Origin of the sequence: Micromonospora sp. NPDC049903 (genome assembly GCF_044460945.1) — a bacterium.
Taxonomy (GTDB): Bacteria; Actinomycetota; Actinomycetes; order Mycobacteriales; family Micromonosporaceae; genus Micromonospora.
The window spans coordinates 1-57,671 of the sequence record NZ_JBITKL010000027.1 but is presented as its reverse complement, the minus strand read 5'-3'; the positions used below and the strand labels follow the sequence as shown (position 1 = coordinate 57,671).

General features: G+C 69.3%; 50 protein-coding genes, 2 tRNA genes, 1 other RNA gene and 1 pseudogene. 32 read left to right on the top strand and 22 right to left on the bottom strand.

The genetic code is table 11. From position 1 onward, the window contains the following. The first annotated feature begins 267 nt into the window (after positions 1-267). Positions 268-2,718 carry a penicillin-binding protein gene (locus ACIBO1_RS27720; protein WP_396751492.1) on the top strand — a complete coding sequence of 817 codons (2,451 nt, stop codon included), beginning with the start codon at positions 268-270 and terminating at the stop codon, positions 2,716-2,718. A gap of 111 nt (positions 2,719-2,829) precedes the next feature. Here the strand turns inward: ACIBO1_RS27720 and ACIBO1_RS27715 are convergent, their stop codons facing one another. Then, positions 2,830-3,285 (bottom strand): GatB/YqeY domain-containing protein, encoded by a 456-nt coding sequence (locus ACIBO1_RS27715; protein ID WP_350698676.1) that lies wholly within the window; start codon positions 3,283-3,285, stop codon positions 2,830-2,832. Between the two features lie 25 nt (positions 3,286-3,310). Between ACIBO1_RS27715 and ACIBO1_RS27710 the strand changes: the two genes are divergently transcribed. The 18 genes from ACIBO1_RS27710 (at position 3,311) to ACIBO1_RS27625 (ending at position 23,193) form a co-directional block, all read left to right on the top strand. Then, complete coding sequence (locus tag ACIBO1_RS27710) at positions 3,311-4,204, top strand: metallophosphoesterase (protein ID WP_350698677.1); 894 nt, start codon at positions 3,311-3,313, stop codon at positions 4,202-4,204. Positions 4,205-4,270: 66 nt separating this feature from the next. Continuing rightward, positions 4,271-4,344, top strand: a tRNA-Pro gene (locus ACIBO1_RS27705). 505 nt (positions 4,345-4,849) lie between these two features. After that, positions 4,850-5,836, top strand: a complete 987-nt coding sequence (locus ACIBO1_RS27700; protein WP_396751489.1) for an Inducer of phenazine A — start codon at positions 4,850-4,852, stop codon at positions 5,834-5,836. 266 nt (positions 5,837-6,102) lie between these two features. Further along, positions 6,103-8,292 (top strand): iron-containing redox enzyme family protein, encoded by a 2,190-nt coding sequence (locus ACIBO1_RS27695; protein ID WP_396751487.1) that lies wholly within the window; start codon positions 6,103-6,105, stop codon positions 8,290-8,292. A gap of 39 nt (positions 8,293-8,331) precedes the next feature. Then, positions 8,332-10,167, top strand: coding sequence for a carbamoyltransferase (locus ACIBO1_RS27690; protein WP_396751485.1), 1,836 nt, complete (start codon positions 8,332-8,334; stop codon positions 10,165-10,167). A 31-nt stretch (positions 10,168-10,198) separates the two neighbouring features. Then, positions 10,199-10,339 carry a hypothetical protein gene (locus tag ACIBO1_RS27685; protein WP_350698685.1) on the top strand — a complete coding sequence of 47 codons (141 nt, stop codon included), beginning with the start codon at positions 10,199-10,201 and terminating at the stop codon, positions 10,337-10,339. A gap of 36 nt (positions 10,340-10,375) precedes the next feature. Beyond that, positions 10,376-11,023, top strand: a complete 648-nt coding sequence (locus ACIBO1_RS27680; protein ID WP_396751483.1) for a LysE family translocator — start codon at positions 10,376-10,378, stop codon at positions 11,021-11,023. 124 nt (positions 11,024-11,147) lie between these two features. Beyond that, entirely contained in the window at positions 11,148-12,383 is a 1,236-nt protein-coding gene (locus tag ACIBO1_RS27675; protein ID WP_396751481.1) for an acetyl-CoA carboxylase biotin carboxylase subunit family protein, read from the top strand. 7 nt (positions 12,384-12,390) lie between these two features. Beyond that, on the top strand, positions 12,391-13,446 hold the full coding sequence (locus ACIBO1_RS27670) for a LuxR C-terminal-related transcriptional regulator (protein WP_396751479.1): 1,056 nt from the start codon (positions 12,391-12,393) through the stop codon (positions 13,444-13,446). A 46-nt stretch (positions 13,447-13,492) separates the two neighbouring features. Beyond that, complete coding sequence (locus tag ACIBO1_RS27665) at positions 13,493-14,527, top strand: SGNH/GDSL hydrolase family protein (RefSeq protein ID WP_396751477.1); 1,035 nt, start codon at positions 13,493-13,495, stop codon at positions 14,525-14,527. Between the two features lie 55 nt (positions 14,528-14,582). Then, the gene (locus ACIBO1_RS27660; protein ID WP_396751475.1) at positions 14,583-15,827 is read left to right on the top strand and encodes an ATP-grasp domain-containing protein; all 1,245 of its coding nucleotides are present in this window, start codon (positions 14,583-14,585) and stop codon (positions 15,825-15,827) included. Next, a complete protein-coding gene (locus ACIBO1_RS27655) occupies positions 15,824-17,125 on the top strand; it encodes an MFS transporter (RefSeq protein ID WP_396751473.1) in 1,302 nt (433 codons plus the stop codon). Before ACIBO1_RS27660 ends, ACIBO1_RS27655 begins: the two co-directional genes overlap by 4 nt. 70 nt (positions 17,126-17,195) lie before the next feature. After that, positions 17,196-18,389 (top strand): tryptophan synthase subunit beta, encoded by a 1,194-nt coding sequence (gene trpB / locus ACIBO1_RS27650; protein WP_396751471.1) that lies wholly within the window; start codon positions 17,196-17,198, stop codon positions 18,387-18,389. Further along, the gene (gene trpA, locus ACIBO1_RS27645; RefSeq protein ID WP_396751469.1) at positions 18,386-19,135 is read left to right on the top strand and encodes a tryptophan synthase subunit alpha; all 750 of its coding nucleotides are present in this window, start codon (positions 18,386-18,388) and stop codon (positions 19,133-19,135) included. The genes trpB and trpA overlap by 4 nt, the downstream gene beginning before the upstream one ends. A gap of 87 nt (positions 19,136-19,222) precedes the next feature. Next, positions 19,223-20,017, top strand: a complete 795-nt coding sequence (locus ACIBO1_RS27640) for a GntR family transcriptional regulator (RefSeq protein ID WP_396751467.1) — start codon at positions 19,223-19,225, stop codon at positions 20,015-20,017. 188 nt (positions 20,018-20,205) lie between these two features. After that, a complete protein-coding gene (locus ACIBO1_RS27635) occupies positions 20,206-21,153 on the top strand; it encodes a TauD/TfdA family dioxygenase (RefSeq protein ID WP_396751465.1) in 948 nt (315 codons plus the stop codon). Between the two features lie 22 nt (positions 21,154-21,175). Beyond that, complete coding sequence (locus ACIBO1_RS27630; protein ID WP_396751463.1) at positions 21,176-22,429, top strand: ATP-grasp domain-containing protein; 1,254 nt, start codon at positions 21,176-21,178, stop codon at positions 22,427-22,429. Positions 22,430-22,443: 14 nt separating this feature from the next. Continuing rightward, positions 22,444-23,193 (top strand): SDR family oxidoreductase, encoded by a 750-nt coding sequence (locus ACIBO1_RS27625; protein ID WP_396751461.1) that lies wholly within the window; start codon positions 22,444-22,446, stop codon positions 23,191-23,193. A 42-nt stretch (positions 23,194-23,235) separates the two neighbouring features. Here the strand turns inward: ACIBO1_RS27625 and ACIBO1_RS27620 are convergent, their stop codons facing one another. From ACIBO1_RS27620 to ACIBO1_RS27610, 3 genes are all read right to left on the bottom strand, one after another. After that, positions 23,236-23,472, bottom strand: a complete 237-nt coding sequence (locus ACIBO1_RS27620; protein ID WP_396751459.1) for a hypothetical protein — start codon at positions 23,470-23,472, stop codon at positions 23,236-23,238. A gap of 36 nt (positions 23,473-23,508) precedes the next feature. Beyond that, positions 23,509-23,739, bottom strand: a complete 231-nt coding sequence (locus ACIBO1_RS27615) for a hypothetical protein (RefSeq protein WP_396751457.1) — start codon at positions 23,737-23,739, stop codon at positions 23,509-23,511. A gap of 166 nt (positions 23,740-23,905) precedes the next feature. Further along, positions 23,906-24,364, bottom strand: coding sequence for a lamin tail domain-containing protein (locus ACIBO1_RS27610; protein ID WP_396751455.1), 459 nt, complete (start codon positions 24,362-24,364; stop codon positions 23,906-23,908). 345 nt (positions 24,365-24,709) lie between these two features. On the opposite strand from ACIBO1_RS27610, the gene ACIBO1_RS27605 reads away from it, so the two are divergent. Both ACIBO1_RS27605 and ACIBO1_RS27600 read left to right on the top strand, forming a co-directional pair. Beyond that, positions 24,710-25,597 (top strand): hypothetical protein, encoded by an 888-nt coding sequence (locus ACIBO1_RS27605; protein WP_396751453.1) that lies wholly within the window; start codon positions 24,710-24,712, stop codon positions 25,595-25,597. Positions 25,598-25,828: 231 nt separating this feature from the next. After that, positions 25,829-27,202: a diguanylate cyclase gene (locus ACIBO1_RS27600; RefSeq protein ID WP_396751514.1), complete on the top strand. Its 1,374-nt coding sequence runs from the start codon at positions 25,829-25,831 to the stop codon at positions 27,200-27,202. 9 nt (positions 27,203-27,211) lie between these two features. Here the strand turns inward: ACIBO1_RS27600 and ACIBO1_RS27595 are convergent, their stop codons facing one another. Beyond that, entirely contained in the window at positions 27,212-28,273 is a 1,062-nt protein-coding gene (locus tag ACIBO1_RS27595) for an aspartate-semialdehyde dehydrogenase (RefSeq protein ID WP_396751451.1), read from the bottom strand. Positions 28,274-28,278: 5 nt separating this feature from the next. Continuing rightward, the gene (locus ACIBO1_RS27590; protein WP_396751449.1) at positions 28,279-29,544 is read right to left on the bottom strand and encodes an aspartate kinase; all 1,266 of its coding nucleotides are present in this window, start codon (positions 29,542-29,544) and stop codon (positions 28,279-28,281) included. Between the two features lie 186 nt (positions 29,545-29,730). Here ACIBO1_RS27590 and ACIBO1_RS27585 point away from each other — a divergent pair, with 186 nt between their 5' ends. The 3 genes from ACIBO1_RS27585 to leuA all read left to right on the top strand — a co-directional run bounded on the left by ACIBO1_RS27585 (position 29,731) and on the right by leuA (position 33,361). Continuing rightward, on the top strand, positions 29,731-30,639 hold the full coding sequence (locus tag ACIBO1_RS27585) for a hypothetical protein (protein WP_396751447.1): 909 nt from the start codon (positions 29,731-29,733) through the stop codon (positions 30,637-30,639). A gap of 175 nt (positions 30,640-30,814) precedes the next feature. Then, complete coding sequence (locus tag ACIBO1_RS27580; protein WP_396751445.1) at positions 30,815-31,363, top strand: nitroreductase family protein; 549 nt, start codon at positions 30,815-30,817, stop codon at positions 31,361-31,363. 240 nt (positions 31,364-31,603) lie between these two features. Beyond that, complete coding sequence (gene leuA / locus ACIBO1_RS27575) at positions 31,604-33,361, top strand: 2-isopropylmalate synthase (RefSeq protein WP_396751443.1); 1,758 nt, start codon at positions 31,604-31,606, stop codon at positions 33,359-33,361. A 66-nt stretch (positions 33,362-33,427) separates the two neighbouring features. On the opposite strand, the gene ACIBO1_RS27570 is transcribed toward leuA, so the two are convergent. Beyond that, positions 33,428-34,924: an MFS transporter gene (locus ACIBO1_RS27570; RefSeq protein WP_396751441.1), complete on the bottom strand. Its 1,497-nt coding sequence runs from the start codon at positions 34,922-34,924 to the stop codon at positions 33,428-33,430. A gap of 108 nt (positions 34,925-35,032) precedes the next feature. Here ACIBO1_RS27570 and ACIBO1_RS27565 point away from each other — a divergent pair, with 108 nt between their 5' ends. After that, complete coding sequence (locus tag ACIBO1_RS27565) at positions 35,033-35,695, top strand: HNH endonuclease family protein (RefSeq protein WP_131053464.1); 663 nt, start codon at positions 35,033-35,035, stop codon at positions 35,693-35,695. After that, the gene (locus ACIBO1_RS27560; RefSeq protein ID WP_396751438.1) at positions 35,677-36,123 is read left to right on the top strand and encodes a hypothetical protein; all 447 of its coding nucleotides are present in this window, start codon (positions 35,677-35,679) and stop codon (positions 36,121-36,123) included. Before ACIBO1_RS27565 ends, ACIBO1_RS27560 begins: the two co-directional genes overlap by 19 nt. Positions 36,124-36,202: 79 nt before the next feature. Here ACIBO1_RS27560 and ACIBO1_RS27555 read toward each other — a convergent pair whose 3' ends face one another. The 9 genes from ACIBO1_RS27555 to ffs all read right to left on the bottom strand — a co-directional run bounded on the left by ACIBO1_RS27555 (position 36,203) and on the right by ffs (position 46,714). Further along, on the bottom strand, positions 36,203-37,306 hold the full coding sequence (locus ACIBO1_RS27555) for an ABC transporter ATP-binding protein (protein WP_396751436.1): 1,104 nt from the start codon (positions 37,304-37,306) through the stop codon (positions 36,203-36,205). Further along, positions 37,303-38,487, bottom strand: a complete 1,185-nt coding sequence (locus ACIBO1_RS27550; RefSeq protein ID WP_396751434.1) for an ABC transporter ATP-binding protein — start codon at positions 38,485-38,487, stop codon at positions 37,303-37,305. Before ACIBO1_RS27550 ends, ACIBO1_RS27555 begins: the two co-directional genes overlap by 4 nt. A gap of 11 nt (positions 38,488-38,498) precedes the next feature. Beyond that, positions 38,499-39,461, bottom strand: coding sequence for an ABC transporter permease (locus tag ACIBO1_RS27545; RefSeq protein WP_350698735.1), 963 nt, complete (start codon positions 39,459-39,461; stop codon positions 38,499-38,501). Continuing rightward, a complete protein-coding gene (locus ACIBO1_RS27540) occupies positions 39,458-40,462 on the bottom strand; it encodes an ABC transporter permease (RefSeq protein ID WP_396751431.1) in 1,005 nt (334 codons plus the stop codon). The genes ACIBO1_RS27545 and ACIBO1_RS27540 overlap by 4 nt, the downstream gene beginning before the upstream one ends. 78 nt (positions 40,463-40,540) lie before the next feature. Next, positions 40,541-42,202, bottom strand: coding sequence for an ABC transporter substrate-binding protein (locus ACIBO1_RS27535; RefSeq protein ID WP_396751429.1), 1,662 nt, complete (start codon positions 42,200-42,202; stop codon positions 40,541-40,543). Positions 42,203-42,462: 260 nt separating this feature from the next. Continuing rightward, positions 42,463-43,056: a recombination mediator RecR gene (gene recR, locus ACIBO1_RS27530; RefSeq protein WP_350698738.1), complete on the bottom strand. Its 594-nt coding sequence runs from the start codon at positions 43,054-43,056 to the stop codon at positions 42,463-42,465. A gap of 8 nt (positions 43,057-43,064) precedes the next feature. After that, complete coding sequence (locus ACIBO1_RS27525) at positions 43,065-43,373, bottom strand: YbaB/EbfC family nucleoid-associated protein (protein ID WP_396751427.1); 309 nt, start codon at positions 43,371-43,373, stop codon at positions 43,065-43,067. Positions 43,374-43,512: 139 nt separating this feature from the next. Continuing rightward, complete coding sequence (locus ACIBO1_RS27520; RefSeq protein ID WP_396751425.1) at positions 43,513-46,401, bottom strand: DNA polymerase III subunit gamma and tau; 2,889 nt, start codon at positions 46,399-46,401, stop codon at positions 43,513-43,515. 223 nt (positions 46,402-46,624) lie between these two features. Further along, positions 46,625-46,714: signal recognition particle sRNA small type (gene ffs, locus ACIBO1_RS27515), an RNA gene on the bottom strand. Between the two features lie 81 nt (positions 46,715-46,795). Here ffs and ACIBO1_RS27510 point away from each other — a divergent pair. Beyond that, positions 46,796-46,880, top strand: a tRNA-Ser gene (locus ACIBO1_RS27510). A gap of 135 nt (positions 46,881-47,015) precedes the next feature. Here the strand turns inward: ACIBO1_RS27510 and ACIBO1_RS27505 are convergent. Beyond that, positions 47,016-47,771 (bottom strand): helix-turn-helix domain-containing protein, encoded by a 756-nt coding sequence (locus tag ACIBO1_RS27505; RefSeq protein WP_396751423.1) that lies wholly within the window; start codon positions 47,769-47,771, stop codon positions 47,016-47,018. A gap of 135 nt (positions 47,772-47,906) precedes the next feature. Between ACIBO1_RS27505 and ACIBO1_RS27500 the strand changes: the two genes are divergently transcribed. From ACIBO1_RS27500 to ACIBO1_RS27480, 5 genes are all read left to right on the top strand, one after another. Continuing rightward, positions 47,907-48,065 carry a hypothetical protein gene (locus ACIBO1_RS27500; protein ID WP_396751421.1) on the top strand — a complete coding sequence of 53 codons (159 nt, stop codon included), beginning with the start codon at positions 47,907-47,909 and terminating at the stop codon, positions 48,063-48,065. A 404-nt stretch (positions 48,066-48,469) separates the two neighbouring features. Beyond that, the gene (locus ACIBO1_RS27495; RefSeq protein WP_396751419.1) at positions 48,470-48,811 is read left to right on the top strand and encodes a PadR family transcriptional regulator; all 342 of its coding nucleotides are present in this window, start codon (positions 48,470-48,472) and stop codon (positions 48,809-48,811) included. After that, positions 48,808-49,872: a hypothetical protein gene (locus tag ACIBO1_RS27490; protein ID WP_396751417.1), complete on the top strand. Its 1,065-nt coding sequence runs from the start codon at positions 48,808-48,810 to the stop codon at positions 49,870-49,872. The genes ACIBO1_RS27495 and ACIBO1_RS27490 overlap by 4 nt, the downstream gene beginning before the upstream one ends. A gap of 190 nt (positions 49,873-50,062) precedes the next feature. Further along, positions 50,063-50,620, top strand: coding sequence for a hypothetical protein (locus ACIBO1_RS27485; RefSeq protein ID WP_396751415.1), 558 nt, complete (start codon positions 50,063-50,065; stop codon positions 50,618-50,620). A gap of 74 nt (positions 50,621-50,694) precedes the next feature. After that, entirely contained in the window at positions 50,695-51,189 is a 495-nt protein-coding gene (locus ACIBO1_RS27480; protein ID WP_350698790.1) for a hypothetical protein, read from the top strand. 440 nt (positions 51,190-51,629) lie between these two features. Here the strand turns inward: ACIBO1_RS27480 and ACIBO1_RS27475 are convergent, their stop codons facing one another. From ACIBO1_RS27475 to ACIBO1_RS27455, 5 genes and pseudogenes are all read right to left on the bottom strand, one after another. Then, positions 51,630-52,484 (bottom strand): hypothetical protein, encoded by an 855-nt coding sequence (locus ACIBO1_RS27475; protein WP_396751413.1) that lies wholly within the window; start codon positions 52,482-52,484, stop codon positions 51,630-51,632. Positions 52,485-52,679: 195 nt separating this feature from the next. Continuing rightward, a complete protein-coding gene (locus tag ACIBO1_RS27470; RefSeq protein WP_396751411.1) occupies positions 52,680-54,110 on the bottom strand; it encodes a hypothetical protein in 1,431 nt (476 codons plus the stop codon). 273 nt (positions 54,111-54,383) lie between these two features. Then, positions 54,384-55,667, bottom strand: a complete 1,284-nt coding sequence (locus ACIBO1_RS27465; RefSeq protein WP_396751409.1) for a hypothetical protein — start codon at positions 55,665-55,667, stop codon at positions 54,384-54,386. A gap of 52 nt (positions 55,668-55,719) precedes the next feature. After that, positions 55,720-56,277: pseudogene (locus ACIBO1_RS27460) on the bottom strand (cysteine hydrolase). A 4-nt stretch (positions 56,278-56,281) separates the two neighbouring features. Continuing rightward, positions 56,282-57,448: a hypothetical protein gene (locus tag ACIBO1_RS27455; RefSeq protein ID WP_396751408.1), complete on the bottom strand. Its 1,167-nt coding sequence runs from the start codon at positions 57,446-57,448 to the stop codon at positions 56,282-56,284. Positions 57,449-57,671 lie beyond the last annotated feature (223 nt).

Below are 57,671 nucleotides of genomic sequence, written 5' to 3'. Positions count from 1 at the left end.
AGTCACCCGATTACGCAACGTTGTCGGCCAAATCCATCATTCCGGACACTCCCGACCTCTCGGGCTCGGGACCCCCGCTTACCCCGCCGGAGTCCGCGAAAACGCTGCGCGGCACCCGGTAGGCGGAGGAAACTCGGCACGGATCACAGGCAACCAGATCGCCGGTGCCACGCGTCTAGCACAACGAGGACGGCGCGCGCAGGAAATGGGGAAAGATGCCCAAGCGCCCCTCGTTACCTGTTCGCGTACCCTGTCGAGGTGACCTGGATGCGGAAGCGTGACCACAACATCCTGACCAACGCCGCATCGCTGCTCATCTGTGGGTTGTTGGCCGGCGTCGTGGTCGCCGCAGCGGCATTTCCCGCAGTGGCGATGTCTGGCCTGGCCGCCAAGGCCGGCGCGGAGACCTTCGGCGCGCTGCCGAAGGAACTGACGGTGTCCCGCGCCCCCCAGATCAGTTACCTGCTGGCGTCCGACAAGAAGACACCACTGGCCACGATGTACGACGAGAACCGGCGCGACATCACGTTCGCCGACATCGGCGAGAACATGCGCAACGCGATCATCGCGGCCGAGGACCACGACTTCTACAACCACAACGGAGTCGACCTCAACGGCGTCGCCCGCGCCTTCGTCAACAACAGCGCCGCCGGCAACGACCGGCAGGGCGCCTCGACGCTGACCATGCAGTACGTCCGGATGGGCATCGCGTACTCGGCGACGCACCCGGCCGACGTGGTCGCCGCGACGGAGGACACCAGCGCCCGCAAGCTGCGCGAGATGAACTACGCGTTGCAGATCGAGAAGACGCTCAGCAAGGACGAGATCCTGACGAGCTACCTCAACCTCGCCGCGTTCGGCAACGGCGCGTACGGCGTCTACGCCGCCAGCCAGGTCTACTTCAACAAGCCGCCGAAGGACCTGACGGTCGACGAGGCCGCCATGCTGGCCGGCCTGGTGAAGGCGCCGACCTCGTTCGACCCGACCACCAAGAGCGGTTACCCGCAGGCGGTCGCCCGGCGCGACTACGTGATCGACAACATGGTCAAGACCGGCGCCGTCAGCCAGGAGGACGCCGACAAGGCCAAGGCCGTCAAGCTGGTGGTCAAGGGCAAGCGGGCGCCGAACGGCTGCGTCGCCACCAAGAAGAACGCCTGGGGCTTCTTCTGCGACTACTTCTACCGCTGGTGGATGTCGCAGGAGACGTTCGGCTCGACCACGTACGACCGGGAGCGGCTCCTCAAGAGCGGCGGCTACACGATCGTCACCACGCTCGACACGCAGGCCCAGGACGGGGCCGACAAGGCGGTCCGCAAGGCCAAGTCGGTGAAGTCCAAGGAAGCCGCGATGATCGCGGTGGTCGAGCCCGGCACCGGCCGGGTCCGGGCACTCTCGGTGAACCGCAACTTCAAGCTGGACAACCCGAACAAGCCGAAGAACCTGCCGCACAGCGATCCCAAGCAGCGCGAGAACGGCAAGCGCGGTAACTACCCGAACACGGTCAACCCGCTGTTGACCGGCGGTGACGGGATCACCGGCTACCAGGCCGGCTCGGTCTTCAAGATCTACACGATCGTGGCCGCGTTGGAGAAGGGCATCCCGCTCAGCTACACCATCAACGCGCCGCAGCAGTTCAAGTCGGAGTACATCATCAGCCCCAGCAGTCCGGCCGCCTGCCCGGGCACGCACTTCTACTGCCCGACCAACTCCAACCTGCAGCCCGGCGGCGTGAAGGACATGTGGAGCGCCTTCTCCGCCTCGACCAACACGTACTTCGTCCCGCTGCAACAGCAGGTGGGCGCGGCGAACGTGGTGGACGTGGCCAAGCGCCTGGGCATCGAGTTCCGGGAGCGTGAGGACGCGGACCTCGCGCGCACCAAGGAGTCGGCGAACCAGTGGGGCGCCTTCACCCTGGGCGTCTCGCAGGTCACCCCGCTGGAGTTGGCGAACTCCTACGCCACGCTGGCCGCCGACGGCAAGTACTGCGAGCCGACCCCGGTGCAGGAGATCCGCGATCTGGACGGCAACAAGCTGGACGTGGCGAACCCGCGCTGCGAGAAGCGGATCAGCACGGACGTGGCCAGGGCGGCCGTGGACGCGGCCCGCTGCCCGGTCGGCGACAGTTCCCCCACTACCAAGTGCGGTGGAAGTCGGACGGCGGCCGAGGGTCGGGGCATCGTCGGTAAGCCGATCGCTGGGAAGTCCGGCACCACCGACTCCGAGAAGACCGCCTCCCTGGTCGCGATGACCAAGCAGTACGCGGTCGCCGGCATCCTGGCCGACCCGGACTGGCCGCAGACGAACGTCAAGATGAGGCACAAGACGGCGGACGGCATCAACCCGCCGGTCTATGAGGCGTTGAAAGCCGCGATGGACGGCAAGAAGGGGATCAACTTCGATCCGCCCGGCAAGAAGATCTCCGAGGGTGATCAGCGCAGCATCCCAGGTGTGAAGTGCACCTCCGTCGACCAGGCCAGATCACGCATCTCCGGTGCCGGGTTCCAGCCGGTGGTCTCGAGTAACCGGGTCACCTCGGAATGCCCGGCCGGCACCGCCGCCGGCACCAGCCCCGAGGGCCGCACCATCAAGAACGGCATCGTGACGATCCTGGTCAGCTCCGGTGGTGGTGGCGGCAACAACGACGCCGGCAACGGCAACGGCGGACCGGGCGGACCGCCGAGCAACCCGGGTCGGCCCCCGGACCGACCGGGCGGCTGACCGCCGGTCGAACCGAACCGCACGTGAACGGGCGGGCACCCCCGGAGAGGGATGCCCGCCCGTTCTGTGTCGGCGTGGTCGGCGGCCCGGCGCGTACCCGTCGGTGCAGGGTCAGAGGCCGAGCTGTCGGCGTACCTCGGCGGCGACCCGACCACCCTCGGCCTGGCCGGCCACCGCAGCCTGGGCCGCCTTCATGGCCGGGCCCATCTGCGCCTTGCCGGTGAACCCGCCCGCGGCGAGCGCCCCCGTGACCAGCTCGGTCAGCTCGGCGTCGGAGAGCTGCTTCGGCAGGTAACGCTCCAGCACCTCGCCCTCGGCGGTCTCCTTGGCGGCCTGCTCGGCGCGACCCGCGTCCGCGAAGGCGGTGGCGGCCTCGCGGCGCTTCTTCGCCTCCTTGGTCAGCACACCCAGCACCTCGTCGTCGCTGAGCTCACGCTTGGCCTTGCCGGAGACCTCGGCCGTGCCGACGGCGGCCAGGGCCATCCGCAGGGTGGAGGTGGTCAGCTCGTCGCGGGCCTTGAGGGCGGCGCGCATGTCGGCGGTGAGGCGGTCCTTCAGCGTGCTCATGGTCGCCCAAACTACCCTGATCGGCATGCGAAAGCGCACACTATTCCGGCTCGCGACCGCCACCGTCGCGACGGGTGCCGCCGCCCTGGCGTACGCGTCCCTCGTCGAGCGCAACATGTTCACCCTCCGGCGCTTCGACGTCCCGGTGCTGCCGACCGGCACCGAGCCGCTGCGCGTCCTGCACCTCTCCGACCTGCACATGACCCCCAACCAGGTACGCAAGCAGAACTGGGTGGCCTCGCTGGCCGCCCTCGACCCCGACCTGGTCGTGGTCACCGGGGACAACATGGCCCACCCGGGGGCGGTGCCGGGCGTCCTGCGGGCGCTGCAGCCGCTGCTCGACTACCCGGGCGCCTTCGTCTTCGGCTCCAACGACTACACCGGCCCGGTGCTGAAGAACCCGTTCAGCTACTTCCTGCCCGACCGGGAGTACACCGAGGGTGTCGAGCTGCCCTACGAGGAGCTGCGTGACGTCTTCACCGGGGCCGGTTGGACCGACCTGAACAACCGACGGGTCACGCTCAAGGCCGGCGGCCGGGCGATCGACATGGCCGGTGTGGACGACCCGCACATCGAACGCGACGACTACCCCTCCGTGGCCGGCCCGGTCTCCGCCTCGGCGGACCTCTCCATCGCCCTGACCCACTCCCCCGAACCGGCGCTGCTCGACGAGATGGCCGCCGACGGCTTCGGGTTGCTGCTCGCCGGTCACACCCACGGCGGCCAGGTGTGCGTACCGGGAGTGGGCGCGCTGGTGACCAACTGCGGGCTGCCCCGGTCGATGGCCAAGGGCCTGCACCGCTGGCCCGGCTCCGACTCCTGGCTGCACGTCTCCGCCGGCCTCGGCACCCACCCGACCGCCCCGGTCCGGTTCGCCTGCCCGCCCGAGGCCAGCTTGCTCACCCTGATCCCCCGCTGAACTCCCGCCCCGGGGGTACCGAGTTTGACCCCCGGGGCGGGTGGGCTAGTATTTGTCCGCACGCCTCGGGGTGTGGCGCAGCTTGGTAGCGCGCTTCGTTCGGGACGAAGAGGTCGTCGGTTCGAATCCGGCCACCCCGACAGATGTGAGGCCCTGACCGGCATTATCGCCGGTCAGGGCCTCACTCTTGTGCGCAGCGGGTCCGGTGCGTGCCGTCGCCCGCCGGCCCGCCGGCCGGATAGTGGCGCACGTCATTCGGCCGAACGGTCCGGGCGTCGCCGGCGCCACGTCGACCGCGCGCCCCATCCCCCGAGAACGGTGATGGTGCACTACAGTCCGAGGACACCCGAAAGGCCGCCTGACCTCACTCGACACGGCCGTCAGCACAATCGGGGCACCTCGTTTCGAACACAAATACCTACGCGCAAAGTCGCTGAGATCAGTTCAATGTTTGCTGGTTCGGGAATCCTCCACTCAACCCAGGATAAACCAGACAGGCAATAATTCCCGCGGTCGACCCTTTTTCCTCCACCACTGAGCGTGTTACCGTACTCACGCAACAACGGCCGTAGATGGGTTGGGGACCCCGGCTGATAATTCTCAATGGGGGGAACAGTGCGTTGTCCAAGCTCGGCGCGCTCCGAGTTGACCCCGCAGATGCTTGTTTACGATGATTTCGACCAACGCGGCCAGGCGCGCTGGATGTCCTATGTGATGCATTTTCACCGCGTGGACTACCGCTCCCCGGTCATCAATACGGATCGTCTCGGTTTTCGCCTTTCGCACGGCGCGGACGACCATGCGTCGGCGGGCGGGAAGCCGGCCGACGGTCCGATCCGGCTGTTGGCCGGCAGTTCCATGGCGATGGGCATCGGAGCCACCTGCGATCAGGCGACGCTCGCCTCGCGACTGTGGACCACGCATGCATCGGCGCTGCCCTGGTTGAACTTCGCGGGCCGCAGCCATTCCTCCGCCCAGGAGCTGCTGCTCTTCCTCTTCTATCGGCACCTGCTGCCGCCGGTGGAGGAGATCGTCATCGTGTCCGGGCTCAACAACCTGGCCCTGGCGCGCCTGCCCGCCGCCCAGCGCGGCGACGACGGCGCCTTCTTCAACTGTGGCGACTTCTTCGGCCAGATGGACAAGCTCAAGTCCCAGTACCGCACGCATCCCTTCGGCTCCGGCGCCTCGCCGACCGGCGGCGACGAACCGGTCCGCCCGCTGGAGGTCCGTATCGCGGACGCGGCTGCGCTGACCGTGCGGCATCTGGAGTCGTGGCAGCAGCTCGCGGCCGCCACCGACACCAGGATCACGTTCGTGCTCCAGCCGCTGGCCACCTGGGTACGCGAGACGGCCGCACCGCAGGAGAAGCGGCTCTTCGACGAGCTGGACAAGATCTCGAACTTCTGGGAACTGTTTGGTGACATCGCCACCAGGGATTCGGTCCGCAGATATGCGGAGCTGCTGCAACTGGGCTGCGAAAAGATCGGCGTCAGGTTCCTGGACATCAATCCGCTCCTCGCGACCAGCGTCAAGGACGACAGCTGGCTGTTTGTCAACCGAGCCCACATGACCGACCACGGGTTAGACCTGGTGGCCCGACTGTTGGCCGAACAGTTGAATTTCTCGTCCTAGGGCCGACACCGGCCCGTCTCAGGTGAGGGCAGAAGAATGAACGTGGTGCGCAGAATTCTTAACAAGATCTTCGGTCGCAAGAAGAAGCCGAAGAACGACGCCTCGATCTACCCGATGTTCTAGCTTCCCGAGACGACGACACCTACCCCGTCGCGACAAGTGGCATGTTCGTCGCGCGGATCCTCCGTGCCGTCAAGATTCCGTCCGAACATTTGATCACCACATTGTTTCGGGATAGCAGACACGGATAGAGCCAGGAGCTGGCAGTGTCAACGAAAGAAGTCGTTCCGTCGGGTCGGCAGGTGGCCCGACCGCTTGATCAGCAGACCCGGTCCCGCGAGTTGTTCGTCATCGCGGTCGACCCCGAGACCTCCTTTCCGGGCGACCCGTTCGTCGCACGGCTGCGGTCGGAGATCGGCGACACCGCCGACCGTGAGTCGCTGCCGGCAGCACTGGACGGGCTGCGGGACGAGGCGGTGCGCTGGTCGACCGCCGAGTCCCGCCGGTTCGAGGAGTTGGTCTCCACGGCCACGGCTCCGCCGGCCACGGAGTCCCTGGTCCGCCGCACCGCGCTCGCGGCCGCACCACTCGCGCTGCGGTCCGGGGCCTGGTTGCAGTGGCAGAGTGCGCCGGGAAACGCGGACGACGCGACGACGTTGCGCATCCTGACCCTGTACGCCTCCGACGTCGGTGTCGGACGGCCGCAGGACTCGCGCGGCAGCGTGTACCTGGCCCTGCTCCGTCACCTGCACCTGTCCGAGCACGCGGTGCCGGTGGCCCGGCTGGTGCACGACCCCCGGGTGGCCGACCACCACTTCTGTCTGCCCGCGACCCTGCTGGCCATGAGCCGGAGACCGGCCGAGTTCCGCCCCGAGATCATCGGCGCCGACCTGTGTCTGCGTACGGTCGGACTGCTGCCGGCTCTGCGGTTGGTGCGTCAGGCGCATCCGCAGCTCGTGGAGTGGAGTGCGATCGATCCGTCCGCTGCCCGGGACGGCGAGACGCGGACCGGGCTGGAGCTGTGCCTGGACGTCGTCGAGCACGGTTTCGACGACGCGGAGCTGGCCCGGGTGACCGACGGTTTCCGGTGGGCGTTCACCGTGCTGAGGCGGTGGAGCACGAGTCTTCTCGCCGAGTTGGAGGAGGCCCTCGACCCGGCGTACGAGATGGCCGAGTTGCTCCGCCACCGGGCGCGGGAGGGCGCCGTCTACCACCGGGACTTCACCGTGGCGGACCGGCCGCTGTCGAGCTGGTTGGAGGAGGCCCGGACGGATCCGCGCGGGTTGCTGGCCGAGCTGGCCGCCAGCCGCCTGGTCAAACCGGGCCGCTCCGCGCAGAGTCCGCTGGTCAACGGCCTCGTCGGGGAACGGGGCCCGATGTTCCGGGTGTTCTCCCCGGCCGACCTGGTCGTCATCCGCCGCTGGATCGACTCGCTCCCCACCGGGCAGCCGGAGCGGGCTCGCCCCGGGCCGGTCCACGAGGGGCGGACGGTCTCCCCGGAGCTGCTGGCCTCGGTCACGGTCGTCGCGGGCGGTCCGGTCACGGGCGACCGGGAGCCGGCTGACATCCGGGAGGCGTACCACCTGCTCCAGCAGCGGACGGATACCCCGGCCGTGCGTCGGTTCGCGGTCGACTACGTGCGGGGCTGGCTGGCGCGGTCCCGACACAACATGGCGACGGACCCGCAGCGGCTGCCCGACGTGTGGGGCCGGGAGGGCCTGCGCCCCTGGCTCGTCGAGCAGCACGACCGGCAGGGGCGTGACTTCGAGGAGTCGGCCGGCGCGCCGATGCCGACGCGGGAGGATCTCGTCGACTCCACCGTGCAGTTGGCACCGTTGACGTTGATCGACGGCGCCTGGCTCCAGGGGTTCACCGACTACGAACACGCGGCGTCGGAGCAGGGCTACTTCCTGTTCGAGACCTACTGGGACGAGCTCGGCAACGGCGTACCACGGATGAACCACCCGTTGATCTATCGGGAGGTGCTCGCCGAGATGGACGTCCAGGTGCCACCGACGGCATCGCGGGAGTTCGCCGAGTGGGACGGGTTCCGGGACGGGTCCTTCGAGCTTCCGGTGTACTGGCTCAGCATCGGGCGCTTCCCGCGTACGTTCATGCCGGAGATCCTCGGGCTGAACCTGGCCATGGAGCTGTCCGGCGTCGGCGGGACGTACCGCCGGGCCCGCCAGGCGCTGAAGAGCTACGGCTTCTCCACGAAGTTCGTGGACATCCACAACACGATCGACAACGTCGCCACCGGGCATTCCGCCTGGGCCGCCGACGCCGTCGACACCTATCTCGCCTCGCTGCCGGTGTCGCACGGCGCGCAGGCGATCACCGAGGTCTGGGACCGGGTACGCACCGGGTTCCGCTCGCTCAACCCACCGACCGGCCTGCTGGCACGACGGGCGTTTCGCCGCGCCCGCAAGGCCAGCAGGTCACTCGCCGCCATCTGACCGTCCACCCACCCACACCCACGATCGAGGGGAACGCCAGTGGGAAAGCTGGTTCTGGGGTTGTCCGCCTACTACCACGACAGCGCGGCGGTGCTGGTGCGGGACGGCACGCCCATCGCGGCCGCCCAGGAGGAGCGGTTCACCCGCAAGCGCCACGACCCGGCCTTCCCGGCCGAGGCCGTCAGGTACTGCCTGGCCGAGGGCGGCGTCACGCTGAGCGACGTGGACGCCGTCGCCTACTACGAGGACCCGGAGCTGAAGTTCGGCCGGGTGCTGACGAGCTTCGCCGGCTCGGCACCGTTCTCGCTGGAGGCGTTCACCAGGGTCCTGCCCGAGTGGATGTCCTGGAAGCGCGACACCATCGGCGAGGTACGCCGGTCGTTGGCGGCGCTGGGGTCGGCCGAGGTCCCGGAGATCAGCGTACGACGGCACCACGAGTCACACGCGGCCTCCGCGTTCCTGCCCAGCCCGTACGAGTCGGCGGCGGTGCTCTGCATCGACGGCGTCGGCGAGTGGGCGACCACCACGCTGTGGCACGGGCGGGGCAGCGAGCTGCGCCAGGTGGCGGAGATCCGGTACCCGCACTCGTTGGGCATGCTCTACTCGGCCTTCACCTACTTCTGCGGGTTCAAGGTCGACTCCGGCGAGTACAAGCTGATGGGGCTGGCCCCGTACGGTGTGCCGCGCTACGCGGACGTGATCCGGCAGCACCTGATCGACGTCAAGGACGACGGTTCCTTCCGCCTGAACATGCGCAACTTCGAGTTCCTGCGCGGTCGCGTGATGACCGGCCGTGGGTTCGAGCGGTTGTTCGGTGGCCCCCGGCGCGAGCCAGAGAGCCCGCTGACCGAGCGCGAGTTCGACCTGGCCGCCTCGGTGCAACTGGTGACCGAGGAGGTGGTGACCCGGCTGGCGCGGACCGCCCGCGAGCTGACCGGGGAGACCAACCTGTGTCTGGCCGGCGGCGTGGCGTTGAACTGCGTGGCGAACGGCAAGGTCGTCCGGGAGCGGCTCTTCGACTCGGTGTGGGTGCAGCCGGCCGCCGGTGACGCCGGGGGCGCGTTGGGTGCCGCCCTGATGGTCGCGACGGAGTCGGGTGCGCCCCGCGCGCACCTCGCCGAGGGCGGTGACGGGATGTCCTCCGCCCTGCTCGGTCCCGCGTTCGACGACGAGGAAATCGCCCGTTTCCTGGACGACCTGGGTGTGCCGTACACCCGGTTGGCCGAGGACGCCATCGCCAAACACGTGGCGGAGGAGTTGGCCGCCGGCAAGATCGTCGGTTGGTTCCAAGGTCGGATGGAGTTCGGGCCCCGGGCTCTGGGCGCCAGGTCGATCATCGGTGACCCGCGTGACGTAGACATGCAGTCGACGATGAACTTGAAGATCAAGTTCCGGGAGTCGTTCCGACCGTTCGCGCCCTCGGTCCTGGCCGAGGACGTCGAGGAGTACTTCGACCTGGCCCAGGAGAGCCCGTACATGCTGATCGTGGCGCCGGTCGCCGGGCGGCAACGCCGGGAGGTGTCGGAGTCGGCGACGGCCACCGGGCTGGACCGGCTCAAGGTGCACCGGTCGACGATTCCGGCGGTGACCCACGTGGACCATTCGGCGCGGGTGCAGACGGTCACGGCCCGGTCCAACCCGGCCTATCACCGGCTGTTGACCTCGTTCAAGCAGATCACCGGCTGCCCGGTGTTGGTGAACACCTCGTTCAACGTCCGGGGTGAGCCGATCGTGGCCACTCCGCACGACGCCTACCAGTGCTTCATGCGCACCAACATCGACCTGCTCGCGATGGGCAACTTCCTCCTGCACAAGGCCGACCAGCCCGCCTGGCGGGAGCAGGGCGACTGGCGCGACGAGATCGCCCTGGACTGACCGACCGCTTCCGCACCGACGAGGGTTGATCATGAAACTTCTGTGGATCCTGGCCTATCTTCTGATATTCGTTCCGGTTGGTATATTCTTCCGGGTGTTTCGCGATCCGCTGCGCAGAAAGCTGCAGCCGGAGCTGAACACCTACTGGGATTTCCACGAACGGCCGCTGTGATTTCGGCTGCCCATTATCCGAAGCAGGAGAAAAGACGTGATCGACGTCAACGCAGGGCTGGGCATCGCCGCCGTCGCCCTGGCAATGGTGCTCACCCCCGGGCCGAACATGATCTATCTGGTGTCCCGGTCGATCACCCAGGGCCGCCCGGCCGGCCTGGTCTCCCTGCTCGGGGTCGCCGTCGGGTTCTTCGTCTACCTGCTTGCCGCGGTGACCGGCGTCTCGGCGGTGTTCGCGCTGGTGCCCGCGCTCTACACGGCGATCAAGATCGCGGGTGCGTGCTACCTGCTGTGGCTGGCGTGGAACGCCCTCAAGCCCGGCGGTCAGTCCGCCTTCGCACCCAAGGACCTGCCCGTCGACGGGCCCCGGAAGCTGTTCACGATGGGCCTGATGACCAATCTGCTCAACCCCAAGATCGCAGTGCTGTACGTGTCGCTCCTCCCGCAGTTCGTCGACCCGGCCAAGGGCGACATCGCGGCGCAGAGCCTTTCCCTGGGGCTGATCCAGATCACGGTGGCACTGACCGTCAACTGCCTCATCGTGCTCACCGCGGGTTCGGTCGCCGCCTTCCTCGCCCGGAAGCCGGCCTGGCTGCGGGCACAGCGCTACATGATGGGCACCGTTCTGATCGGTCTCGCGGCGAGCATGGCATTCGACCGGACGGAGGCATCGGTACCGCAATAGTCGATTCCGGCAACGTCGGGCAATTACTGCGTGCCGCCGAGCGACTTCCTGACTACGTGAACGGCGGCGAACTCGCCGCCTATTCGAATCGTGGGATCGACGGAAAGGCGAGGAGCACGCCCCGATGAAGCCGCACATTCTGATCATTCACCGTTGGCGCGATCACTATGCGGGGTACGCGGAATACCTCGATCACGACCTGCATCACGTCACGTACGTCTGCACCGAACTGGCCACGGCCGCCGTACCCGCGTCGGCTGCGGCCGTGGCGCTCGTCGCCGCCACCGACCGCCTGGACCTGGTGAGCGCCGCCGCCGACGGACTGATCGCGCGATTCGGCGTCCCCGAACGGGTCGTCGCCCTCAACGAGGGCGACCTGGACACGGCGGCCGAGCTGCGGGCCCGCCTGGCGGTGGCCGGTGACCAGCCCGGCCGGCTGGCCCGGTTCCGCGACAAGCTGGTGATGGCGCAGACCGTCGTACGCGGCGGCGTCGCCATCCCCACGTTCGCCGACGCACCGGACACGCAGGCCGTCGTGCGGTTCGCGGACTCCCACGGCTGGCCGCTGATCGTCAAACCCCGGCGGGGTACGGCCAGCCGTGACGTGCTGCGGTTGAACTCGGTCGACGACCTGGCCGCGCTCGACCGGTTGCCGCCCGAACCCCGGATGGTGCAGACCTTCTGCCCGGACCAGGTCTTCCACATCGACGGCCTGTGGACCGGCACCGAGCTTGGTCCCTGGCGGGCGTCGCGCTACGTCAACACCTGCATGGAGTTCGCCGCCGGGGACGTGCTCGGTTCGGTGGAGGTGGACGACGTCGACCTGCTCGGTCCGCTCGGTGGGTTCCTCGCCGACGCCTGCGCGGCCTTCGGTGACGCACCGTGGGTGTTCCACATGGAGGCGTTCGTCGGCACCGAGGCCGACGGCACCGTCCGGATCAACTTCCTGGAAGCGGGCTCCCGGGTGGGTGGCGCCGAGATCCCGTTCGTCTGGCGCGAGGTGCACGGCGTCGACCTGATGGAAGCGGCGATCCACATCCAGCTCGGCCGCGACCCGATCGTGCGGCGGATCAGCGATCAGCGGGTCGGAGGTTGGCTGCTGGTGCCGACGCCGGTGCCCGCGCCCTGCCGGATCACCGTCGCGGAACTCGACCTGCCGGTATCCGAGTGGCCCTACGCCCGGGTGATCCCGGCCGTCGGCACCGAGATCCCCAAGGCCGGCGGCTACGAGCACGTCGGCGCACGGTTCCGGTTCTCCGGTGCGGCCACCGACGACGTGGAGAAGGCCATCCGGCGTACGGCGGGCCAGCTCTGGTTGGAGGCCGTGCCCAGCCGGTCGGACCTGCCGTCGGCACGCTGACGCCACGATGAGCACCTCCGTGTCCTGCGTCCACCAGCAGCGTGGCCCGCTCAGCAGCGCCGAGTCCGCGGCGTACGAACACGCGGTGCTGGGCAGTCGGCTGCACGCCGACCGTCCGCCGCCGGAGATCGGCATCAGCCGTGGCGAGTGGGCACACGCCTGCGAGAACCTGGTCCGGCGCCGGCTGCTCTCCCGTGCCGAGGACGGTGGCCTGACCGCGGTGCATCCCGACGTCGCGTTGAGCATCCTCAACGCGCCGCTCACCGACGAGATCCGCCAGCGGGAACAGGCGATGGCCGCCAACAGCCGGGTGCTCCAGTCGATCGGCCGGCGGCTGGCCGAGCACGGCCGGCAGCACGACGGCGTACGGGTCGTCCAGGGCGAGAAGGCGATCCGCGACGAGATCGACTCGGCGATCCTGCGCTGCGCCAGCGAGATCCTCTCGCTGCGTCCGGGAGGTCCCCGGTCGACGGACCAGTTCAGCGCCTCCGAGGCGTCGGTGACCTCGATTCTCGTACGTGGGCTGCGCTGCCAGTTCGTGTACCACCACACCGCCCGCGCGAATCCGGGCCTCGCGGCCCGGGCCAAGGCGGTCGCGGCGTACGGCGGGGGCATCCGCACCACGGCGGCGAGTTTCGAACGTCTGATCATCTTCGACCGCCGGGTGGCCTTCGTTCCCGTCGACGCACCGGGGACGTCGGATCACGCTGCCGCCGTGATCTCCGACGACGTGGTGGTGGAGTACCTGCACCGCACGTTCACGCACCTCTGGGCCAACGCGATCCCGCTCGAACTCGCCGAGGACCAGATGGACGAGGTGTCGCTCGGCACCCGGATGGCCATCCTCCGGCTGATGGCCGCCGGGCTCAAGGACGAGGCCATCGCCAACCGGCTGGGCATGGCGCTGCGCACCTGCCGACGGCACATCTCCTCGATCCTCAAGGGCCTCAACGTGTCGAGCCGCTTCCAGGCCGGCATCAGGATCGCCCAGCTCGGGATCCTCGCCGACGAGGTGGCGGACTCCGACCAGTCCGGCCGGACCGACGTCAGTCCGCTCTGGTGACCCCTCCGCCTCTTCCCTTCCCCTTCCGACAAGGAGAACCGACGACGTGAAACTCCAGCGCAAGATCCTGACGCCGCAGATGGTGCAGTACGACGACTTCTCGTCCCGTGGGGAGACCCAGTACCTCCCGTACCTGATGTACTTCAACCGGCCGGACTACCGGTCGGAGGCGATCAACACCGACCGGCTGGGCTTCCGGATCTCCCACGGCGTCGACGAGCAGGCCTCGGTCGGCAGCACCCTGCCCGACGGGCCGGTCCGCCTGCTGGTCGGCGGTTCCGTTCCGCTCGGGTACGGCTCCACGAGCGACGCGACCACGATGGCGTCGCGGTTGTGGACGAAACACGCCTCGTCCCGTCCGTGGCTCACCTATGCCGGCCACTGCTACAACTCGACCCAGGAACTGCTGCTGTTCCTGCTCTACCGGCACCTGCTGCCGCCGGTCGAGGAGATCGTCATTCTCAGCGGCTTCAACACCCTGGTGATGTCCCGGCTGGTCGAGATGCACCGCGCCGACCAGGGGCCGTTCTATTTCTGCGGCGAGTTCTTCGAGCAGATGGAGGAGGTACGGGCCCGGCACCGTAAGACGTCACGCGGGTTCGGCCGCCGGGCCAAGCCGGCCGTACCCTCCTGGCCGTCGCCGGACGAGGTCCGTCCCGAACTCGACGACGCGATCGCCAGCGCGGTCGACCTGGTCGGCCGGCACCTCGCGAGCTGGCAGGTGCTCGCCGCCGCCACCGGCGCCCGGGTCTCCTTCGTGTTGCAGCCGATGGCCACGTGGCTGCGGGCCGAGCCGGCGCCCGAGGAGAAGCTGATCTTCGACGAGCTGGACCGGATCTCCAAGCTGGGCACCTGGGAGGCCCTCTATGGCGACGTCTCCTCGGTGGCGGCCGGGCAGCGGTACGCCGACGCTCTCGCACCGGCCTGCGAGCGGCAGGGCGTCCGCTTCGTGAACCTCAACCCGGTCCTGCGCGCGGCCGTGACCGACAAGTCCTGGCTGTACGTCGACCGGGCCCACCTGACCGACGAGGGCAACGACATCGTCGCCGCGCTGCTCGCCGATCAGCTCGGCCTGTCCTGAACCGGCAGCGATGGCCGGGCAACCCCCTCAACCCCACGAGAAGGTGCGGACCGCAATGTTCAGAGTAGCCGTGATCGGAGGCCGTCCCGCCCCGATCAAGGGAGCCCGGGACCTGGGCGTCGACGTCGTCCTGGTGCACCAACCGGGGCAGTACGAGGAGTCGATCCGCCCGCACTGCGAGCGGATCGTGCACGCCCCGCTGGCCGACGGCGAGGCGATGCTCGACGTGCTGCGCCCGCTGCACGAGCAGCGCCCCTTCGACCGGGTGCTGACCGTCTCCGAGCCGTGGGGCGTACCCACCGGACACGTGGTGGACGGCCTGGGCCTGCCCGGCACCTCGGAGAAGACGGCCCGCCTGCTCAAGGACAAGGCGCTGATGCGCGAGCGGCTCGCCAAGTACGACCTGAGCCCGGTCCGCTACCGGGTGGTGCGGACCGAACGCGAGGCGCGCGACTTCCTCGCCGAGGTCGGCGGACCGGTCGTGCTCAAGCCGGTGGACGGCGCGGCCAGCCGGAACATCGTGCGGGTGGCGGACGCCGCCGAGCTCGGCCACGCCTGGCGCGTGCACGCCGAGGCCGGCAACACGTCGGTGCTCGCCGAGGAGTTCCTGTCCGGGCCGGTGGTGAGCGTGGAGTCGTTCTCCTTCGACGGTCGGCACCTGCCCGTCGGCTACTCCGAGTACCTGGTCAACTCGTACCACGTGGAGTGGCAGGTCAGCGTGCCGAGCCGGCTCGTCGCGCCGTATCTGCCGGAGCTTCGGGACCTCACCGTGCGCCTGCTGGACGCGGTCGAACTCACCGAGGGTCCCTCGCACAGCGAGTTCGTCCTGACCGAGCGGGGTCCCCGCGTGCTGGAGTCGCACGCCCGGATGGGTGGCCACGCCATCCCGGAGCTGGTCCGTCGGGCCTACGGCCTGGACCTGGCCCGGATGTGGCTGACCGTGCCGCTGGGCATCGACGGGTTGCCCGCCGAGTCTCCGGAGCCCACGGCGGGTGCCGCCATCCGGTTCCTGCGGCCCGAGCCCGGGGAGATCCGCGCCGTCACGGTCGCCGAGGACATCCCGGCGGTGGTCAAACGGGTTCCGCCCGGCGAACTGGCCGACGTGTACCTCCCGCTGCTCGGTGAGCTGGTCGACGTACCGGTCGGCGTGGTCGTGCACAAGAATCCGGGCGACGTGATCACCCCGATCCAGACGCTCGCGGATTGCAGCTCCGGCTACGTGCTGGCCACCGGCGCGGACGCCGATTCGGCGGTGGCCACCTGTGTCCTGGTCGACCAGCAGATCCAGTTCCACACGTGACGCTCCTGGGGCACCACGACTTCCGGCTGCTGTGGGCCACTCAGACCCTGGGGCAGTTCGGCGCGCACTTCAGCCGGGTCGGCCTGCCCCTGGTGGCGATCCTGGCCCTGGACGCGACCGCGTTCGAGGCCGGGCTGCTGGCGACGTTCCAGACCGTGGCCTTCCTCGTGGTCGGCCTGCCCGCCGGGGCGTGGGTGGATCGGCGGCGCAAGCGTCCCGTCATGATCGTGGCGAACCTCGGGCGCGGTCTGCTGTTGGCGTGGGTGCCGGTGGCGGCCTACCTGGACGTGCTGTCCCTGACCCAGTTGTACGTGGTCGCGCTGGGGGTGAGCGTGGGGACACTGCTGTTCGAGACCGCGTACGTGAGCTACCTGCCGCTGCTGCTCGAACGCGGGCAGTTGGTCGAGGGCAACGCGAAGTTGGAGAGCACCCGGTCCGTCGCGCAGGTCGGCGGTCCCACGCTCGGCGGCTACCTGGTCCAGTGGCTGGGGGCGCCGCTCGCGGTGCTCACCGTCGCGGGCGGCTATCTGGCCTCGGCGGTGGTCCTCTGCGGGATCCGGATGCGGGAGGCCGTTCCGGCGCGCGGCACCGACCGCCACCTGGTCCGGGAGATCCGGCAGGGGCTGTCGTTCGTCTTCGGACACCGGTCCCTGCGCGCGCTCGCCGTCTCGGGCGCCCTGTTCAACCTCGGGGTCTTCGTCACCGGGACGGTGGTAGTGGTCCTGCTCGCCCAACAGTTGCGCATCGCGCCGGGAACGGTGGGACTGTGGTTCGCCGTCGGCGGGATCGGCGGGCTGGTCGGGGCGTTCGTCGTCCGGCGGGTCACCGCCCGGATCGGGCCGGGACCGGCGGTCTGGGTCGGCATGGCGGTGGCCGGCGTCTCCGGTCTGGTCGTGCCGCTCGCCGACGCCGACTGGCGACTCTGGCTCGCCGGGGCGGGCAACGCGTTGGTCTCCACCGGCCTGGTGATCAACAACGTGAACAGCATGGCGATCCGCCAGCAACTGTGTCCGAAGGAGTTGCAGGGCCGGATGAACGCCACCATCCGTTTCCTGATCTTCGGGGCCATGCCGATCGGCTCGTTCCTCGGCGGGTTCCTCGGAGAACGCGTCGGGCTCCGGGAGGCCCTCTGGGTGGGGGCCGTACTCAGCCTGGTCGCCGTTCTGCCGGTCTACTTCTCGCCGCTGCGGACCATGCGTGGCCACCCGGGCGACGACGATCCGGGTACGCCTCGGGACGGTGCCCCGCCCGGACGTCGGGCGCGTCGACGCGACCCGGGCGGCGTGGGTTCTCGATGAACCGGGCTTCCGTCCGGCCCGCCGGGTGTGTCATCCTGACTCCAACAGTTCTAGAACAGTTGGAGTCCACGTGACCGACCTGACCGTGCTGCCCAACGGCAGCGTGATGGCCGATCCCGGCGAGCGCGGCAGATTCGGCGGGCACGGGGGTCGCTTCGTCCCCGAGTCGCTGATCCCCGCCTGCACCGAGCTGGAGGCGGCGTTCCGGGAGGCGTGGGCGGACCAGCGCTTCCGCCGCGACCTCGACCGGCTGCTCGCGGTGCACGCCGGACGCCCGACCGCGCTCACGCCGGCCTGGCGGCTCTCCGAGGAGCTCGGCATCAACGTGCTGCTCAAACGGGAGGACCTCGCCCACACCGGCTCACACAAGATCAACAACGTGCTCGGCCAGGCCCTGCTGGCACGCCGGATGGGCAAGACGCGGCTGATCGCCGAGACCGGCGCCGGCCAGCACGGTGTCGCCACGGCCACCGCCGCCGCGCTGCTCGGCCTGGAGGCGACCGTCTACATGGGGGCCAAGGACGTCGAGCGTCAGGCGCTCAACGTGTTCCGGATGGAACTGCTCGGCGCCGAGGTCGTCCCCGTCACTGGCGGCAGCCGCACCCTGAAGGACGCCACCAGCGAGGCGCTGCGGCAGTGGGTCACCCGGGTCGACGACACCCACTACTGCATCGGCTCGGTCATGGGCCCGCACCCGTACCCGTGGATCGTGCGGGAGTTGCAACGGGTCATCGGCGAGGAGGCACGGGCACAGTGCGCCGCCGAGCTGCGCACCGGCGTGCCCGACTACGTGGTGGCCTGTATCGGTGGCGGCTCGAACGCCGCCGGCACCTTCGCCGGCTTCGTCGACACCCCGGCCCGGCTCGTCGGCGTGGAGGCCGAGGGTGGGGCGGCGGTCGCGTTCGGCCGGGTCGGCGTGCTGCACGGGTTCCGCTCGTACGTCCTGCAGGACGAGCACGGCCAGGTCAGCGAGGCGCACTCGATCGCGGCCGGGCTCGACTACCCGGGCGTGGGCCCCGAGCACGCCTTCCTCAACGACTCCGGCCGGGCACGGTACGTCACCGTCAACGACGCCGAGGTCATCCCGGCGGTCCGGCGGCTGGCCCGCACCGAGGGGATCCTGCCCGCCCTGGAGTCGGCCCACGCCATCGCCTGGGTGATCCGCGCCGCGGAGAGCGGCGAGCTGCCGCCGTTCAGCACCGTGCTGGTCGCGCTCTCCGGCCGGGGCGACAAGGACATCCACACCATTCGGGAGACCGCATGAGCGGCAAGCTGCTGGTCCCGTACGTGACCGGGGGCATCCGACCCGACTGGACCGGGTACGTCGAGGCGTACGCCCGCAGTGGCGCGGACATGATCGAGATCGGGCTCCCGTTCTCCGACCCGATCCTCGACGGGCCGACGATCCAGCAGGCGTCCTACCGCGCCCTGCAACAGGGGGCCACGGTCCGTTCGATCCTCGACGATCTCACCGAGGTGCACGTCGACGTACCGCTGATCGCCATGACCTACTACAACCTGGTGATGCACGACCCGGCGTTCTGCGCGGACCTCGCGGCGGCCGGTGTCAGCGGGCTGATCGTGCCGGACGTACCGATCGACGAGGTGGACGAGCTGGCGACCAGTGCCACGGCGGCCGGAGTCGATCTGGTCCTGCTCGCCGCGCCCACCACCCCCGCCCCTCGGTTGGCCGCCATCGCGCGGCGCAGTCGCCGCTTCGTCTACGCCGTCTCGGTGATGGGCACCACCGGCGAGCGCGACCGGCTCGCCGAGGACGCCGCCCGGCTCGCCCGCGACCTGCGGGCCCTGACCGACCTGCCGGTGCTGCTCGGCTTCGGCATCTCGCGGCCCGCGCACGCGGTGGAGGCGGCCGAGGCCGCCGACGGTGTGGTGGTGGCCTCGGCACTGATGCGGATGGTGCTCGACGGCGCGGACCCCGCCCAGGTCGGGGCCGTGGTCGCGGAGTTCCGCGCGGCGTTGGACGAGGTGGACGCGCCAGTTCCCGGGTGACGCGAGCCGGGCGGGTGCCCGGTGCGGCCGGTCGTCGACCGTGGGCCACACTGGGCACCGGTACGGCCGCAGGGACGGGAGACACCCATGGGTGAGGCGACGGTGGGTGGTCGACCGACCGCGCGCTACCGGCAGATCGCGGCCGACCTGGCGGCCCGGATCCGGCAGGGCGAGTACGAGCCCGGCGAGGCGCTGCCGGCGCAGCGGGAGCTGAGCACCCACTACGGCGTCACGCTGATGACGCTGCGCCAGGCCCTTCAGGAGCTGTCCGATCAGGGGCTCATCGTTCAGCAGGCCGGGCGGGGCACCTACGTCACACCGGTCCAGGCCGCGTACCGCGTGGACACGCTGCGCAGTTTCACGGAGGACCTTCGCGAGCAGGGCCACGACGTGGTCACCCAGGTGTTGTCCGGTGCGATGCGCCGACCGCCGGCCTGGGTGGTCGATCGGTTCGGCGACGGTGGCGGCGAGCGTGCCCTGCGGCTGGAACGGCTGCGCCTGCTCAACGGCCGTCCCGCCATTCACCAGGTCTCCTGGGTCCGGCCGCCGTACGGAGCGACGATCCGGGACCGCGACTTCGTCCGGACGTCGCTCTATGCCGCGCTGGCCGACGCCGGGGTCGCCATCCTGCGCGCCTCGGAACGGATCGTCCCGTCTCTGCTCGCCGCGCCGGCCGCCGGGCACCTGCGCCAACCGCCCGGCAGTCCCGTCTTCGTCAGCGAGCGGACGACGATCGCCCTGGACGGGACCGCCGTGGTGGTCGACCGGGCGGTGGTCGTCGGCGACGCCATGGAGATCCGTGCCGAGCGTGCGGCGACGCGGTTGTCGGTCCGGTGGGGCGCGGTGCGCTCCCCGGTCGCGTCGGGCGACGGCACCCCGTAGGGCTATTCACCTCCTGCCGGTGAGCAGAGACGGCAGCAAGGTGTCTGGCCACTTCTGGCCTCCGTGACGGCGTTGTTACCCGCTGTCGCCGTGCGGCATCGTGAGGTCTCGGGTGTACGACGACTGGGCGTGGCACCTGATCCGACCGCGAGTTGGTGATTCGCGGCGACCCCTCATGATCGGAGCCGATGATGACCCGTGCACTCCGGGTGGCCCGTCACCATCTCAACGACCGGACCCGTGACCTGCTCGACAAGGAGCTCACGGCCGCCGTCTGCGACATCGAACTGGACTCGGACGCCCACGAGGCGATCCTCGCCGGCATCGGTGCACACGCCCTGCAGACCCACCTGCCCGGCGAGATCCTCCAGGCACTGACGTTCTACCCGGCCACCGGCTCGCACGTCCTGGCCATCGGCAATCTGCCGCAGCAGGAGTTCCCGGCCACGCCGCGCGACGGCTTCACCGACGAACCCGCGATGGCCGTGACCAACGCCCTGCACTTCGGTCTGCTGCAACTGCTCTCGCTGACACCGTTCGCGGTCGACTACGAGAACACCGGCCGGTACATCCGCAACGTGGCCCCGAACCCGGCGGCGGCGGGCACCACCAGTTCCTGGGGGGCGGATTCCGAGTTCTCCTGGCACACCGACAACCCGCACCTCCCCTTCGGTGGCAAGGGCGTCGACCCGCGCCGGTACGTCCCGCGCTATCTCAGCTTCTATGCGGTCCGCAACGACGAGCAGGTGCCCACCGAGGTCCTCGCCATCGAGGAGGCCGTGGCCGCGCTGGACGAGACCACCGTGCAGGAGTTGCAGTCGGCCCAGTTCACCGTCGGCCCACCCGCCTCCACCGACGAGACGGCGCCGCTGCGGGACACCGCATTGCTGGAGCAGAGCTACGAGGGAACGCGGGCGCGGTTCGACCGGGGCACGGTCACACCGAACACGCCGGCGGCGACCGCCGCCCTCGACCGGTGGGTACGAGCCCTCGACCAGGCGCGGTCCGAGGCGTTCGTGCTGCGGCCCGGCGACTTCCTGATCTTCGACAACTACCGGGTGCTGCACCGCCGTCGGGCGTTCCGGCCCGGTCCGGCGGACACCGCCCGCTGGCTGCGCCGCTGCTATGCAAGCTGACCCGGACACCAGGAGGATGACCATGGGTAGATATCGCGTCGCCGTCATCGGTGGTATGCCCGCGCCGATCCACGGCGCCAAGGAACTCGGCATCGACGTCGTGCTGGTGCACGAGGAGGGCAAGTACGAGCCGTCCATCCTGGCGCACACCGAGCGGGTCGTCCACGCTCCGCTGGACGACGGCCCGGCCATCCACGCCGCGCTCAGTCCGCTGCACGCCGAGCGCCCGTTCGACCGCGTGATGACCACGACCGAGGTCGCCGCGATCTCGTCCGGCTACGTCGTGGACATGTTCGGCCTGCCCGGCGTCACCGAGTTCACCGCCCGCGCGCTCAAGGACAAGTCCCTCACCCGGGAGTGCCTGGCCAAGGCCGACGTGGAGAACGTCCGCTACCAGGTGGTCAACTCGGTGGAGGAGGCCGTCTCGTTCCTGGAGCAGGTCGGCGGGAAGATCGTCCTCAAGCCGATCGACGGTGCGGCGAGCCTGCACATCAAGGAGGTCGGGACCCCGGCGCAGGTGGCCGAGGCCATGTCGGAGCTGGCCGCCGCCGGCATCAGCGCCCCGATGGCCGAGGAGTTCCTCTCCGGCCCGGTGGTGAGCGTCGACTCGTTCTCCTTCGAGGGCCGGCACCTCACCATCGGCTACTCGGAATACCGGATGAACGACCGGTTCGTCGAGTGGGAGGTCAGCACCCCGAGCCGGGTCGCCGTGCCCTACCTCGCGGAACTCCGGGAACTCACCGCGAAGCTCCTGGACGCGGTCGGTGTCACCGAGGGGCCGTCACACAGCGAGTTCGTCCTCACCCCGAACGGACCCCGGGTGCTCGAATCCCACGCACGCCTGGCCGGCAGCGGCGCACCGGAGTTGGTACGCCGTGCCTTCGGCCTGGACCTCAACCGCATGTTCCTGACGGTGCCGCTGGGCATCGACGAGCTGCCGCTCGAATCGCCCGCACCGATCGGGGGCGCGGTCGCCCTGTTCCTGACCCCGAAGCCGGGACCGATCACATCGATCACCGTCAGCGAGGACATCCCGGCGACGGTACGCCGGATCCCGCCCGGCGAGTCGGCCCGGGTCTTCATGCCGTACCTGTTCGAGCTGGGCGCCGAGGACACCGCCGTGGTCATCACCAAGAACCCCGGCGACGAGGTCGCACCGCTGTTGACGGTCGCGGACTGCAGCAACGGCTACATCCTGGCCTCCGGCACGGACGCGCTCGACGCCATCGCCAAGGCCGAGGCGATCAACGCGCAGATAGACTTCGTCACCGGTTGATGAAGGAGAACACCATGAAGCGCACCGCAGTGGTGACGGGTGCCAGCAGCGGGATCGGCGCGGCCACGGCACGCCGGCTGGCCAAGGACGGGTTCTTCGTCGTGGTGGCGGCCCGCCGGTTGGACCGACTCCAGGCGCTGGCGGCCGACATCGGCGGGCAGGCCGTCGCACTCGACGTCACCGACCAGGCGTCCGTGCAGGCCCTCGCCGCCGGGCTGGACCGCTGCGACCTGCTGGTCAACAACGCGGGCGGGGCGGTGGGCGCCGACCCGCTGGCCACCACCATGCCCGCCGACCTCATGCGGAGCTTCGAGATCAACGTCCTGGGCATGCTGTACGTGACCCAGGCGCTGCTGCCGCTGCTGCGCGCCTCCGACGCACCGACCATCGTGACCGTCACCTCGACGGCCGCACACGTGACCTACGAGTCCGGCGGCACCTACACCGCCGCCAAGCACGCGGAACACGCGCTGGTGGAGACGCTCCGGCTGGAACTCTGCGGCGAACCGGTGCGGGTCATCGAGATCGCCCCGGGCATGGTCCGCACGGACGAGTTCGCGGTCAACCGGTTCAACGGCGACGCGGACAAGGCCGCCGCCGTGTACGCGGGCGTGGACCGGCCGCTGGTGGCCGAGGACGTCGCCGAGTGCATCGCCCTGACGGTGGCACTGCCCAGCCACGTCAACGTGGACCGTCTCGTCGTCCGCCCGGTCGCCCAGGCCGCCCAGCACAAGGTGCACCGTCAGCCGATCTTCGGCGGCTGACGGACGGGCCGTCGTGCTGAGTCGCACCGCGAGCGGTGTGACTCAGCCGAGGTCCTCGGGTTTCACCTTCCCCCGGGCGACAAGACTCTTCGCGAGACGGACCCGCCCCAGCATGACCGCCTGCACGTAGCCGAGCACGACCAGCACGGCGGCGAAGATCTCGCCGCGCTCGGCCAGGATCCAGGTGGGAATGATCGCGAAGAGGACCACCGGCACCGCGAAGACCCACAGCGGGTAGCGCAGGTGGTTGCTGAGTGAGGCGTCGAAGAACTTGGGCACGAGATCATTAGATCTCACCCGGCAAGGACTCCTCGGTCACCACCACTTGGGGTAGTGCCGCAGTACCCGGTCCGCCGGTTCCGGCGACTTCGACCTGCGCTCCCGCCACTCCTGAACGAGGCTCGGGCCGTGAACGATTGCGCCTGCGGCGATCAGGAGCAGGGACCCGTACCGTCCGGACCAGCCGAACCACAGGCCGAGACCGGCCACCAGCCAGAGCAGGAGACCGAGGCCGAACAGGATCGATCGGAGGCGTGGGCGGCGCACGACTGTCAGGCTACGGCTCGCTGCCAAGGAGGCACATCAGCCGTGATCCCTTGGCCCACGGACAGAGCTTGATCTCACCGAGAACCGCGACGCCTCGGTGAGATCAAGCCCGTGCGAGAGATTCCCCTCGACGCCACAACGCTTGCGCCGAACAACGGTTACCCGTTCAGCAGGCGGTGTATCCCTTGCCCTTCTTCGACCAGGCGCATTTGTCGATCAGCTTGCCGCTGGCGTTGCGCAGGTACGCGGTGTCGCCGGTGTTGTTCCAGACGTAGTTGCCCGAACCCCAGTAGCGGTTCTTGGCGGTGTTCTTGCCCTTGCCGGTCCGGATGACCACGCTCTTGCCCTTGGCGAGCTTGACGTCCCCGCTGAAGGTGTAGACGTGGTTGGCCTTGTCGCGCAGCGTCCAGTTCTTCAGGTTGATGGTGCGGGCGCGCCGGTTGGTGAGCTTCACGTACTCGGCGTTCAGGCTGGCGTTCGAGCGGTTGTCCGTGCCCGGCGAGTCGTAGTAGACCTTCGTGATCTCGATCGCCGGGGTGGCGGCCTGCGCCGGAGCGCCGACGGCCAGCGAGCCACCGAGCGCCACGGCGAGCGCGGACACCAGCCCGATGAACCTTCTCGACATGCGTGTTACCCCCACGGGAAGCGCCGAATTGCGGCGCGGACATGTCACGCCGACGCGTGACGGAGCGAGGTTAACGACGAGTTGCGGCAATGTGAGGTACTCACGCACCGCGCGCCACTGATTACGGCCGGCCGGCTGTCGATCGACAGCCAGCCGGGTCGTCTCCGCCGACCGCTCCGCGCCCTACCGTGCGGCGAGGGGCGGACCACATGCCGGCCGAACGGCGACCCGGTCCGATGCGTTCGGCGACCACTGTGGACCTTCGGGCGGGAACCTCTCGTCGCCCCGCGCAACCGGGGCGGCGTACCCGACGTCCCATCATCAGGCCGAGGGAACGAGGGGACCATGCGCCGATACCTGATCGGCACCATCGCCGCGACCGCGTTGGTGCTCACCGGATGTGCACAGCACGACACCACGTCGACCGGGCCGGATCCGGTCACGATCGACGCCGCCTCGGCGGCACAGCAGGAACCGACCGCGCTGATCGGCTCGTGGACGGCGGCGGGTACGGACGTGGGGTCAGGCACCGTCGTCCAGTTCACCGACCACTCCCTCAGGGTCTTCGACGGCTGCGGGGTACGGCACGGGAGCTGGGGCGCCGACCAGAGCGGCCTCCTCCTCGCCGACATGCACACCGTTCCCACCGGAGACGGTGAGGGCTGCACTGCCGCGCCGGACGCAGGACTGGGCTGGCTGCTCCGGGCCGACGGGTTCCGCGTCGACGGTGACACCCGCGCCCTCCTGGACGACGCCGGTGCGGAACTGGCCCGGCTGCGCCCCGCTGGGCGGCCGGACAACGAACCGGACATGGACCCGTCCTGGCTCCAGCCGCCGACGGTGACCGACGAGACGCGACGCTGGTTGGCCGCGCCCCCGGCGCTACCCGCCCACCTCGCCGGCCCCAAGCCGGAGGAGTTGGTCGGCCGCTGGGTGCCGGCGGGCGCGGCGGCGAACTCAGCAGGCCGAGGACCGAAGCCCGCCTCCGTCGAGTTCGTCGCCGACGGCACCTGGACCGGCTCGGACGGCTGCAACAGCTATTCGCCCGGACGCTGGGCGACCGGCGGTGACGGCGCGTTCCTGGCGACCGGGGGTGTCTCCACCGCGATCGGCTGCGACAACGTGCCGACCGGTCGCTGGCTCATCACCGCCCGGCAGGCGGGCCTGGACGGCGACGTGCTGGTGTTGCGGGACGCGCAGGGTGCGGAAACCGGCCGCATGCGCCGCGGCTGATCCGCCGGCTCGGCGCACTTGCCGCCACGCTGTCGCCGCAGACGTCCGCGGTGGTCCACAGCCTGCATCCACAGCCTGTGGATAGCACATGTGTACGAGTCCAGCTCGCTCCCAGTTTCCGGTGAGTACGCTTGGTCATCCTCCCGGTGCCGCCGGGAGGCGTACCCGACCTGGAACGACGTGCGAGTGGATCAGCAGCAAGTCCTCCGCGACGTGACGGTCCGCCTGCCGATGGCGTCGACCGTCGCCGAGGTGTGCCAGGCCACCGTCGATTCGCTGGCCCGCCACACCCCCGCCACCATCGCCGTCCTGCTGCACGTGCACGACCGGCTCCGGTGCGTCGCCGCCACCGGCTCCTGGCAGGTCTTCGCCACCGTCGCGCCGGACGCCGGGATCGTCGGCCGGGTCTACACCGGTGGCGCGACGGTCGTCGCCCCGGACGTGACGACCGATCCCGATCACATCCCGGTACGCCCCGACGTCACCGCCGAGGTGTGCGTACCGGTGCCGGATCCGGCCGGGCGGGTCATCGGCGTACTCGACGTGCAGTGGACCGGCCCGGCCGACCTCGCCGCGTGGCGGACCACCGCCGAGCGCGTCGCCGCCCGCCTCGGCGCGCGGATCGTCGCGCTGGGCGGGCCGACGGAGAGCCGCAGCGAGAAGCTGCTCCGGCACGCCGCCGCGATGACCGCCGCCGGCACCGAGTGGGACCTGATGACCGCCGCGATCGGGGCCGCCCGGGACGTCTCCACGCTCGGCGCGGCCGTCCTGGTGCTCGGCGGCCGGGGTGGCGTACGGCTGGGTGCTCCGACCGTGGCGCCCGGCGAGCTGGAGAGTCGGATGCGCGCCGAGCTGACCGAGGCGGGTCCGGAGGCGCTGCGCGGCATCATCGACCGGGCGCACCGCTACGGGGCCGGGTACACCCTCGGCGAGGCGGGCCACCCGCCGACCGTGGAACACGAGCCGCTGGTGCGCGCCGGTGTCCGGACGCTGGTCACGGTGCCGGTGGGTCCGGCCCGGCGCGGCGGGGTGCTGCTGGTGGCCGACGACCGGCTGCTGCGTCCCGATCCCACCACGGTCAACCTGATGGAGCTGCTGGCCGGTCAGGCGTGGAGCTGTCTGGACCGGTTGCGCACCCTGGATCGGCTGCGCGAGCAGGCCAGCTCCGACCCGTTGACCGGGCTGCGGCACACCGGCCCGTTCGGGCAGCGGATCGCCACCGCGACGCCGGGGCGGACCGCGTTGCTCGCGATCGACGTGGACGGCTTCAAGACGATCAACGACACGTACGGGCACCAGGCCGGTGACCGGGTGCTGGTCGGCCTGGCCCGGGCGTTGGAGGGCGCGCTGCGTCAGGGTGACGAGCTGTACCGGGTCGGCGGCGACGAGTTCGTCGCGGTGATCGAGGTGAGCCGTCCCGAGGAGGCCGTCCGGGTGGCCGAACGGCTCACCGAGGCGGCCCGCCGGATCGGCCGCACGATCAGTGTCGGTGTCGCCCTGCCCCGGCCGGGCGAGTCACCCGAGGTGACGCTGCGCCGCGCCGACCAGGCGCTCTACGCGGTGAAACGGCAGGGTCGCGACGGCGTACGCCTCGCCGCCGCCTGAGTACGACGCTCAGCGCTGGGTGATCTCCTTGGCCAGGAGTTCGGCGATCTGGGCGGTGTTCAGGGCGGCGCCCTTGCGGAGGTTGTCGCCGGTGACGAAGAAGTTCAGCGCGCGGGGGTCGTCGAGGGCACGACGGATCCGGCCGACCCAGGAAGGGTCGGTCCCGACCGCGTCGATCGGCATCGGGAACTCACCGGCGGCCGGGTCGTCGACGACGATCACACCGGGGGCGTTGCGCAGCACGCCACGGGCCCCCTCGGCGTTGATCTCGGTGCCGAAGACGGCGTGTACGGCGACCGAGTGACCGGTGAGCACCGGCACCCGTACGCAGGTGGCGGTGACCTTCAGATGCGGCGTACCGAGGATCTTGCGCGACTCGTCGCGCATCTTCATCTCCTCGGAGGACCAGCCGTCGTCGACAAGTGAACCGGCCCACGGCACCACGTTGAGCGCCATCGGTGCGGGGAACGGGCCGAGGTCGTCACCGACCGCCTGCCGCACGTCACCGGTACGCGAGCCGAGCAGCCGGTCGCCCGCCACCTTGGCCAACTGGTCGTGCAGCGTGTCCGCGCCGCGCTGACCCGCCCCGGAGACCGACTGGTACGAGGCGAGCACCAGCTCGCGCAGGCCGTACTCGCGGTGCAGCGGGGCGACTGCGACGATCATCGCCAGGGTGGTGCAGTTCGCGTTCGCGACGATGCCCCGGGGCCGCTCGTGGACCTGCTCGGGGTTGATCTCCGGAACCACCAGCGGGACGTCCGACGCCATCCGGAAGGCGCCGGAGTTGTCCACCACGATCGCGCCCCGGCGTACCGCGATCGGCGCCCAGTGCGCGGCGACCTCGTCCGGTACGTCGAACATCGCCACGTCGACGCCGTCGAACGCCTCCTCGGTCAGCGCCTGGACGGTCAACTCCTCGCCCCGACAGCGGACCTTACGCCCGACCGACCGCTCGGAGGCGAGCAGACGGATCTCACCCCAGACGTTGCGACGCCCGGTGAGCAACTCACACATCACGGTGCCGATAGCGCCCGTCGCCCCGACCACGGCCAGGGCGGGCAGCCCGGCCATCCGCGCTACCGTCCCGTTCCCGCGTACACCACGGCTTCGGTGTCGCCGCCCAGGTCGAAGGCCTCGTGGATGGCTCGGACGGCCGCGTCGAGGTCGGTGTCCCGGCAGACCACGGAGACCCGGATCTCCGAGGTGGAGATCATCTCGATGTTCACGCCGGCCTGGCCGAGCGCGGCGAAGAAGCCGGCCGCGACGCCCGGGTGTGAACGCATCCCGGCACCGATCAGGGAGACCTTGCCGACGTGGTCGTCATAGAGCAGGCCCTTGAAGTTGACCGACTCCTGGATCTTGCTGAGCGCGGCCATCGCGGTCGGGCCGTCGGCCTTGGGCAGGGTGAAGGAGATGTCCGTGCGCCCGGTTCCCTCGGTGGAGACGTTCTGCACGATCATGTCGATGTTGATCTCGGCACCCGCGACGGTGTCGAAGATCCGCGCGGCGGCGCCCGGCTCGTCGGGCACCCCGACGATGGTGATCTTGGCCTCGCTGCGATCGTGGGCGACGCCGGTGATCAGTGCCTGCTCCACAGGAAGCTCCTCCGTCGATCCGATGACCATGGTGCCGGTGTTGGTCGAGTATGACGAGCGGACGTGGATCGGCAGTCCCGCCCGGCGGGCGTACTCCACGCTGCGCAGGTGCAACACCTTCGCGCCGCAGGCGGCCAGCTCCAGCATCTCCTCGTAGGTGATCTGCTTGATGTGCCGGGCGTTGGGGACGATCCGCGGGTCGGCGGTGAAGATGCCGTCCACGTCGGTGTAGATCTCGCACACGTCCGCGTGCAGCGCGGCGGCCAGCGCCACGGCGGTGGTGTCCGAGCCGCCCCGGCCCAGGGTCGTCACGTCCTTGGTGTCCTGCGAGACACCCTGGAACCCGGCGACGATGACCACGGCGCCCTCGTCCAGCGCGCCCTTGAGCCGCCCCGGGGTGACGTCGATGATCCGCGCCCGGCCGTGCACCGAGGTGGTGATGACGCCCGCCTGCGAACCGGTGAACGAGCGGGCCTCGTAGCCCAGGTTGTGGATCGCCATGGCGAGCAGCGCCATCGAGATCCGCTCCCCGGCGGTGAGCAGCATGTCCAGCTCGCGCCCGGGCGGCAGCGGACTGACCTGGTTGGCCAGGTCGAGCAGCTCGTCGGTGGTGTCGCCCATCGCTGAGACGACCACGACGACGTCGTCGCCGGCCTTGCGGGCGGCCACGATCCGTTCGGCCACCCGCTTGATCCGCTCGGCGTTGGCGACGGAGGACCCGCCGTACTTCTGCACCACGAGTGCCACGACGGCGCACTCCCTCCCGGTTGCCCTGAGCGTGCCGACGCCGCCGGCACCGGGGCCGGCGGCGCGGGTCGGACGACCTCAGGGTATCGGGCCGCTCTGACCGCCGGGTCAGGTGATCCCACGATCCGGCCCGGCGCGGCGGGGGAGGTGGTGTGCGACACGCCGGAAAGGCCGACCTTTCCGGGGGTGTCCGCAAGCGCACCCAACGCCGAGAATGGCCGGGTGTACGCCGCCCACCGTCCCGCCGTCCGCCTGACCGTTCCGATCGCGTTCGCCGTGCCCGTCCTGCTCGCCGGATGCTCCTCGGACCCGCCGGACGATCCGCCGCCACCGCCGAGCGCCGCGCCACGACCGGCGGGCCAGGACGCGGCCCGCGACGAACTGGCCGCGCTCGCCGCCGCCGCACAGGATCGGCACATGGTCGCCCGGTACACCCTGCGGGTGGCCGACACTCCCGACCGCTCGGTCGTGGTGACCAGCGCCAACGACGGCAGTTGGCGGGTGGACGTACCCGGTGGCGCGCTCGGCGGCACGGCGGACGTCTCGCTCGCGGCCACCGCCGACGGGCTGTTCCAGTGCGCGTTGCCCTCGGCGACCCGGCCCGAGTCGGCGAGCTGCGTACGCGTCGGCGAGCGCGACGACACGCTGCCCCGCCGACTCGACCCCCGCGTGCAGCACCCGTTCACCGACTGGCTGGACGTGCTGACCGACCGGCGTGCCCCGTTGTCGGTCTCCCCCGCGATGGCTCCGCCCGAGGCCACCGGCGCCTGCTACTCGGTGGAGACGACGGCCGCCTCGATCAACCCACCGCTGGACGTCGGCATCTACTGCTTCGACGCGGACGGCACCCCGACCGCGGTTCGCGCGGCGTTCGGCACCCTGACGCTGTCCGGCCCGCCCGAGCCGGCGCCGGCCACCGTGCAGCTCGCCGGCCCGGTGGTCGACGGCGAACCGTTGGGCATGGAGGCACCGCCACCGCCGCCCACGCCGTCCGATCTCGATCCGGGCGGCACCGATCCGGGCGGCACTGTGCCGGGTGACCCCGGATCGGGTGACGCCGGACCGGGAGGCACCGAGCCGACCGGCGGCGGGTAGGCCCGGGCCGGTCTCCAGATCCGGGCCACCGCTCCGGGCCTGGTGCTGGTCCGGCGGCGGGTCGGGGCAGGCCCCACCGGCAACGTCCGGCCGGCCGTCCCGTTACGGGTGTCGTTTCCCACATTCGGCGGCCCCGATATCACCGCCAAATGCCTCATACGGGACGCTTCTACGCATGACCGACCTCACCCCCGTGCTGGCCTTCCGCTGGAGCCCCCGGTCCTTCGACCCGGTGACGGAACTGCCCCGGGCCGAGGCGGCCGCCCTGCTGGAAGCCGCCCGGTGGGCGCCGTCGGTCGACAACCGGCAGCCGTGGCGGTTCGCCCTCGGGCACCGCGACGACCAGACCTTCAAGCGGATCCTGGTCAACCTGGCACCGGCCGAGCAGCGGTGGGCCGGACGCGCCGCCGCCCTGGTGCTCGGCGCGTACCGACGGACCGAGCAGGCGTACGCCGCGTACGACCTGGGGCAGGCGGTGGCCCACCTGAGCGTGCAGGCAACCGCGCTGGGACTGCACGTACGCCAGGTGACCGATTTCGACCGGGCCGGGCTGATCGCCGACCTGGACCTCCCCGGCGAGGTGCGACCGTACGTGGTGGTCGCGGTCGGCCAACTCGGCGATCCGTTGAGCCTTCCGGCCGACCTGCTGGCCGACGAGACCGCCCTACGCCACCGTCGCCCACTCTCCGAACTCGTCCTGAGCTGCGGCGAGGCCGTCGACTGAGCGGTTAGGCGCAATTTCCATCTCACACTCCGGACGGGTCTTTCCCACACCACGTCCCATCACGTAGGGTCACCCTGTCATGTGGCAGGCGTACCTCCTCCTTGGTCGCCGCGACGAGGCCTGACGGCCGGCACCTCGTCGCGGAGTCGAACCGCGCCGCCAGCACCGTCCCGGATCTTTCGCTCGGCATCCCTGCCGACCCCCGTCGCTGACGACACATGACCCCAGGAGAAATCCGCCATGGCTCACCCAGCCGGCACCACCGACGTTGACTCCGATGCCATCGCCCGGCAACGTCCCAGCCAGATGCCGCACCGCCGCTACCAGCCCTACCAGCAGCAGTTCCGCATCGACCTGCCGGACCGCACCTGGCCGACCCGGCACGTCGAGACCGCACCGCGCTGGTGCGCGGTCGACCTGCGCGACGGCAACCAGGCGCTGATCGACCCGATGTCGCCGGAGCGCAAGCGCCGGATGTTCCAGCTCCTGGTCCAGATGGGCTACAAGGAGATCGAGGTCGGGTTCCCGTCGGCCAGCCAGACCGACTACGAGTTCGTCCGGCAGCTCATCGAGCAGGACATGATCCCCGCCGACGTCACCATCCAGGTGCTGACGCAGTGCCGGGAGCACCTGATCGACCGGACCTTCGAGGCGCTGCGCGGCGCGCGCCGGGCGATCGTGCACTTCTACAACTCCACCTCCACCCTGCAACGACGGGTGGTCTTCGGGCTGGACCGCGACGGCATCGCCGACATCGCCACCACCGGCGCCCGGCTCTGCCAGAAGTACGCGGAGATCCACACGCCGGACACGGAGATCCACTACGAGTACTCGCCGGAGTCGTACACCGGCACCGAGCTGGAGTACGCGCTGGAGGTCTGTGCCAAGGTCATCGAGGTCGTCGACCCCACGCCGGACCGCAAGCTGATCGTCAACCTGCCCGCCACGGTCGAGATGGCCATGCCGAACGTGTACGCCGACTCGATCGAGTGGATGCACCGGCACCTGCCCCGCCGCGAGAGCCTGGTACTCAGCCTGCACCCGCACAACGACCGGGGAACCGGCGTCGCCGCCGCCGAGCTGGGCCTGCTGGCCGGCGCGGACCGGATCGAGGGGTGCCTGTTCGGCAACGGCGAGCGCACCGGCAACGTCGACCTGGTGACGCTGGGCCTGAACCTCTTCTCCCAGGGCATCGACCCGATGATCGACTTCTCTGACATCGACGAGGTCAAGCGGGCCGTCGAGTACTGCAACCAACTGCCCGTGCACGAGCGCCACCCGTACGCCGGTGACCTGGTCTACACCGCCTTCTCCGGCTCCCACCAGGACGCCATCAACAAGGGCTTCGCCGCGCTGAACGCCGACGCAGCGGCGGCCGGCGTACCCGTCGACGACTTCACCTGGGCGGTGCCCTACCTGCCGATCGACCCGAAGGACCTGGGCCGCAGCTACGAGGCGGTGATCCGGGTCAACTCGCAGTCCGGCAAGGGCGGCGTCGCGTACATCATGAAGACCGAGCACCAGTTGGACCTGCCCCGACGGCTCCAGATCGAGTTCTCCGGCGTGGTGCAGCAGGTCACCGACCACGACGGCGGCGAGGTCGGCCCGGACACCATGTGGCAGATCTTCGCCACGCAGTACCTGCTCGACCACCAGGCCGACCCGGCGGTGACGCTGACCGAGTACGCCATCGGCAGCGCCGACGGCAAGGTCGAGATCACCGCGCAGGTCGGTGTGGACGGCCAGGCCCGCTCGGTGACCGCGATCGGCAACGGCCCGATCGACGCGTACGTCAACGCGCTCGGCTCGGCCGGAGTGAGCGTACGGGTGCTCGACTACCACGAGCACGCGCTCTCCTCCGGCGGTGACGCGCAGGCGGCCGCGTACGTGGAGTGCGAGGTGGACGGGCGGACGGTCTGGGGCGTCGGCATGGACGCGAACATCGTCACCGCCTCCGTGAAGGCGGTCACCAGCGCCGTCAACCGCGCCCGTCGCTGACCGGCCGGCTGGATGTAAGGAGGGGTCCCCTGCTATCGCATTCTGCATAGCAGGGGACCCCTCCTTTCACCTGTCCCGGGTGGCCGAGTCGTCCGGGGTGGAGACGGGCATGGAGTGGCAGGGTTGTGCGGGCGGTGGTCGGCGGGGCGGACGGCGTACCAGCAGGGCGGCGATGACCGCCCCGGCCACCAGCAGGCCGGCACACCAGAGCAGCGCGCCCCGGTAGGCGGCGGTGAGTTCGGCGGGCTGCTCGTAGCCTGTGCCGCTGAGCCCGACCAGCAGCGGCAACGCGGCCACCGCCAGCAGACCGCCCACCCTGGATGCGGCGTTGTTGAAGCCGCTGGCCACCCCGGCGAACCGGTCCGCCACGGCGGCCAGCACGGACGCGGTCAGCGGTGCCACCACCAGGGTCAGCCCGGCACCGAACAGCACCACCCCGGGCAGCACCTGTCGCCAGTACGACGCGCCCGCGTCCACCTCCCGCAGCACCAACAGCCCGACGGCGGCCAGCACCGGGCCGACGGTCAGCGGCAGCCTCGGCCCGATCTTCGCCGACAGCGCCCCGGCCTTCGGCGAACCGATCAGCAGCAGCACCGTCATCGGCAGCAGGGCCAGGCCGGTGAGCAGCGCCGACCAGCCGACCACGTTCTGCAGGTAGACGGCGAAGAAGAAGGTGAACCCGCCGAGTGCGGCGTACACCAGCACGGTGAAGACGTTCAGCACCGAGAAGAGTCGACTGCCGAACAGGCCGGTGGGCAGCATCGCGCTCTCGCCGCGACGCCGTTCCACGAGCACGAACGCCAGCGCGGCCAGCACCGCGACCAGGGCCGCCACCAGCACGGCCGGTGACCTGATCCCGCGCCCCGGCGCGTCCACGAGCGCGTACGTCACTCCGGCCAGCGCCAGCGCGCCGAGCAACGCGCCGGCCACGTCGAAGCGTCGGCCGGTGCCCCGGCTACGCGAGGCGCTCTCGTCCCGGCTCTCCGGCACCCACCGCAGCGCGGCCAGCACCACCAGGACGGCCAGTGGCAGGTTCAGGAAGAAGATCCACCGCCAGGAGAGCGCGTCGATCAGCCAGCCACCGATGAACGGGCCGAGCGCGGTGGAGACACCGGACAGGCCGGACCACGCCCCGATCACCTTGCCCCGGTCGTCCGGGTGGAAGCTGGCCTGGAGCAGCGACAGCGAGCCGGGAGTCAGCAGCGCGCCGCCGGCACCCTGGAGGAACCGCGCGGCCACCAACCAGTCGGTACGCAGTGCCAGCCCGCACAGCACCGAGGCGACGGTGAACCAGACCACGCCCAGCAGGAAGATCCGCCGTCGCCCGAAACGGTCGCCGAGCGCCCCGCCGAGCAGCACGAACGCGGCCAACGTGAGCAGATATCCGTTCACCGTCCACTGTAGTCCCGCCACCGAGGCGCCCAGCTCGGCGCCGAGTCGGGGCAGGGCCACGTTGACCACGGTGGTGTCCAGGAAGACCATGCCGGAGGCGAGGACGGCGGCGGCCAGCGTGCCTCGGCCGGCGTGCGACTTCAGCCGGAGTGCGGGCGCGGTGTCGGGCATGACTACCAATGTGCCGTGCGCCATACGTGAGACACCACGAATCGCCGAAACTGGGCCCGGGTACTGTGCGGGATCGCCGAAAGCCCGCAAGCTGGAGAGGTGTCGTCTGTGCGTACCAGATCAGGACCTCGCGCCCTGGGGGCGCTCGCGCTCGTCGCGGCGCTGACCCTAGGCGCGGCCGGTTGCGTCGAGTTGGTGGAGCCGGAGGTGTCGCCCACCAGCGGTGACGGCGGCACCGCCACCCAGATGCTCTCCGAACTGACCGTCGCCGAAGCCAACCCGATGCGCGGCTACAGCCGCAACCGTTTCTCGCACTGGCGCAAGACCGGCCAGAACTGCGACGTCCGTGACACCGTCCTGGAACGCGACGGCAAGGACATCCAGCACTCCGGGTGCAACGTGGTGGGTGGCAACTGGGAGAGCGTGTACGACGGACGGACCTTCACCGACCCGTCCAGCGTGGACATCGACCACATGGTCCCGCTCGCCAACGCGTGGCGCTCCGGCGCGGACGAGTGGGAGGACTCGAAGCGTAGTGATTTCGCGAACGACCTCGACCGGCCGCAGCTCTTCGCGGTTTCGGCCTCCTCCAACCGGGCAAAGGGTGATCAGGATCCGTCCCAGTGGAAACCGCCAAACCGGTCATACTGGTGCCAGTATGCCGGCGACTGGGTGGCGGTGAAGCACCACTGGAAGCTCACGATCACCAGTGCTGAGAAGGCCGCGCTGGCCGACATGTTGGAGGGCTGCACATGGGAGAGCAAGCCGTAACCGGAGCCGGCGGCACCCCGGCACCCGAACGGACGCCTGACGCGGGCGGAGACGACGCCGCAGCGGCCAGCGGCAGCCCCGGCCCGGCCACCGCCGGGATGACCGCCGACGGCGCGGCTGCGGGTGAGGTGGAGGTGCCCGGTGCCGGGATGACCGCCGACGCCGGTGGCGCCACCGGTCCGCAGAGCCGGACCACGGACATCGTGCCCGGACCGGGCGGGGTGATGACCGACGAGGTCGGCGTGGTCACCGGGGAGTTGACCCTGCGCACCGACCTCGCCGACGGCCGGGTCACCCTCCAGGTGCAGTACAAGGACGCCGACGAGTGGTACGCGGTCACCGGCGGCAGCGCCGCGCTGGCCGACGCGGCCGGGCTGGACGCGGTGCACAGCATCGCGGTCGGCCTGCTGAACCGTCCCGAGGGCTGATCCTGGTCGCCCCCGGATGTAAGGAGGGGTCCCTTTCTAACGCCTGCGGCATAGAAAGGGACCCCTCTTAACATCTCAGCTAGACGAACGTGCCCGGCTCGCTGGGTGCGGAGACCACGCCGGGCTCCTCGCCCTCGCCCTCCGGGCGGACGATCTCCGCACTCACCTTGTGCGGCCGCAGCTCGCCGCTGGCGATCTGCTCGGCGAAGTGACAGGCGACCCGACTGCCGCCGATCTCCCGCAGCACCGGCCGCTCGTCGGCGCACCGGGTCGGCTGCGCCCACGGGCACCGGGTGTGGAAGCGGCAACCCGACGGCGGGTTGGCCGGCGACGGCAGGTCACCGGAGAGCAGGATCCGCTCCCGGCGGTCCTCGACGTCCGGGTCCGGCACCGGCACCGCCGACATCAGCGCCCGGGTGTACGGGTGCAGCGGCTCGGTGTAGAGCCGGTCGCTGGGTGCCTCCTCGACCAGGCCGCCCAGGTACATCACGCCGACGGTGTCGGAGATGTGCCGCACCACCGCCAGGTCGTGCGCGATCACCAGATAGGTGAGGCCGAGGCTGTCCTGCAACTCGTCGAGCAGGTTGATCACCTGTGCCTGGATCGACACGTCCAGGGCGGAGACCGGCTCGTCGGCGACGATCAGCTCCGGCCCGAGCACCAGCGCGCGGGCGATGCCGATGCGCTGTCGCTGACCGCCGGAGAACTCGTGCGGGTAGCGGGACAACGCCCAACGGGGCAGGCCCACCTTGTCCAGCGTCTCGCCGATGATCTTCCGACGGCCGTCCCGGTCGCCACCGATGTCGTGCGTCTGCAGCCCCTCGGTGAGGATGGACTCGACGTTCTGCCTCGGGTCGAGGCTGGACATCGGGTCCTGGAAGATCATCTGCATCCGCCGCCGCATGGTCCGCAGCTTGCGCGGCGCCAGCGTGGTCAACTCCACCCCGTCGAAGCGCACCTCACCGGCGGTGGGCGGGTTGAGCTGGAGCAGCGCCCGGCCGAGCGTGGACTTGCCGCAGCCCGACTCACCGACCAGGCCGTACGTCTTGCCGCGCGAGATGCTCAGGTCGACGCCGTCGACCGCCTTGACGTGGCCGACCGTCCGGTCGAACAGCACCCCCCGCTTGATCGGGAAGTGCACCTTGAGGTCCCGCACCTCGACGAGGACGTCGCTCTCGGTCATGACTTCTCCTCCTCGCGCGGCGCAGGCACCTGGCCGGTACCCGACGCCTCGACGGGCGCGGCCGCCTCGGCGACCGACGGTGCCTCGGCGACCGCCGCAGTCCCGGCAGACGCCCCGGCCTCGGCAGACGGCTCGCCCTCGACGGACGCCGACGCCTCAGCGGACGACGGTGCGGCTTCGGTGGACGGCGTCGTCGGCGTGGGGTCCGGCAACGGGGCCGGGTTGACGCAACGGTAGCTGCGGCCGGCGTGGGTGAGCACCAGCTCCGGCGGCTGGCCGACGCAGGCGTCCACCCGACGGGTGCAGCGCGGCGCGAAGGCACAGCCCTCGGGCCAGGGCAGCAGGTCACGCACCGAACCGGGGATCGGGGTGAGCCGCTCGCCGCGCCCGGCGTCCAGGCGCGGCACGGAGCCGAGCAACCCCACCGTGTACGGGTGCCGGGGCTCGCGGAACAGCGGACGCCGCCGGGCGGTCTCCACCACCCGGCCGCCGTAGAGCACGTTGATCGTGTCGCACATACCGGCGACCACGCCCAGGTCGTGCGTGATCATCACCAGCGCGGTGTCGGAGTCCCGGACCAGGTCCTTGAGCAGTTCCAGGATCTGGGCCTGGATGGTGACGTCGAGCGCCGTGGTGGGCTCGTCGGCGATCAGCAGCCGGGGCTGGCAGGCCACCGCCATCGCGATCAACGCGCGCTGCCGCATCCCGCCGGAGAGCTGGTGCGGGTACTCCTTGAGCCGCCGGGTGGGGTCGGGGATGCCGACCCGGTCCAGCAGTGCGGCGGCCTCCTTCGCCGCGGCGGCGCCCTTCATCCCCCGGTGCCGGGTCAGCACCTCGGTGACCTGGAGTCCGATCGGTACGACCGGGTTCAGGGACGACAGCGGGTCCTGGAAGATCATCGCGACGTCACGGCCCCGGATGTCCCGCCGCGACCGGTCGTCGAGCTGGAGCAGATCCGTGCCGTCGAACACCGCCTTGCCGCCGACCCGCAGGCCCGGTTGCTTGGGCAGCAGGCCCATGATGGCCAGCGAGGTCACCGACTTGCCGCAGCCGGACTCACCGACCAGGCCGACCACCTGACCGGCGTCGACCGAGAAGGACACCCCGTCGACGGCGTGCACGGCGCGCTGACCGCGCCGGGCAAAGGTGACGGAGAGGTCGTCCACTTCGAGTAGTGCCATTACGAACCCTCCTACTTCCGCAGCTTCGGATCGAGGGCCTCGCGCATCGCCTCACCGAGCAGGGTGAATCCCAGGGCGGTGATGATGATGGCGACCGCCGGATAGATGGCCAGCTCCGGCCGTACTCCGAGGTACTGCTGCGCGTCGGCCAGCATGACGCCCCACTCGGGGGTGGCCGAGTCGGGGTTGCCGAGCCCGAGGAAGGAGAGCGCGGCGGCCTCGATGATCGCGGTGGCCAGGGTCAGCGTCGCCTGGACGATGACCGGGGCGAGCGAGTTGGGGAGTACGTGCGTCAGCGCGATCTTCGACTTGCGTACGCCGAGCGAGGTGGCGGCGAGGACGTAGTCGCTGTTCGACTGCACGATCATCGAGCCGCGCAGCAGCCGGGCGAAGACCGGCACCGAGACCATGCCGACCGCGATCATCACGGTGGTCAGGCTCCGGCCGAGCAGGGCGGCGATGCTGACCGCGAGCAGCAGGCTGGGCAGCGCCAGCAGCATGTCGATGAACCGCATCAGGACGCTGTCGATCCAGCGCCCCCAGCGGCCACCCAGCCCGGCGGCGGCACCCGCGACGCCACCGATCAGCGCGCCGACGGCCAGACCGATCAGGGTGGCCACCACGCCGACCAGCAGGGTCTGCCGGGCACCGACCACCATCCGGCTGAACACGTCCCGACCCTGGTGGTCGTAGCCGAACCAGTGCTCGCTGGACGGGCCGGGGATGGTGCCCGGCCGGATCACGCCCTCGCGGATGCCCATCGTGTCCGTCGGGCCGTACGGCACCAGGAACGGGCCAATCAGCGCCACCAGCACGAAGATGGCCAGGATGACCGCGCCGATGATGGCCGCCGGGTTGCGCCGCAGCCGCCGGAAGGCGTCCTGCCACAGGCTGACGCCCCGCTCCTCCTCGCGCGCGGCGAGTTCGGCGAGCCGGTCGATCTTCTCGCGCTTCTTGCCACTGATGATCGTCATCGGACCCTCACCCTCGGGTCGATCAGGCTGTACGAGAGGTCCACGATCAGGTTCACCAGCACGTACACCACCGCAATGATCATGATGAAGCCCATCAGGACCGGATAGTCGCGCTGGTTGATGGCCTCGGCGAGGAAGGCGCCGATCCCGCTGAACGCGAAGACGGTCTCGGTGAGCACCGCGCCGGAGAGCAGACCGCCGGTGAGCAGACCGATCGAGGTCACCACCGGGAGCATCGCGTTACGCAGTACGTGCCGGCGGCGTACGACGTTCTCGGTCAGGCCCTTGGCCTCGGCCGTACGCACGAAGTCCTCGTTGAGCACCTCCAGCACGCTGGCCCGGGTGATCCGGACGATGATCGCCAGCGGGATGCTGGCCAGCGCGAGCCCGGGCAGGACCAGATGCCACAGCGCGTCGGCGGCGGCGTCCCACTCCCGGGTCATCAGCCCGTCCAGCACGAAGAAGTTGGTGATCCGGGTGGCGCCGATCGTCGGGTCCTGCCGTCCGCTGGAGGGGAACCAGCCGAGGTTCTCCGAGAAGATCGCCTTCAGCACGTACGCCAGGAAGAAGACCGGGATGCAGATGCCGATCAGCGACCCGCCGACGGAGGCGTGGTCGAGGAAACGGCCGCGTCGGCGGGCGGCCAGGTAGCCCAGCGGGATACCGATGCCGATCGCGATCACCATCGCGGTGACGGTCAGCTCGACGGTGCCGGGGAAGCGCTGGAGGAACTCGGTGATGACCTCGCGCTTGGTGGAGATCGACGTACCCAGGTCCAGGCGGACCATCCGCCGCACGAACCGGCCGTACTGGATCAGGATCGGCTCGTCGAGGCCGAGATTGCGGCGGATCGCGGCGCGCATCTCGGGTGTGCCCCGCTCGCCGAGGATGGCGGTCTCGGGGCCACCGGGCAGTCGCCGGAGCCAGATGAACAACAGGATGGAGAGCCCGAACAGCGTGGGTATCAGCTGCAGGAGGCGTCTGACGATGAACCGGAACACGGCGGCCTCGAAGGGTGTGCTGAGGGTAGCGGGCGGGCGCTGTGGTACAGCGCCCGCCCGCGTTCTATATGCGTCAGATCAGGACTTGAACTCGGCGGTGGAGAACCGCTCGTCGGTGAGCGGGCTCGCCTTGACCCCGGTCACGTCCTTGCCGAACACGATGGCCGGCGGTGCGTGCGAGATCGGCACACCGGGCAGGAAGTTCATGATGTCGGCGTTGATCTCCTTGTAGAGCGCCACCTTGGCCGCCTGGTCCGCGGTGGTGTCCGCCTGCTTGAACTTCTCGAACAGCGCGGGGTTGTTGAAGCCCCACTCGTCCTTCTGCCGGTCGAAGAACGTGCCGATGAAGTTGTAGCCGTCGCCGTAGTCACCGGTCCAGCCGAGGAAGTGCAGGTCGTGCGCGGAGCCGGAGGTGGTGGCGTTGAGGTAGTCCGGGCTCCACTTCAGCGGGATCGGCTCGATCTTGATGCCGGCCGCCTGGAGGTCCGCCGAGACCAGCTCGAACAGGTCCTTCGGGTTCGGCATGTAGGGCCGGGTGACCTCGGTCGGGTAGTGGAACCGCAGGGTCAGGTCCGACGCGCCGGCCTCGGCCAGCAGCGACTTGGCCTTCTCGACGTCGTAGTCGTACTTGGTGACGTCGCCGTTCCAGCCCTCGACGGTCTCGGGGAAGAAGTTCACCGCGACCTGGGCGCCCGGGGGCAGCTTCGAGTCGACCAGCGCCTGGCGGTTGATCGCGTGCGCCAGCGCCTGCCGGACCTTGAGGTCGGCCAGCTTCGGGTTCCCCTTCTGGTTGATCGCCAGGTAGAGGATGTTGAAGGCCGGGCGGGTCAGGACGTTGAAGCCCTCGCCCTTGAGCGGCTCGACGTCGGCCGGTCCGACCAGGTCGTAGCCCTGGATGTCACCGGAGCGCAGCGCCTGCTTGCGCGCGTTCTCGTCCGAGATGGTGCGGAAGATCAGGCTCTTGAGCTTGGCCTTGTCGCCCCAGTAGTCCTCGTTACGCTCCAGGGTCAGCGTCTTGTTCGGGACGTCCCAGGACTTGAACTTGAACGGACCGGTACCGGTCGGGTGCTCGGTCGCGTACGCCGGGTACTTGATGTCGTCCGCGCTGCCCGTGACGTTGCTGGCGTCGTGCTCCTGCAGCGCCTTCGGGCTGTGGATCGAGAAGGACGGCAGCATCAGGGCGGCCGGGATCTTGCTGGAGACCCGGGTGAAGGCCAGGCTGACCGTGGTCGCATCGGTGGCGGTGCAGGACTTGAAGAGGCTCTCCGGGAGAGTGTCGTCCTCGTTGGCGGCGAAGCCGCCCATGATGTCCTGCCAGTACGCCGTCACGTCCGGGCTCTGCATGAGGCCTTTGGCGTTGTACCAACGGTCGAAGTTCGTGCAGACGGCCTCGGCGTTGAAGTCGGTGCCGTCGTGGAACTTCACGCCGGAACGCAGCTTGAACGTCCACGTCGTACCCGCCGCGTCGGGCTCCCAGGACTCGGCGAGGCCGGGGCTGACCTTGGTGCCGCCCTCCTCCGGGCGGACCAGCGTCTCGAAGACCTGACGCGCCACACGCAGCGACTCACCGTCGCTGGCGAAGCTGGGGTCGAGCACCTTCGGGTCTCCGGCGACGCCGAAGACGAGGGTCTCGTTGCTACTACCGCTGGAACCTTCGCGATCGCTTTCGGCACAGCCTGCTACCGCGAGGGCCGCGGCCGCCACGGCCGCGATAGCGACCTTCGGCCTGGATGCACGCATGGGTGCTTCACCTCGTCCTTGGGGTTACGGACAACGTGGTGACAGGGTCACCGATGGCGGTGACCATAGCTCCCACTTCGACCGCCGGGAAACGGCGCGCGAAGCTCTTGGTACCGGATCGTGTCCTTAGTGACCGGCCACCAGCAGACACGCTCAGAGGCTATGCGACAAAAGGGGCCAATACCCCCATACAATCGATATCAATCTGTTACGTGCTCGGGCGAGCCGCCGCCACCGGTGTCACACCCACCCGCCCTCGGTCAGACCGCGCGGCGGCCCTCGAAAGCACGGCCCAAGGTGATCTCGTCGGCGTACTCCAGGTCGCCGCCGACCGGGAGGCCACTGGCCAACCTGGTCACCGAGATCCCCATCGGCTTGACCATGAGGGCGAGGTACGTCGCGGTCGCCTCGCCCTCGGTGTTCGGGTCGGTGGCCAGGATCAACTCGCGGACCTCGCCGCCGCTCAGCCGAGCTAGCAGCTCTCGGATGCGCAGGTTGTCCGGCCCGATGCCCTCCAGCGGATTGATCGCCCCGCCGAGCACGTGGTACCGCCCCCGGAACTCACCGGTCCGCTCGATCGCGACGACGTCCTTCGGCTCCTCGACCACGCAGATCACCTCGTTGCCGCGACGCGGATCACGGCAGATCCGGCACTGCTCCGATTCGGCGACGTTGTAGCAACTGGTGCAGAAGCGCACCAGGTCCTTGACCTTGCGCAGCGCTCCGGCCAGCCGGTTCACGTCGGCCGGATCCGCCGACAGGACGTGGAAGGCGATCCGCTGGGCGCTCTTCGGGCCCACACCCGGCAAGCGCCCCAGCTCGTCGATCAGATCCTGGATGGCACCCTCGTACATCGGGTGGCTCAGAACCCGGGCAGGCCGAGGCCGCCCATCCCACCCGCGACCGGGCCCATCTTCTGGTCGGTCAGCTCACGGGCCGCCGCGGTGGCGTTGTGCAGCGCCGCGAGGACCAGATCCTCCAGGGTCTCCACGTCCTCCGGGTCGACCGCCTTCGGGTCGATCTTGATGCTCTTGATCTCACCGGCGCCGGACACGGTCGCGGTGACCAGACCGCCACCGGCGGTGCCGGTCACCTCGGCCTCGGCCAACTCGGCCTGCGCCTGGGCGATCTGCTGCTGCATCTTCTGCGCCTGCTTCAGCATCTGCTGCATGTTCGGCTGTCCACCAGGCCGCACGATCGCTCCCTCGACTCGTCTACAAGACCACGCCCACCCTAACCATGCCCACCGACCACATCCCGGCGGCCACACCCCGCCTACCGCACCCCGCCCACCGGGCGCGGTGCGTGGGTCAGCGGGTCGGCACCTCGTCGATCTTCTCGGCGCCGAACGCCTCCCGCAGCAGACGTACCGCCTGCGCCTCGCCGGACTCCCGGGCGGTCTTCTCGTCGATGACCTCGTCCCCCGGTTCGTCGCCCGGGTCGAAACCCTCGTAGACCTGCGCCGTGGCGGGCGGGCCGCCGCTCGGACGCCCGCCGCCGCGCCCCGGACCGTCGAAGTCCGGATCGTACGGCGGCTCTCCGGCGAACTCCGCGTCCGCGGTCCGCCGGCCCGCCGCAGCGGTACGTGTGCCCGCCCCAGCGGTACGCGTACCCCGCCCGGCCGCCGCAGCCCGGGCCGCCGCGATCGCGCTGCTGACCGGTGCGCCACCGGCACCGCCGTTGCCGCTGCCGTTGCCGTTGCCGTTGCCGTTGCCGTTGCCGTTGCCGTTGCCGTTGCCGACCGGAGCCTGCCGGGGCGGGGCCGCCGCACCGGACCGGCCTGCCGCGGCCTCCACGGCCTGACCGCCCGACGCCGGAGCGGACCGGCCGTCCGCGACCGTGGCCTGCGCTGCCGGGGCGACGGTCGACGCGGACGCGCCGCCCGGCCGGGCCGCCTCCGGCCAGCCCTCGTCCGACCCTCCCGACTCGGCGGGCGGCGTCGAGCCACCGGGACGCGCCGGTTCCGGCCAGCCCTCGTCGTCGTCCTCGCTCGATGCGGCCGACGGACCTCCACCGCCACCGGCCCGGCCCTGCGGTCGTCCGGCAGCACCGGGGTGCGCAGAACCGGGCGCACCCGTGTGGGCCGCACCACCGGAGCGTGCGCTACCAGTCGCGCCACCGGGGCTCCCACCGGCCGTGCCCCCGGCACGGCCTGCGTCAGCAGCACCGGGGCCAGCGTTCGCACCACCGCCAGTGCCCGCGTCGACGCCGCCGGGTCGACCGGCCGCTGCCGCACCGGCGGGACCCGCAGCAGCGGAGCCTCCGGGAGCGCGGCCAGCGGAGCCCGGGTGGGCCGTGCCGTCAGACGAACCGCTGTCGATCGGAGTCCCCGCACCAGCAGGACGGCCAGGCCCCTCAGCGGCGGGGCGGCTCGGAGCCTCGGCGGCGGGCGTCGGACGGGCGGGAGCCGAGCCGGCGGCACGAGGGTTGCCGGGCGACATACCGCCCCGCTCGCCGGCCACCTCGCACCGGATCTGCCAGCGCCCGCCCAACTCCTCGTAGAGCGCGTCGGTGAGCACCCGGGCGTGGTCGGTCATCATCTTGGCCAGCACGGTCGACTTCACGGTCACCACGAGCGTGTCACCGTCGAGGTCCCGCACCACCGCGTCCCGCATCAGCGCGGCGATCCGCTTGTTGCTCCGGTTGACCTTGCCGACCACCTCGGGCCAGACCCGGCGCACCGCCACCGCGTCCAGCTCGCCGGGTGCCGCCGCACCGGGGCGGGGCGGCTCCGGGGTCGCCGGGTCGGGCATGACGGCCGACGGCGGCACCTGACGACGCGGCGCGCCCGGCTCGGCCTGACCCGCATCGCCGCCGAGGCCACCTCCGCCCGTGTGGGCGGTGTCGTCGGAGTCGGGCGTGACAGTGGCACTCCCCGTCGGGGCGGGACCGGTCGCGGTGGGGGCGGCAGCCGGCGTGCCGGTCCCGGCCCGGTGCGCGGCGGCAGCCGCGGGCGCGGCGGGAGGCGCGGAGCGTACGGCGGCGGGCTCGGTCGAGGGTGCGGAGCCGACGGCGGCCGACGGCGCGTCCGTGCCGGCGAGCGTGAGCCGACGTTCCATGCGTTCCAGGCGCTGGAGCAGACCGCCGGTGGAGTCGTCGACGCCGGGCAGGAGCATCCGGGCGCAGATCAACTCCAGCAGCAGCCGGGGCGCGGTGGTACCCCGCATCTCCACCAGGCCGTCGTGCACGATGTCGGCGCACCGGGACAGCGTGCCCGGCCCGAGTTGCTGGGCCTGGGCGGCCATCCGCTCGATCTGGTCGTCCGGCCCGTCGATGAGCCCCTTGGTGGCGGCGTCCGGCACCTGCTGGAGCACGATCAGGTCGCGCAGACGTTCCAGCAGGTCCGAGGCGAACCGGCGCGGGTCGTGCCCGGCCTCGGCCACCCGGTCGACGGTCGCGTACGCCGCCGCGCCGTCCCCCGCCGCCAGCGCGTCGCACATCTCGTCGATCAACGCCGCGTCGGTGACGCCGAGCAGCGCGGCGGCCCGGGCATAGCTGACCCCGTCCGGGCCGGCACCGGCGATGAGCTGGTCGAGCACCGAGAGGCTGTCCCGGGCGCTGCCCCCACCGGCGCGCACGACCAGCGGGAACACCGCCGGCTCGACCTGCACGCCCTCGGCCTCGGTGAGCTGCTCCAGATAGGGCCGGAGGGTCTTCGGCGGGATCAGCCGGAACGGGTAGTGGTGGGTCCGCGACTTGATCGTGCCGAGGACCTTCTCCGGCTCCGTGGTGGCGAAGATGAACTTGACGTACTCCGGCGGCTCCTCGACCAGCTTGAGCAGGGCGTTGAACCCGGCCGACGAGACCATGTGCGCCTCGTCGATGACATAGATCTTGAAGCGGCTGTTGGCCGGCGCGAAGAACGCCTTCTCCCGCAGCTCACGGGCGTCGTCCACACCACCGTGGCTGGCCGCGTCGATCTCGATGACGTCGATCGAGCCTGCCCCGTCGCCGCTCAGCGAGCGACACGAGTCACACGTGCCGCAGGGCTCCGGGGTGGGACCGTGCTCGCAGTTGAGCGACCGGGCCAGGATGCGGGCGCTGGAGGTCTTGCCGCAGCCACGCGGCCCGGAGAAGAGGTACGCGTGGTTGAGCCGCCCGCTGCGCAGCGCCTGCGACAGCGGCTCGGTGACATGCTCCTGCCCGATGACCTCGGCGAAGGTTCGCGGCCGGTACTTGCGGTAGAGCGCCAGTGCCACGGCGTCCCGCCTCCTCTCGACCGCGCCATTCTCGCCCCGCGCACACCCCACTGACCACCCACCCCGCTGAACCGGGTGTTCCGGTTGTCGTTCCGGGGGCGGCGCCGAGTGCAAGGAAGGGCACCTTGTTAACGCCTCCGGTAGAGGAAGGGCCCCTTGTTAACACCGACAGCGCAGCGCCTGACCACGCTGGGTGGGAGGGGAGGCACGGTGCCGGAGACAGAAAGGCCTCCCGTGCACCCGGCAGAGCTCGCTTATCCTTGCTGCCTTCCGGCCCTGGGGAGGTTCACGAGATACCGCCGCACGGGAGGTGGCTCCAGCCTACCCGACCCGTCCCCGATCCTCAGGGGGTGGTGGGGTTGGCGGGTCGGCAGGGACCTGTACTCTGTTCGACGGAGGATTCGCCTAGAGGCCTAGGGCGCACGCTTGGAAAGCGTGTTGGGTTTACACCCTCACGAGTTCGAATCTCGTATCCTCCGCTCGCTTGAGCTGGAAGAACGACAGGGCCGGCCCCACGGGGACCGGCCCTGATTCGTCCCTGCCGTTCCGCGCCGCTCAGCCACCTCCGACAGGTACGACTCACCCGGCGACTGCCCAGCACGCACCGCCCGGATTCAGACTTCCGGGTGGGTGTTGTACCGGTCGAGGGTTGCCTTCGACGTCGACGCGTCCTGGAACACCAGCTCCCATGGACCGGTGTTCACGTCCATGTCCTTGCCGAACCCGACCCATTTTCCCGCCATCCGGCGGCCCGTCGACTCCGCCAACAACTGGATCGCCCCGTGATAGCGGGCGCCCCGGTAGTAACCGGTGGGGTCGGTCTGCTCTACCCACGTGCCGGTGACGACACTGCCGTCCACGGTGAGGTCGAGTGCCAGCGACGACGCGGCCGAGCCGGGCAGGCTGCGTACGGTCAGCCGGTCACCGTGCTGCAGCACGACCACGAAGTGCTGGCCGGCGAAGGACTCGTCCCGGCTACTGGAGTGGTACTGGTAGCGACTGAGCCACACACCCGCGAAGGACCCGTGGGCGGTGGCCGCCCGAGGTGCGGGCGTCGGGGTCGCCAGACGGGACATCGGCGAGGTGAGGTCGTGGCCACCGTTGCCGTCCTCGGCGGCCTCGCCGTCGGCCACCGTCCCGAACCCGAGCAGTTCGATCGGCAGACCGGTGACCACCTCCAGGGCCCGGACGTAGACCGGCCGGGGTGCGGCGATCGCGCCTGACTCCCACCGCTGGACGAGCCGCTTGTTGGCGTCGTTCGGCTCCCCGGCGCGATGGCCGGCGGCTTGCAGGGCTCGTGCGAATTCGTCCTGACTCATTCGCATACCGGCACGCACGGCCCGCAGCGCGGTGTTGGGGGCGGCAGTCATGCCGCTCACGATAGCGCTATGTCGCCATAATGTCGCCACCTATGTGCCTGTTACGTCGCGCTTTACGTCGTTGCGCACGGCGACGTTGAGGCGTCAGAGTGCCAGGAGACGACAACGGCAGGGAGGCGAAGAGTCGTGACGGTCTTCTGGTGGTTGCGCCGGATGTTGGCGCGTCGCGTTCCGTTTCTTGCGCTGACCGGCCGGGTGCCGCCCGGCACCGGCCAGGCGATTCAGGACCGGGAGGCAGAAGCAGCTCGCCAACGGCTGCTCGACCTCGGTGACCAGTCCCGATGATCGGGCCGATAGACGTACTGACGGCCAGAGCGAGTGTGGTCGTACGGGCGATTCACGCCATCGCGGAGTTGCCCACACGCCTGGGCGGGCAGCACATGCCACGGCGACCGCAGTGGACCTGCGACACCTGCCCGACGCCGGACACACCCTGGCCCTGCTCTCCGGCCCTGACTCGCCTCGCCGAGTACCACGAGGGCGACGAGGCAGCTCTGGCGACGTACCTCGGCGCGCTGGACGGCGCAGCCCGCGCGGACCGGTCGGACGCTCGCAGACGGGCTGGTCGACTCCGGTGACCGCGCTGCGCACTGGCCAGGTCCTGCTGCTCGACGGTGGGGCGTCACCGCAGTTCGCCAGACAGCATGAACGGTTGACGGCATATAACGGCGACCGTAATATCGGCGACCATGCAGGAGCCCACATTTCTGATCCTCACCGCCCTGGCCGCGCAGCCGTTGCACGGCTACGGCGTCATCCGGGCCGTCGAGGACCTTTCCGCCGGTGAGGTCAAACTGCGGCCGGGCACGCTCTACGGGGCTCTCGACCGGCTGACCGAGCAGGGCCTGCTCGTCGTCGATCGGGAGGAGGCCGTCGAGGGTCGACTGCGCCGCTACTACCGGCTCAGCGACACGGGCGCCGCCGCCCTTCAGGAGCAGATCGCGCGGTTACGCCGCCATGCCACCGCAGCGGAGAGCCAGCTCGGCAAGCGCTTCGGCGCGGCACCGGGCTTAGGGACGGTGCCCGCGTGACCACCGTGTGGCCGGAGGCCGACCACAGTTTGGAGCGCAGCTACCGCAGGCTGCTGCTCGCCTATCCGCGACGACACCGGCGTCGGCACGGCACCGAGCTGGTGACCACGCTGTTGGAGATGGCGGCACCGGGACAGCGCCACCCTCGGGCCGGGGACGCGCTGCACCTGATCGTCAGCGGTCTGCGGCTGCGGTTCCGGCTGCCCGCCGGTCGTCCACTCCTGGCCGTCGTGGCGGTCCTCACCGCGTTGACCCTGGGAGCCTTCGGTGCCGCCGCCGGCTCGTGGCTGGGCGCGCAGACGCTCGCCGACCTGCCCGACGTCGCCGAGATGACTCGGCTCACCGCACAAGCCACCGGGACGAGCGACGAAGCGCTCCTATCCAGCGTGACGATGCAGGGGCGGACCGACACGGCCGGGAGCACCGCGAGCATCACCGACACCTGGGACGCCGAGCAGGCACGTCAGAGATTCGCCGCCGACGGTTGGTCGGTCTCACCGCTCACGCCCATCTTCGGAACACGACTCACAGTCGAAGAAGACGGAACCTTCACCGAGACGCCGCTGCACGGCACCTGGTTCAGCGCCGAGTCGAACGGTTTGATCGTCCACGTAGCCGGTCATCTCGCAGGGGACACCGGCTCCGTCTCGGTCGATGCCGGTCAGGTGCGTACCGCCGCCTTCCTGCCGTTGATCGCGGTCGGAATCGCTGGCGGGCTGGTTCTCGGCTGGTTGGTCGCGGCTTCCGTCGCGTACCGGATGGTGGCGGCGTCGCCCGGACGGCGCTGGAGCGCCCTGGGTCTCTGGTCGGCGTCGCTGCTGACGCTGGCGATGCCGGCGGCGGCGCTGTACGACCACGTCGCGCAGGTGTTCCGGGGCGGAGGCGATGCCTTCAGAGTGGTCACTGTGCACAGTGCGCTCACCCCGAGTGACTACTACCCGTTCGGGCCGTCCTGGCTGATCCCCGGGCTCACCGTGGCCGGGGCTCTGGTCGCCGTCGCCGCGATCCTGGTCGCCCGGCCCGGCGAACAGCCACCGCAGCAGCCCGCCCTGGCCGGCTGAGGACATACCGCAACGGGGGCAGGGGCCGCCCCGGAGCGGGCGGCCTCTGGCGGTGCGACCGGCCGACGACGGCAGCCGGAAGTCGCCGTTACCGCGATACTGACCGGATGGAGCCGAGCGCTGCCCGACGACGACGAGCACGCCCGACCACCGTCGCACACATGTTCTATCCACAGGCTGTGGACACTCGGTGAGCTACCAGCTCAGCGCGATCGTGGCGGACGCCGACCTGCTGCGCGAGGAGACCCGGGACCTGGATCACGCGGTGCTCGGCGGGTTGCGGCAGGACTTCGCCCTGCTGCCGGTGACGCCGCAGTTGGTGGCGGAGTTGACCGGCACCCCGCCCGACTATGCGGCCGACGAGCCGAGCGCGGCGGAACCGTTCGCGCTGGTGCTCTCCCCCACGCTGGTCGAGGTGCTGGACCGCTGGTCGCGGCGGGGGCCGGTGGCGTACGTCGAGGCGGAGTTCGCCGGTGGAGTCGGGTGCCAGGCGGCGGCGGTCTGGTTGGGCGGCACCCTGTCCTGGGGGCCGCGCTTCGATGCGGCGTTCGACGGGCCGCGTCCAGAGTGGCCGATCAACGCCGCGCTGACCGAGTTGGGCGCGGAGCCGGGCCGCTGGCTCGACCCCTTCGCCGAGCTGGGACTGCACGTGGAGCGGAGCACCGAGGGCTGGCTCACGCACGGCCGGCGCGGGCTGAGCGCCGACTACTGGGACGAATTGGCCGACGAATGGGAGGCGCGGCAATAACCTCTTCGCTCCCGTCACGTTGGGGACTGGGGGATTCCATGAAATTGCGACAATTCGGCTTCATCGCCACACTGCTGCTTGCTGCTGCGATCTCGGGCAGCGGACCCATGCCACCGGACACCATCGCCGTCCGTGAGCCGGTCGCCGCGGCCAGCGTCGTCGACCTCGACGGACTGTCCGATGTCGACTTCGGCGACACGGAGGACGATCTGGCCCGGCGCGGCATACTCCGCACCGACGTCGACGCCTGCGGTCCGACGCTGGCCGGACACGACATGATCAGCCCGGTCTTCATCGACGACCGGCTGGTCCTGCTCTGGGCCGGCGACCCGGTCCGCACCCCGGAGGGGATCGCGGCCGGGTCACCGATCGCCGAGGTCAGGACCAGTTATCCGGAGGTACGCGCGCTGCACGCACCGCCGGGAACGCACCGCTTCGACGGCCTGCTCGCCCGCGACGGCGACCGCGCCTACCTGTTCCTGCACGACGGCCACACGGTCCAGAAGATCATCGCCGGGTACGCGGACTGGGCGCACCGCCTCTTCGTCGAGGGCCACGGCCCCTGCTGACGGCCAGCGGGGCGACACGAGGGGCGGCAACGAGAACGCCCGGCCGATCCGCAGGGATCGTGCCGGGCGTTCTCGCTGTTCACGAGCGGTGGCGGCGGGATTTGAACCCGCGGAGGGCGTAAACCCTCACACGCTTTCGAGGTCTGCGACACGACGTTCAGCCGCAACCGACTGCGACCATGAGCAGGGCGGGAGACCTGGCCCGGGCACCGGCGGACGGCCTCGTACGTTGATGAATAGAGACCACAACTGAGACCGTCAGGGCCAGGCTGGCGTGAGCAGCATCGAGCTGCGCGATGGCGAGGCGGCCCGTGTTACCACCTACTGCTGAGGCGAGCCGTTCACCGCGTCTGAGTGGCAGCCAACGCTCGGCGAACGGCTGGACATGCCGGCCGCGGCATGCCTGGCGTAGGCGGGGGTGCACAACCCATTGCATTGCCCTAATTATTCAACCTGGGTTTTGAGGGACCATTCAAACGTTCTGAGTTGTCGAGGTCAGCGAGGACTCCGTCGATCTCCATAAGGACATGGCACATGCGCCCAAGTAGCGCGTAGGCGCGGGGGCGGGGAAGGTCGACGACGTTGTGGGCGAATTCGTTCCTTACAAACTTAAATGCAGTCCTAAGTTCACCTCGCAGCATCTTTAAAGAACTGTCGTGGAAGTGTCCGGATGCACGGAGCCGCCTGATTACCGCCTCCACTAGATTAAGGCCATAGAGCTCAGAAGAAGCAACCTCGCGCATCCGGGATTCGATCAGAACACCGAATTCGCGAAGCGCCGTGTCATACAACCCCCGGCCGATGAGCGGCCCTATGCGACTGCGAACTCGTTCTGGCACATCCAGGGAGTCACCCCATAGGGCGTCAAGTTCGCTCCATCCCCGATCCGTCAGTCGGATTTCACCAGACTCGTCGATCCCAAGCCACTCGACATTTGGACGTTCTCCATCCTCCTGGTCGTCGAATTCATCGAGCGGCGGCACCCTGATCGGGAGCATACGACCATCAATCTCCGCCTGAAGGGAATAAATGATGTCCGCAGGAGGCAGCTCCAAACCTTCCCGGCCATGGGCTCGCCGAAGGCCCTTAAGGAACTCTTCCCGCTTCCGCTCCTCGTACTGGCGGTGAGTAAGACTGAGGACACCTTCCACCAATCCCCGATCGCGCGCCTCCAAAAGATCGTCATGCCAAATAGCCACGTGGAAGGCTTGCTCGTCGTAAGGGTTCTCATACCTCTTGTAACCCTTAACCAGAAGTAGCACGCATCGATCAATGTCATCGATACGTTCGAACACAGTCCCGTATGGGAAGCTGCCAAGACAAGTGACTGCAACTTCCCAGCCATGCTCCAGCGGATATGCTGGCCAGTCCGCATGAATGTCAACCACCCCTCGTGAGGTGAATCCAAGGTAGCCTGGGTAGTCCCTGAAGCTCATAGCATTCCCGCTTCGCTCGATGCCTCTCCCGGAGAACTCTGGCAGCGCCTTCCATTACGGTTCACACAATTCGAAGTGGCCAAGTGCAGTCTCGTAGACGCATTGGATCTTTTGGCTCTGCAGCAGGTCCAGCAGATCATCGGTCGGTTTGCCTGGTACTAATACGGCCAGGCTTGGGCTGGTTGGGATGTGGCGGCTGTAGTCGAGCAGTTGGCCTACAGCCATCCGGATGGCTTCGCGGGTGGCCACGCCCTTGGCCTCGTACAGCACGTTCTCTGTCTGGTCGAAGAGATCAGTGTAGAGATCACGCAACTCGCCGGGCGGACGAATTCTGTAGCGCGCGCAGTCATGCCCAAGTCCGTCAAGGTACGCGCAATACCTGGCAACGAGTTCGGCCTCCCACTTGACAGCAGTACCGCTGGTAGACCCAGAGACTGCATAGCTCTTCGTGATGAGTTCTTCGAGCGGGACTGCTTCCGCGCTACCGGCGGGCGTCGTCGCTGCCTCGACGGGTACCGGTTCGGCCGCAGCCTTGCTGGGAGCATCACCGGCGTCGCTAGCGTCCTTGTCTCTGCGGAGCACCTTCCCGACCGGACGTAGCCTGAAGACGAATACGGTACGGGCATTGCCGTCGACGTCGGGCGCTTCAGCAGTCAGGTATGGCTCGTCCGGGTCGATGCGGAACTCGCCGAGGTACAACTGCACCTTGGCTGTCGAGTCAGGCTGGGTGCCGTTGGCAACGAACAGCCGCAGGGCTCGTCCGTCCTGCAGGTGCCGCAAGATGGCTGCGTTTCCCTCACGCATACGCTGGTGGCCACGTCGCCCCTCGCCCGTGTAGAAGAACACTGACCCATCGGCGTTCCAACCATCGTAGTTGTAGCCGTAGAGGCTGCCTGCCTGGGGGTCTGAGTAGAGGAACACGTTGCGCGTGATCCGGGAGGGTTCGATCCCGCCATACTTACCGCCGCCGTAGCGCACCATGCGGTGCTCGCGACTCAAAGTGGCACCAACTGGCGTGTCCCAGGCTGATGGAGAGCTAAGGCGGGCGACATGAGCGAGCCAAAGCGTCTCGAGTGTGGCATCGGCTGGCGGATACACCTGCTGCCCGGACGCGAGGATCGCGTGCCAGTGATGGCTCGGCACCTGCTCGCGCAGCTCGTCGACGGTAAGCCGCTCGTCAATCGGTAGGAGCCGCTCCCACGCGAACCGCACGTATCGCGCGGTTCGCGTCGAGTCTTCCCAGTGCTGGTCCTCGAAGACCTCCTCGTCGGTCACTCGACCGCTACCAACGATGCCGCGATCGCTGTTCTGGCGGAGGAGGAAGACCCTGTCACCGACGCTCATCCCGCCTCGGCGCGACCCCACGCTCCAGGTCAACGGCACGGTGCGGCCGCGCCTGGTGGCCGCCACATGACCTTGGTATTCCTTCGGCGGATAGACCGACTCGCTGCCGTCCCAAGTAAGTATGAAGGTCGCCACCTTCATAGCTTCGTGTCTGCTCCCAGCCTGCACCATCCCTAAACTGGACGATCGCGCTACTCGCCGTATCCACGTCGTGCTCCGATTGATGGCAGTGGCAGCGCACCGCCTCGACGTGCCTTCGGCGTACGCCCTTGCCAGGGTCAGCCCGCTTTCCAAGTCTGTCGTTGGCTGTCCGGCGAGGGTCGTTTAGGTCTGGGGCAGTGGCTCGGTCGTGAAACCTGATCTGGCCGGATCCGTATGAACTTGGCCGAACGAGACGACAACTGAGACGACGAGTTACTGCTGCTCCCTCTCCTCGTCCGTAGTGTCGGCCTCCTCGTGGTTGGCAGCGTCAGGCTCCCAAGCGGGATCCTCGCTGTCGTCGAGAAGTACGTCGTCTGGCCTCGCTGTCATGGCGTCACCTACCCCCAGAACTGTCGTGAAGAGAGTGGTGCTGACGGCGGACCAGGGGAGCCGTCTATCGCGGCGATAGACCTTTACATCCCATTTCTGAGTCAATGCATATTCAACGGATCGCTCAATTCGGCCAACCGTACTGTTTGCGGCCTGCTTGCGAGTGACGCCGCCGCGTTGGAAGTAGGCCGCACTGTCCTTCGTGGCTCTCCAGATGAAGTTATACACCGCGCCGAGCGCGAACGATTCGAGCGCCCCTGCAAGGACGTCACGCGTCCGATCTCCAGGAGAGAATTCGAAATTGTATTCCTCCATGCATAGCTCTAGGTAAGCGAGGGCTTCTTCGAGCATCACTCGATCCCATTCACTCGCCCATCCCATCTGCCAGGAGTCCGGCCATGGGTGAGTCAACGCGCCCTTTATCGCCTTGACTAGAGTGGCGTTTACGGAGCCGGTTGGGCCTTGACCGCGCGCGGTCCATCGGACGCGATCGACATAAATTCCGGGTTGTTCATCGCCTTCACCATTAGCGGCCCAGCCGAACGCCTTTGGCGGGGTTGAAGGATGGACGTAAATCTTTCCGGAATTCCAAAGTTCGGTCAGTCTGTTGCGGTCATCTTGAATGCGGGCAGAAAAGAGGCTCTCGCTCCAGGAGTCGAGTGGTATGGAGCACGTGTAGTTCTCGTCTATGGGGTTCCGAAAAAGCGCTAAGAGGCTAACCACCTCTCGGAGGCTTAGTTGTTCGATCTCTAGCGGATCCATATCTCTGTACCCAAAGCGAGCATTGACCTCATCGACAAGTCGTTGCTGGCGTTCGGCTGCGGCTAGCTTGTCTGCCTCTTCCTTTGCGGATCGGCATTCTTTGCATACCAGTCGGGTGAACGCAGCAGATCGCCGGTTCTGATCGAACTCGCTGCGGCTCGCTGTGATCATCTCGATCCCGCAATCATCGCAAAGCGTCTCAGGATCACGTGCTATAACGACCTCCCGAAGCCTTTGCGTGAGAGTTATCTGCGAAATCCCGGCGCTGGCAGTTACCTCTCTAACGGGACGTTTCCAACTGCCGTCGGCATCTACTTCCCAATAGCTCCTGGCGATATCCCTGTCGGCCGGGTCTTCGCTGAGGAACTCAAGTTCAACGGCAAGGCGAGTCTCATCGGCGGTCACTGGACCACCCTACGAGAGTCGGCACCCGCGAGGAAGGTGCGAAAGTTCATCTCTATGCCTGCCTATCGCTGGGCAGCAGGTCAGCCGGTATCTGGGTTTGTGTGATCACCTGCCCGGGACCGATGAAGCGGCGGGCAACCAGGAGCCCCGCTTCGTGCGCCTCAGTGCCTGCGTGGCTCGCCGAGGCATCCGCGATCAGCCACGGTGTAAAGTCGTGTTCGAATGCGTCAACCGCACCCTTCAAGACGCAGCTTTCGGTAGCGATGCCGCAGAAGTAGAACTCTTCCCATCCGCGCTGCTTGAATAACGCCACCCCCTCCGGGGTGAACGGGCTATAGATCCTCTTGTCAAGTGTTACGCCCTGATCTGCATAGGGACGCAACTCGGGCACTAAATCAATGTCGGGTTAGGATTGGAGCCGTTGCCAGCCAGAGAATCGCTCGAAGGGGCTTCCGGGGTAATTGAGGTAGCGCGTAAATAGGGTGTCGCCGCGAGCCTTCTGCCAACGTCTTACCAGGTCGACGACAACGGGAACGATGTGCGCTGACTGCTCACGTACGAAGCCGTTTTGCATGTCGGTTACGACAAGTACAGGACGACCGGATGTCATTGGCTCAACCTCGATCCGTATCACGGAGGGTTTCGATGGCTTGGTCTAGTGCTGGCATTAGGTCACATGTCCGCAGGATTGCTCGGCGCATTGCCTGATGCTGTCCGGTTTCCCGTAAGCGGGAGACAGTGAGTCGGGAGCGCACGCCCCGAAGGTAGCGCCATCCATGTTCCGGTGGCACCTGTGGATCTCGCCCCTGTTCTACCTGCCGGGCGATTGCGTCGCTATAGGCCCACATAGACTGGATCGCAAGCTCGCACGAGATTATCTCGGTCTCCGTTAGGGAGCGCTCGGCAGAGATCGGGTGGTACACGACTCCGGACCATGAGGCGTAGCCCACTGAGATTCCCGGGACGCCGAATGATTCGATGCCTGTGTGATCGTACGATTCGGCTAGCAATGACTGCTCGACCAGTTCGGCATGGGCCAAGTGTTCGTCATCCATCGGGCGATCGCGGTGCAGCAACACCTTCGGCGTCGACATGATGCGGAGCGCGGTTCCTAGGAGCTCTGCCGGCCACACTGGCTCAACAACCCAGTGAGCACCAAGGACGTACACCGCAGACTCATCCTCGACCGGCGCAATGGGTGCGAGGTAGTCGATAGCCCATTTGATGTTGTCGCCGTACGAGGCGACCCGCCACACCGCTAGCGCTGCAATCGTGGACAACTGCACAGGCTCGACCAGGTGGAAGACCACGGACCCGCACGGCCAGACGTACAGGGTGCAGTCGCCTTCCGGGTGCTCGATCGGTGCCGAGTAGCAGGTGTGCCACTCCCCCACGGCCGGCGCGCAGCCTGCGACCTCCCGCAGCCGGGCAGCGCCATCAGCCCCGACGTACGCCGTCACGAACTTGTGGGATCGCGCCGAGAAGTGCGGCCGGTCCTCAGCGCCGCCGGTCACCTCGCCGAACAGGTCGTGGGGCTTTGCGTCGTACGCAAGGCAGTAGAGCTGCCGATAGATGGGGTCGCTGACCGCTACGCGCCCGGTCTCGTGGCGGTACATCGCTTTTTCGATGGCCTCGACCGTGGGCGTCTCCCGGATGCCGCGCTGTTGGCCGACGCGGTGCAGCTCTCGCGCGGCGCGCTTACGCGACTCCCAGCCGGCCGCCTTGCGGCGGTTGACCAGCACAAGGTTCGGCTTGTACTGCCGTGGGACCTCAGTGGACATAGGGCGTGTCCTTCGGGTCCGTGCGTAGGACCTGCCTGGATCGCTGCTCGGCGGGCAGTCTCATTGGCAGGCGAGCAAGGTGCCGCCGCAGACGAGAGCCGAGGACAGGAGGCACCAGATGATTCGACCTAGTGCCGTGACCATGAAGGTTCGGGGTGTTGGGGTCAGGCTGCGCGGGTGGCGGGTTGGCCCCAGCGTCGTTGGCGTTCGCTTCGGATGCGGG

What these genes read in the sequence shown, in the direction of transcription:
- recR (WP_350698738.1), bottom strand. Translation starts at nt 43,056, where the DNA reads ATGTACGAGGGTGCCATCCAGGATCTGATCGACGAGCTGGGGCGCTTG.
- ACIBO1_RS27545 (WP_350698735.1), bottom strand. Translation starts at nt 39,461, where the DNA reads ATGACGATCATCAGTGGCAAGAAGCGCGAGAAGATCGACCGGCTCGCC.
- ACIBO1_RS27560 (WP_396751438.1), top strand. Translation starts at nt 35,677, where the DNA reads ATGGGAGAGCAAGCCGTAACCGGAGCCGGCGGCACCCCGGCACCCGAA.
- ACIBO1_RS27720 (WP_396751492.1), top strand. Translation starts at nt 268, where the DNA reads ATGCGGAAGCGTGACCACAACATCCTGACCAACGCCGCATCGCTGCTC.
- ACIBO1_RS27455 (WP_396751408.1), bottom strand. Translation starts at nt 57,448, where the DNA reads ATGTCCACTGAGGTCCCACGGCAGTACAAGCCGAACCTTGTGCTGGTC.
- ACIBO1_RS27595 (WP_396751451.1), bottom strand. Translation starts at nt 28,273, where the DNA reads ATGGCCGGGCTGCCCGCCCTGGCCGTGGTCGGGGCGACGGGCGCTATC.
- ACIBO1_RS27710 (WP_350698677.1), top strand. Translation starts at nt 3,311, where the DNA reads ATGCGAAAGCGCACACTATTCCGGCTCGCGACCGCCACCGTCGCGACG.
- ACIBO1_RS27495 (WP_396751419.1), top strand. Translation starts at nt 48,470, where the DNA reads ATGCAGGAGCCCACATTTCTGATCCTCACCGCCCTGGCCGCGCAGCCG.
- ACIBO1_RS27625 (WP_396751461.1), top strand. Translation starts at nt 22,444, where the DNA reads ATGAAGCGCACCGCAGTGGTGACGGGTGCCAGCAGCGGGATCGGCGCG.
- ACIBO1_RS27570 (WP_396751441.1), bottom strand. Translation starts at nt 34,924, where the DNA reads ATGCCCGACACCGCGCCCGCACTCCGGCTGAAGTCGCACGCCGGCCGA.
- ACIBO1_RS27715 (WP_350698676.1), bottom strand. Translation starts at nt 3,285, where the DNA reads ATGAGCACGCTGAAGGACCGCCTCACCGCCGACATGCGCGCCGCCCTC.
- ACIBO1_RS27610 (WP_396751455.1), bottom strand. Translation starts at nt 24,364, where the DNA reads ATGTCGAGAAGGTTCATCGGGCTGGTGTCCGCGCTCGCCGTGGCGCTC.
- ACIBO1_RS27555 (WP_396751436.1), bottom strand. Translation starts at nt 37,306, where the DNA reads ATGACCGAGAGCGACGTCCTCGTCGAGGTGCGGGACCTCAAGGTGCAC.
- ACIBO1_RS27675 (WP_396751481.1), top strand. Translation starts at nt 11,148, where the DNA reads ATGAAGCCGCACATTCTGATCATTCACCGTTGGCGCGATCACTATGCG.
- ACIBO1_RS27640 (WP_396751467.1), top strand. Translation starts at nt 19,223, where the DNA reads ATGGGTGAGGCGACGGTGGGTGGTCGACCGACCGCGCGCTACCGGCAG.
- ACIBO1_RS27660 (WP_396751475.1), top strand. Translation starts at nt 14,583, where the DNA reads ATGTTCAGAGTAGCCGTGATCGGAGGCCGTCCCGCCCCGATCAAGGGA.
- leuA (WP_396751443.1), top strand. Translation starts at nt 31,604, where the DNA reads ATGGCTCACCCAGCCGGCACCACCGACGTTGACTCCGATGCCATCGCC.
- ACIBO1_RS27600 (WP_396751514.1), top strand. Translation starts at nt 25,829, where the DNA reads ATGGCGTCGACCGTCGCCGAGGTGTGCCAGGCCACCGTCGATTCGCTG.
- ACIBO1_RS27670 (WP_396751479.1), top strand. Translation starts at nt 12,391, where the DNA reads ATGAGCACCTCCGTGTCCTGCGTCCACCAGCAGCGTGGCCCGCTCAGC.
- ACIBO1_RS27580 (WP_396751445.1), top strand. Translation starts at nt 30,815, where the DNA reads ATGACCGACCTCACCCCCGTGCTGGCCTTCCGCTGGAGCCCCCGGTCC.
- ACIBO1_RS27535 (WP_396751429.1), bottom strand. Translation starts at nt 42,202, where the DNA reads ATGCGTGCATCCAGGCCGAAGGTCGCTATCGCGGCCGTGGCGGCCGCG.
- trpA (WP_396751469.1), top strand. Translation starts at nt 18,386, where the DNA reads ATGAGCGGCAAGCTGCTGGTCCCGTACGTGACCGGGGGCATCCGACCC.
- ACIBO1_RS27605 (WP_396751453.1), top strand. Translation starts at nt 24,710, where the DNA reads ATGCGCCGATACCTGATCGGCACCATCGCCGCGACCGCGTTGGTGCTC.
- ACIBO1_RS27685 (WP_350698685.1), top strand. Translation starts at nt 10,199, where the DNA reads ATGAAACTTCTGTGGATCCTGGCCTATCTTCTGATATTCGTTCCGGTT.
- ACIBO1_RS27635 (WP_396751465.1), top strand. Translation starts at nt 20,206, where the DNA reads ATGATGACCCGTGCACTCCGGGTGGCCCGTCACCATCTCAACGACCGG.
- ACIBO1_RS27470 (WP_396751411.1), bottom strand. Translation starts at nt 54,110, where the DNA reads ATGAAGGTGGCGACCTTCATACTTACTTGGGACGGCAGCGAGTCGGTC.
- ACIBO1_RS27525 (WP_396751427.1), bottom strand. Translation starts at nt 43,373, where the DNA reads ATGCAGCAGATGCTGAAGCAGGCGCAGAAGATGCAGCAGCAGATCGCC.
- ACIBO1_RS27505 (WP_396751423.1), bottom strand. Translation starts at nt 47,771, where the DNA reads ATGACTGCCGCCCCCAACACCGCGCTGCGGGCCGTGCGTGCCGGTATG.
- ACIBO1_RS27550 (WP_396751434.1), bottom strand. Translation starts at nt 38,487, where the DNA reads ATGGCACTACTCGAAGTGGACGACCTCTCCGTCACCTTTGCCCGGCGC.
- ACIBO1_RS27630 (WP_396751463.1), top strand. Translation starts at nt 21,176, where the DNA reads ATGGGTAGATATCGCGTCGCCGTCATCGGTGGTATGCCCGCGCCGATC.